We start from the raw sequence: 55,726 nt of genomic DNA, 5'->3' as shown, positions 1-55,726 counted from the left end.
CGATTGCTGATCCTCGGCCTGCTCGGCATGGTGCTGTATCAAAGCCTCGCCTATTACGCAGCGCATAGCGTTTCTGCGGTGATGATGGGGATTCTCGGCGCGACCATTCCGCTATTGACCATTTTGCTCAGCCTGGTGGTGCTGCGCCTTGCGCCGACGTGCGGCATTTTGATTGGCGGCTTGCTGTCTTTCGCCGGTTTGGTGTGGCTGGTGAGCGAAGGCAATCCGGCGCAGTTGCTGAATCAACGGCTCGGCAATGGTGAATTGATGATGCTGGCAGCATCGACCTCGTACGCCTTGTACGGCGTGCTGACCAAGCGCTGGGCGATTCCGCTGCCAACCTGGCAAAGCCTGTATGTACAGATTTTCTTTGGCGTGCTGCTGTTGCTGCCTGGCTTCCTGCATGCGCCGGATGTCACGTTGAACATGCATAATCTGCCGCTGGTGCTGTATGCGGGGCTGTTTGCGTCGATCATCGCACCATTCCTGTGGATCCTTGGCGTGCAGCGTCTGGGTGCCAGCACCACCAGCATTTTTATGAATTTCGTACCGGCGTTTACGGCCATTATTGCCGTGATGTTCCTGCATGAGCAGCTGCACGCCTATCACTGGATTGGCGGTAGCATGACGTTAGTCGGCGTTATTCTGGCGCAACGTCTGAAAACCCCGCTGCGTAAGCCACGTAGCGCAACCCTTGCCGATCCCGCCGCCTGATTTTATTATCCGGAAAGGCCGCAGCCCCCGTGGATTTCCTGGGGGCTTTTGCTATCATGTGGCCTCTTTTTTCCGGCGCACCCGGATCTGACCCGTTTTCAAGGATTCCGCCATGCAACCTCTCAGCGGTCCCGGTGTGCCCGCGGGCGATCGTTCCCCTTTATCTCAGGCCACTGGCCCGACGCGTCCTGGCGGTCCAGCCGGTGAGCAGCCGCTTTCTCCTGCCCAGCGCACCACGCTGGAACGTCTGATTGTGCGCATCATGTCTTTGAGTACGCTGAAAGCGCCGGAACTCTGGGCTGGCGTGCGGCACGAAGTTGGGGTGAAGAGTGAAGCGGAGCTGCAATCGCGCCACTTCCCGGCGGCGGAACAGCATCTCAATGGGCGCTTAACCCAGGTGCAAAACAGCCTCGCTACGCGCCAGCTGCTGCAACAGCTGCTGGAGAAATTGCCGCAGGGCAATAATCGCCAGGCGGTGAGCGAATTTATTCGTCAGCAGTTTAATCAAACGGTGTTGAGCGCGTTGTCGCAGGATCAGCTGCGTCAGGTGCTGACCATGTTGCAAAACGGCCAGATGGCGATCCCGCAGCCGCAGCAAACGCGCGTGTCCGATCGCAGCTTGCTGCCAGCAGAGCAGCAATCGCTGAATCAGCAGGTTACGCGTCTTGCGGCAAAAACCGGTGAATCGCCGGTGAAACTGCTGGCCGATACGCTGAAGCTGGTGCAGCTGAAAAGTGGCGATCCAATTCCATCACGCCACTTCCCGCTGCTGACGCAGTATTTGCAGGTGCGCCAGACGCTGGCTCAGCACAGTGCGCCGACTTTGCAGATGCTGGAAACCTCGCTGCGCCAGCCGTTAACACACGATGAGCAGCGATTGCTGGAAGATTACAGCCAGCAACGTTTCCAGGCGCTGCCGACCACCGTGCTGACGCCAGCGCAGACGCAGGATCTGCTGAATCTGCTGTTTAGCCGCCGCGCAGAGAAACTGCATGAGCAGCCGCTGGCCGATAGCCAAATTCGTCCGCAGCCAATCTGGTCGCCGTTTATTCAGATGCTGCCGCAGCCGCTGGCCCAGCGTCCGGCACTCACGCTGATTGCCGGTATCCTCCTGTTTATCTTCCTGCTGTGGCTGTTTATCTAGCAGCCGCAGTTGGCAGCGGACGTGGCGTGCGGCCATTCACCCGCTGCCGCGCCCCACGCCATTGGATGGCCATCGCGCTTCCAGAAATCCAGCCCGCCAATCAACTCCTTGACCTGAAAACTCAACGACGCCAGCTTGAGCGCAGCTTTGGTTGAACCGTTACAACCGATGCCGTCGCAATAGGTGATGTAAACTTTGCTGCGATCGAGATGCGCAGTGGATTCCGCATTCATGGTGCGATGCGGAAAAGAGAGAGCTCCGCAAATATGGCCGGCCTGATACACCTCGTCAGAACGCGCATCAATCACCACAATTGCCGTGATGCCCTGCGCCAGATCCTCCGCTAAATCCCACGCATCGGTGTAGTACGCCAGTTTATGTTGCAGATACGTCACGCTCTCACTGGTGCTGGCTGGGGAAAATTTCAAAACTGCTGACATCGCACTCTCCTGCTGTGATTTCCAGCCAGTTTACGGCAAAGTGGTCTGCATATTGATACCACTTCCAGCATAGTGATAAGACCATTGTGACCACTTCATTTCTCGCGCTGTTTAGCCATCAAACGCAAGGCGGTTTACGTGAGCGACTGTGCAATACCTTGCGTCAGGCCATCGCCAACGGGCATCTGCGCCATGAGCAGAAGTTGCCGTCCAGCCGCCAGTTAGCCAGCGATTTATCGCTGTCGCGCGTCACGGTGGAGGCGGCTTACGCACAGTTAGAGAGCGAAGGTTATCTGCAGCGTCACGCTGGGCGCGGGACGTTTGTGTCGATTCGCATGGCGTCGCCCACGCAGAAAACCGGTATCGAGCGCTCGCCACACTTTTCCCGGCGCGGCCAGCAGGTTTTGGCAACCGGCGGCTGTCAGGATCCGCCCTTTCCTCACGCCTTTGCCGCCGGTTCGCCCGAGTTACGCGCTTTCCCGCACGCGCAGTGGCGTCGTATCAGCAATCAGGTTCAGCGCTCGCTGGGCAGCAAAGTGATGGATTACGGCGATCCGCTTGGATTACCCTCGCTGCGGCAAGCGGTGGCAGATTATCTTGCGCTGTCGCGTGGCGTGCGCTGCACGGCGGAGCAAGTGGTGATCCTCACCAGCTCTCAGCAGGCGCTGCAGTTGCTGGCGCTGATGTTCCTCGATGCGGGTGACGAAGTGTGGCTGGAAGAGCCAGATTATCCCGGCGCGCGCAATGCGTTTCTTGCGGCCGGGGCGCGCTGTCGCGCCATGCCGCTGGATGCTGAAGGTGCAGTGCCGCTGAGCGGCAGCGCGAAACTGGTCTATCTGACACCGGCGCATCATTATCCCACCGGCACAGCCATGAGCCTGGCGCGGCGCTTGCAGTGGCTGGCGTGGGCGCAACAGCAGGATAGCTGGCTGATCGAGGACGATTACGACAGCGAATTTCACTACGAGGATCGACCCGCTCCGGCGCTGCAAGGATTAACCGCAGATGGCCGGGTGATTTGCCTGGGTACCTTTTCCAAAACGCTGTTCCCGTCGTTGCGGCTGGCGTGGATAGTGGTGCCGCCACAACTGGTGGAGCCGTTGGGCCGCGCGCGCAGCGTGATGGATGGTCACAGCGCGTTGCTGCCGCAGGCGATATGCGCGGAGTTTCTGCAGCAAGGCCATTTCGCCAGCCATTTGCGCCTGATGCGCCAGCTTTATCGCAGCCGACGTGACTGCTTGCTGGCGCAAATTGAAACGCGCCTGCAACTGTGGCTCAAACCGCTGCCAGCGGCGGGCGGCTTACAGTTGACGGTACAGCTGTTGCAAGGAGATGAAGCGCGACTCACGCAACAAGCCAGCGAAGTCGGATTGCTGCTGCCGCGCCTGTCGCCGCTTTATGCCGGTGAAGTGCAGCAAGCGGGCTGGCTGCTGGGCTTTGCCGCGCTGACGCCCGGTGAGATTGTCAGCGCCTGCGATAAGCTGGTTACGCTGTTATCGCACTCCGTGCAAACGTCCAGGTGACCAGAATACCCAGCGCCGCACAGCAGGCACCCGCGACATAGACCGATCCGTAACCCAGCGCCGTCGCCAGCAAGCCGGTCAACGGGCCGCTGGCACCGTAGGCGATATCCTGAAATGCCGAGAAACCGCCAAGCGCGGTGCCGCGAATCTGTGGCGATACGCGCTTAATCACTTCAACGCCCAGCGCCGGGAAGATCAGCGAGCAGCCGCAGCCGGTCAGAGCCGCGCCAATCAGCGCCATCCAGCCGGAAGTGGCGAATGCCAGCAGCAGCAGACCGGCGGTTTCCACCAGCAAGGAAACCATCGCCACTTTTACGCCACCGTGACGATCCGGCAAGCCGCCAAAGAACACCCGCACCAGCACAAACGCACAGCCGAAGGCGGTCAGCGCGAAACCGGCATTGCCCCAGTTCTCCGCTGCAAAATAGAGTGATGTAAAGGTGCCGATCACCGCAAAACCGGTGCCCTGCAGCGCCAGCGCCAGTCCCGGCTGGAAGATAGTTTTCACCACGCTAAGCAGCGATGGCCGCTCGCCGCCCATCACCGGCACTTTGCGGATCCAGCCATTAATCGCCAGTGACAACAGCGGCAACAGCAGCGCAACCGCGCCGAGAGCAGCAAAGCCGCCGTACTGATTGATCAGCAAGCCGAGTGGCGCACCGGCCGCCAGCGATCCATAAATCGCCATGCCGTTCCACGACATCACTAATCCGGACCGTTTGCTGCCCACCAATCCCATGCCCCAGGTCAGATTACCGGTCAGCAGCAGACTTTCGCCAAATCCTAACAACAAGCGCCCTACCGCCAGCAAACCGAACTTCGCCCACGGAGAAACCGGTAACAACGCCGCCGCCAGATACGCCACGCCCACCAGCGCGATGGCCAGCATGCCGTGCTGCGTGGTGAGTTTCGCACCGTGCTGATCGGCTCGACGCCCGGCAAAGCTGCGCGTCAACAGCGTGGCGAAGAACTGAATCCCCACCGCCACGCCAACCATCAGGTTGCTCATGCCGAGTTCATGATGGACATACAGCGGGATCACCGGCAACGCGAGGCCGGCGGTCAGATAAGTCAGGAACACCGCAAAGGAGGTGCAGGCCAGCGGCATAACGGATTGCGTCTGCGCGTCAGCAGTCGTGGTCATGAAGGGTCGAACTCCTTGTACTAACCAGACACGCGCTTGCTGCCAAAACAGAAACGGCATATTTGGTTCACGTTAGTGTGAAGTGATAATTTTATTTCGGATGGAGTGAGAGTGTAGGTAAGCAGAAGGTGGATTGTCAAAACAACAAAGGCCGGATAACCGGCCCTTGTGATAGTGCTTGCATAATTTGGTCGCCATAAATGGCGACCCTACGGGATTATGCTGGCAACTTACGCATTGTTAAGGTGGCGTTGGTGCCGCCGAAACCGAAGCTGTTTGACATCACGGTGGTCAGCGCTTTTTCAGTTGGCTTGGTCACGATGTTCAGACCTTTACCCGCTTCATCCAGCTCTTCCACGTTGATGCTTGGCGCGATGAAACCGTGCTCCAGCATCAGCAAGGTGTAGATCGCTTCCTGCACGCCCGCCGCACCCAGTGAGTGACCGGTCATGGCTTTAGTAGCAGACAGTGATGGGCAGTTATCGCCGAACACTTCACGAATCGCACCCAGCTCTTTCACATCACCAACCGGCGTTGATGTGCCGTGGGTGTTGAGGTAATCGATTGGGGTATCGAGACCTTGCATCGCCATCTTCATGCAGCGCACTGCGCCTTCGCCTGAAGGAGCCACCATATCTGCGCCATCTGAGGTTGCGCCGTAGCCAACGATCTCAGCGTAGATGTGTGCACCACGTGCCAGAGCATGTTCCAGCTCTTCAACCACCACCATACCGCCGCCGCCGGCGATGACGAAACCGTCACGGTTGGCATCGTAAGTACGTGAGGCCTTTTCTGGCGTTTCGTTGTACTTGGTCGACAGTGCGCCCATCGCATCGAACTCACAGGCCATTTCCCAGCTCAGCTCTTCGCCGCCGCCAGCAAATACGATGTCCTGTTTACCCAGCTGAATCTGCTCAACCGCGTTACCGATGCAGTGTGCAGACGTGGCACAGGCTGAACTGATGGAGTAGTTCACGCCGTGAATTTTGAATGGGGTTGCCAGGCAAGCAGAAACGCCTGAACCCATCGCTTTGGTCACCACATAAGGACCGACCGCTTTCAGGCCGCGTGGGCTACGCATCGCGTCAGCACCAAACACCTGATAACGCGGAGAACCGCCGCCAGAACCGGCAATCAAACCGACACGTGGATTCTGCTGATACTGCTCTTCAGTCAGGCCAGAATCTTTGATCGCTTCGGCCATGGAAAGGTAAGCATAAATAGAGGCATCACTCATAAAACGCACGATTTTGCGATCGATGAGCCCGTTGGTATCCAGTTTGACGTTGCCCCATACGTGGCTGCGCATACCGGCATCTCTCATCTCTTCAGAGAAAGTAATACCGGAACGGCCTTCACGCAGAGAAGCCAGCACTTCTTGCTGGTTATTACCAATGCTGGAAACAATACCCAGGCCAGTAATCACTGCACGTTTCATTCAATAATCCTCGTTCCACATATTTGGATGACGTGCACTCTAGCGTACAGTTGTAAGCCGAACAAGTCCGATCAGCCATTTCCTTTTGTAAATTTGCGTCATGTGACGTCTATCGCTAAACTCGCGCCACTGCCTGAAATATGAGCCTTTCCCCGTGAAATTAACCCCGGTTGAACACGCCCAAATAAACTGGAATGAACAGGGTACACCTGTGTCCCGAGCGTTCGGCGACGTCTATTTCTCCAACGATAATGGACTGGAAGAAACGCGCTATGTGTTCCTCGCTGGCAACCACATCCCACACCGTTTTGCCGCACATGCGCGCGATTTATTTATTGTCGCCGAGAGCGGTTTTGGGACTGGTCTGAACTTTCTCACCCTGTGGCAAGCCTTCGATCGCTTCCGTAATGAGCAACCCAACGCCACTTTGCAGCGTCTGCACTTTATTAGCTGCGAGAAATTCCCGCTGACGCACGCCGATCTCGCTGCCGCACATGCTCACTGGCCGGAGCTGCAGCCGTGGGCCGAACAGCTGCAACAGCAGTGGCCGCAGGCGTTGCCGGGTTGTCAGCGCCTGCTGTTTAACGGCGGCGAAGTCACGCTGGATCTCTGGCTTGGTGATATTAACGCGCTAATTCACACCTTTGATGACAGTCTTAATCGTCAGGTGGATGCATGGTTCCTTGATGGCTTTGCACCGGCGAAAAATCCGGAGATGTGGACGCCAGAGCTGTTCGCCGCGATGGCGCGCCTCGCCCGTCCAGGCGGCACGCTGGCAACCTTCACCGCGTCGGGGTTTGTGCGTCGCGGGTTGCAGGACGCCGGTTTCAGCATGCAGAAGCGCAAAGGCTTTGCTCACAAGCGTGAAATGCTGGTCGGCGTAATGGAACAGGCTGCTGAATTGCCGCACAGCCAGCCGTGGTATGCGCGCCCGCCGGCCAGCAGCCAGGATGTGGCGCTGATTGGCGGCGGCGTCGCCAGTGCCGTATTGGCGCTGGCGCTGTTGCGACGCGGTTGGCGCGTGACGCTCTATTGCGCGGATGATGCGCCTGCGCTGGGCGCCTCCGGCAATCGTCAGGGCGCGCTCTATCCGCTGCTGAACCAGCACGATCCCGCGCTGGCCACCTTCTTCCCGGCGGCTTTTGGTTTTGCCCGTCGCCTGTACGATCGGCTGCCAGTGGAGTTTGAGCATGACTGGAGCGGTGTGTTGCAGTTGGGCTGGGATAGCAAAAGCGCGGAGAAAATTGCGCAGATGCTCAACATGGCACTGCCGCATGAGATCGCCTACGGCGTTAATAAAGAAGAAGCGCAACAGCTGGCGGGCGTCGAACTCAGCGTTGGCGGAATTTTCTATCCGCAGGGCGGCTGGCTGTCGCCTTCTCAGCTAACCAGCAATTTGCTGGAATACGCGCAATCGCGGGGATTACGCCTTCACTGGTTGCATCGCGTCACGCAGTTAACGCGCGATGAAGATAACTGGACGCTGCACTTTAGCCAGCAGCCGCCGGTGCAGCATTCCCAAGTGGTGTTGGCGAATGGTCACGCGTTGCTGGATCTCGAACAAAGCAAAATGCTGCCAGTGTACGCGGTGGCGGGACAGGTGAGCCACGCGCCGACCAATCCGTCATTAGGCGCGCTGCGCACCGTGCTGTGTTACGACGGCTATCTCACGCCGGTCAGCCCGAACTTCGCCACCCATTGCATCGGCGCTAGCTATCATCGCGGCGAAACCGCGACGGATTTCCGCGCCGACGATCAGCAGGAGAATCGCCAGCGGCTAATCAACTGTTTGCCGGAAAGCCAATGGCCGCAGCAGGTTGATGTGTCAGATAACCAGGCGCGCAACGGCGTGCGCTGTGCCACGCGCGATCATCTGCCGATGAGCGGCAGCGCGCCGGATTATGACGCCACCCTGGCGCAGTATGCCAACTTGCCGGAGCAGCGTGCGCGCGCGACAAACGTGGACGATGCGCCGGTGCATAACGATTTGTTTGTGTTGGGCGCATTAGGTTCGCGTGGCTTGTGCAGCGCACCGCTGGCGGCCGAAGTGCTGGCGGCGCAGATGAGCGGCGAGCCGCAACCGCTGGATGCAGCCACGCTGGCGGCGATGAATCCAAATCGCTACTGGGTACGAAAACTGCTGAAGGGTAAAAAAGCGGGTCGATAATCTGCGGGGCGAGCGATCGCCCCGAGACGTTAAGCGGTTTGACGTGCCTGCAGGAACAAATTGTCCCACATGCCGGTGACCAGCGCCTGATCGCGTGGCGACAGTTCACCGGCAGCAATGGCTTTTTGCAGGCTGTTAGTAACGTGAGTTTGCAGCGCTTCCGGCGTGTGTTCACCGCTCAGCTCAATCTCCGCCACTGCCAGGGTCAGATGACCACGCAGATAGCCGCCCGCAAACAACTCGTCATCGCTGGCGTGATCGACCATATCGTCAATCAGGGCCAGAATTCGGGTTTCAAATTCTACGATCATCTCTTCCTCTCTTCTTATAACCTTCGCGGATTACAGATCTTCCGGCCAGGGGAATTGTGCCGCCGTCAGTGCCGGCGTGCCGTAATAATTCGTCAGTGCATCAATGAAACGGGCCGGTCGCAGCGGAATGCCCTGCTCCAGATACGTCATCACTTGCGCATGAACCTTGCGCTGAAACGCAATGCGATCTGGCTCACAATCGCCTTCGAGATTGTCACAACTGACGTTGAAGGGAAAGCCCGCCGCCACGCAGAACAACCACTCCAGCGCCTGCGGTTTTACCTCAACCGCTTCGAACTGACTTTGCGTTTGCGCATCGCGTCCATCCGGACAATACCAATAACCAAAATCCACCAGCTTGCGGCGCGCTTCACCGGCAATGCACCAGTGGGAAATTTCATGCAGTCCGCTGGCGTAGTAGCCGTGTGCGAACACCACGCGATTCCACGGTGAGGTTTCATCCGCTGGAAGATAAATAGGTTCGTCGTCGCCTTTAATTAGACGGGTCTGAAAATCGTCAACGAAGCAGCCATCAAAGATGGCAATCAGCTGATCGTAATGGTGTGTTGTACTCATAATTTTTAATCTTTAAAAAAACCGGCGCCATTGTCGCATTGGCAGCCGGTCTTGACGAGTGTTGGATTACAGCGTGGCCAGCCAGGCCATCAATTCTGCGCCATGACTGTCCCATAACAATTTGGCGCTCATTACCGCAGAAACGATCACCACCATAGGGCGAATCAGTTTCTGACCGCGGCTCAACACCAGCCTGGCACCGAGACGCGCGCCGATAACGGCGCCGAGCAGCATAATCGCGCCCGTGCCCCACACCACTTTTCCGCCGAACATAAAGAACAGCAGACTGCCAAAATTCGAGGTGAAATTTAGGATTTTGGCGTGGGCGGTGGCTTTCGCCAGATTGAAGCCGCACAGCGTAACGAAAGCCAGCGCATAGAACGAACCAGCGCCAGGACCAAAAAAGCCGTCGTAGAAGCCGACACAGCCGCCGCCCACCAGCGCATAAGGCAAACCGTGCAGACGACGTTCGCGATCGGCTTCACCCAAACGCGGCATCAGCAGGAACCACAAACCGATGCAGATCAACAACAGCGGCAAGATTTGGCGCAGCACGTCGGCTTGCAGATGTTGGATCAGGATAGTGCCGGCCACGGCGCCGAGAAAGGTCATGGCGATATTCAGCCACTGCTCGTTCAGCTTTACCGCGCCGCGACGAATGAAGTAGAGGCTGGCAGAGAACGAACCACCGACCGATTGCAACTTATTGGTGGCTAACGCCTGCGCTGGAGAGAGTCCGGCCGCCAGCAATGACGGCACGGTAAGCAATCCACCACCGCCCGCGATCGAGTCGATAAACGCCGCCAGCACCGCCACGAAAAACAGCACGCCGAGCACCAGCGGGCTGACAACAAACCAATCCATTGAGATACCTACAGAAGATGTTTATCTAACAGCGCCTGACAGGACGGCGGTAGTGGCGGCGGCGTTTTCTTCACGGGCGGCGTGCTGCCTGGTTTTTTCGGCAGGAACCAGCTATCCAGCTCTGCGCCACAGCCATCGCCTGCCGGTTGAGGCGCCTGATCTTCACACTCCAGACTGCCCGCCGGGCAACGCAAACGCACATGCATGTGCGCGCGATGGGCAAACCACGGACGTACCTTATTTAGCCACGCGCGATCGCTACCGGCATCGGCACAAAGCTGCCGTTTAATCGCTGGATTGACGAAGATACGCGTTACTTCGTCGTCTTTCGCTGCCAGTTTAATCAGGCTATCAATTTGTGGTTGCCAGTGACGTGCGATCACCTGCTTATCATCGGCAGAAACCAAATCGAGCGGCTGCGGCTTGAGCAATTGCTGCGCCGTCCAGCGGGTTTTCGGCAGCTGCAGCCAGATATCAACATCCAGACCCGTTTGATGGCTGGCGTGGCCGCTGCTAAAACGGCCGCCCGCCGCCATGCCCATATCGCCAATCAGCACTTGCCCCAGCTGAAGCTGATGAACCTGGGTGCTGAGACGCTGAATAAAGGCGATCAGATCGGGATGGCCGAAGTAGCGGCGCTGATCCTGACGCATCACCTGATAATTGGCTGAGTTAAGCGGCAGCTGCTGCGCACCGACAATACAGCCATTGGCGAAGCCGCCAATCGACTGCGGGCTGCCGGCAATCGGCTGATGAATTTGCTGCCACGGCGTGGCGGCAACGGCGGCCGCACTGCATAACAGCGCGGCACAGGTGATGAGCAGACGGCGCATCATCAGGCTTACCAGCGCGGTACGCTGCTGTTGACGTCACCGTTTTGCGCACGCTGGCGCAGCAGGTGATCCATCAACACAATCGCCATCATCGCTTCGGCAATGGGCACCGCGCGAATACCAACGCAGGGATCGTGACGACCTTTGGTGATCATCTCGACTTCTTCGCCGTCGCGGGTGATGGTGTTGCCCGGCACGGTAATACTGGAGGTCGGTTTCATCGCCAGATTGGCGCTGATAGTTTGGCCGCTACTGATGCCGCCTAAAATGCCGCCCGCGTGGTTGCTCTGGAAACCGTTGGCACGAATCTCATCGCGATGCTGGCTGCCGCGCTGGTTGATCACCGCGAAACCGTCGCCAATTTCCACGCCTTTCACCGCGTTGATGCTCATCAGCGCATGCGCCAAATCCGCATCCAGACGATCAAATACCGGCTCGCCCAAGCCTGGCGGCACGTTTTCGGCCAGCACGGTGACTTTCGCACCGATGGAGTCGCCCTCTTTTTTTAGGCCACGCATCAGTTCATCCAGCGCTTCCAGCTTCGAGGCATCCGGGCAGAAGAACGGGTTCTCTTCCACGATGCTCCAGTCTTTCAGTTCACAAGCCACATCGCCAATCTGCGCCAGATAGCCGCGCACCACAATGCCGTGCTTCATCTGCAAATACTTCTTAGCAATCGCACCGGCCGCCACGCGCATCGCGGTTTCACGCGCCGAAGAGCGTCCGCCGCCACGATAGTCGCGCAGGCCGTATTTCTGCTCGTAGGTATAATCGGCATGGCCAGGACGGAACAGATCTTTGATTGCGCCGTAATCCTGTGAACGCTGGTCAGTATTCTCAATCAGCAGACCGATTGAGGTTCCCGTCGTCACGCCCTCAAACACGCCGGACAAAATTTTCACCTGATCCGGCTCGCGGCGCTGTGTGGTGTAGCGCGACGTGCCAGGACGACGACGATCGAGATCGTGCTGAATGTCGGCTTCCGTCAGCGGAATGCCGGGCGGCACACCGTCAACGATGCAGCCCAGCGCAATACCATGCGACTCGCCAAAAGTGGTTACGCGAAAAACTTGTCCGATGCTGTTTCCGGCCATGCTGGTTCCTTGTTGCGATGTTGCGGGCGAGCGCTCGCCCTCTTATTTAGTCTTTGTAGAATGAGAAGTGATGCTGTGCCGCGACGATTTGCTCGCGCGTCAGCATAAACACGCCGTCACCGCCGTTATCAAACTCCAGCCAGGTAAACGGCACATCTGGGTACTGATCGATCATGTGCACCATGCTGTTACCGACTTCGCAAATCAGCACGCCTTGTTCGGTGAGGTAATCCGGCGCACAAGCCAGAATACGGCGCACCAGTTTCAGGCCGTCGCTGCCCGCTGCCAGACCCAGTTCCGGCTCGTGGCGATATTCGTTCGGCAGATCGTCCATATCTTCCGCATCCACGTAAGGTGGGTTGGTGACGATCAGATCGTATTTCACCGGCGGCAAGTTACGGAACAGATCGGCGCGGATTGGGGTGACGTGGTTCAGCAGGCCGTGCTCTTCGATGTTCTGCTCGGCAACCGCCAGCGCATCGGTGGAGATATCCACCGCATCCACTTCCGCTTCCGGGAAGGCGTAAGCGCAGGCAATGGCGATGCAGCCGCTGCCGGTGCACATATCGAGAATGTGATGAGGTGACTCGCCGATCAAACCGGCAAAACGGTTCTCAATCAGTTCACCAATCGGTGAACGCGGCACTAATACGCGCTCATCAACGTAAAATTCGTGGCCGCAGAACCAGGCTTTGTTGGTGAGATACGCCACCGGAATGCGCTCGTTGACGCGGCGAATCACGCGCTCAACAATGCGATGACGCTCGCTGGCAGTCAGGCGCGCATTGCGCATATCTTCTGGAATATCCAGCGGCAGCCACAGCGTGGGCAGAACCAGTTGGACGGCTTCGTCCCAGGGATTATCCGTGCCGTGGCCGTACCAAATGCCTGCCGCCGAAAAACGGCTGACAGCCCAGCGCAGCATGTCCTGAATGGTGTGCAGTTCATTCACTGCCTCATCGACGAATATCTTGTCCACGTAGCCCTCCGCAGGCCATAAAATCAATCGGCCGATAGTGTGCCACGAAGCCGGGCAGAATTCAGCGCAGCGAGGTGAAAAAGCTGACATTTGTTAACAGTAACGGTTAAGGTATGCCACCGGCTGTTTACCAGCTTTTTCTTAACTTATCACCGAGCCATGAGTAAAAAAACGCCGCTAAGCCAGGACGATCAGCAAATGTTTCGCCAGTTAATGACCGGAACGCGCAAGCTGAAACAGGACACCATCGTGCACAAACCGGTGGTGAAAACGCGCCAACTGCCGTTGAAACGCCTGATATCAGAGCAAGCCGATAACAGTCATTATTTCTCTGACGAGTTTCAGCCGCTGCTGTCCAGCGAAGGTCCGGTACGCTATGTGCGCGCCGATGTGAGCCACTACGAGCTGAAGAAGCTGCGTCGTGGCGATTACACGCCGGAAATTTTTCTCGATCTGCATGGCTTAACGCAGATGCAGGCCAAGCAGGAGCTCGGCGCGCTAATCGCCGCCTGCCGTCGTGAGCATCTGTTCTGCGCCAGCGTCATGACCGGACACGGTAAACATATCCTCAAGCAGCAAACACCGCTGTGGCTGGCACAACATCCGCATGTGATGGCGTTTCATCAGGCACCGAAAATGTTCGGCGGAGACGCCGCGCTGCTGGTGCTGATAGAAGTGGAAGAGTGGCAGCCGCCTGAACTGCCGTGACGTGCCGCGCTACAAAAGGATAGGGCCGCGTTTGCTAGCGGCCCATAGAGATTAGATTGCTTTAGCCAATTTTGACGGGCTGACCTGCCACTCCAGCTTGCCTTCGCAGGCCTCTGCATCAAAGTTCACACAGGCTATCGCAGAGGTCGCGAACATCGGCGGCGCTTCCTGCGGGCAGAGTTCAGAAACCAGATAACCCACCAGCGGCAAGTGTGAAATCACCAGCGCCGATTTAACCCCTTTCTGCGCCAGCACCTGCAAATAGCTGGCTACCATAGCGGGATCGCCGCCTGGCGTCAGTTCCGGCAACACATCCTGCCCTTCCGGCAACTTCAGCGTTTCACGTACCGTTGCCAGCGTTTGCTCGGCGCGCAGATACGGACTCACTAATACCCGATCGATTGCTGGCGTTTTGCTGTTGAGCCAACTCGCCATCGCTCTCGATTCATCACAGCCACAGAGGGTGAGAGGTCGAACTGAATCACTCGCTGCTTCCAGAGCTGCGTCGCCATGACGCATGATAAAAACTTGCATAAAGCACCGCTGTTGTTTGTCGATATCGCCCGGTACCACAGCACCAGACGCTTCATTCTGCGAATGAACGGTGTGTTTTACCCCAATGGCTTCAGTATAGTCAACCGGTTGTTTATTAAATAAGCATATCTCAGAATGGTGCTGCGCTTACCGCTGCGCAGCCCTCTAACTAACCCGCTGAATCTGTGCGCCTATTCACGATTGTGCAGAAGTGTAAAAATTCGTTTGCTGTTCTGACATTGCGATCAGCGCTTCACTTGGCGCAAAACGCTCGCCGTGTTGCTGCATTAATGAGCTTAATGCTTTGACGATATCGCCAATGCCGCGCTGATCCATATAGCGGAACGGACCGCCAAGGAACGGCGGGAAGCCGATGCCAAACACCGCCGCAATATCGCCATCCCGCGCGTTGCGGATCACCGCTTCATCCAAACAGCGTGCCGCTTCGTTCAGCATCATCAATACGCAGCGCTCAGCAATCTGCGCTTCGCTCTGCTTCGCCTGCGGTTTGATGTTCAACAGCGTGTAGATTGACGCATCGGCTTTGCGCTTGCCCGGCCAGCGCGAACGTTGGTAGAGGTAGAACCCTTTGTGGTTCTTACGCCCTTTTCTGCCATCAGCCAGAATGGCGTTCGCGGCGTTGGGTGCGCTGAAGCGAGAACCGTAAGCCTGCTCGAGAATCGGGCTGATTTTGCTGCCGACATCAATGCCCACTTCATCCAGCAGCTGCAGCGGCCCAACCGGAAAACCGAATTTCACTAAAGCGCGATCGATATGCTCGATCGGCTCACCCTCCTGCAAACAGTGCATCGCTTCATTTATATAGGGTGCGAGAATGCGGTTAACGTAAAAGCCGGGACGATCCGCCACCACCACCGCTGTTTTGCCCTGCTGACGCGCCAGCTGCACCGTGTTCGCCAGCGTTTGCGCTGAGGTATTGGCATGCGGAATCACCTCCACCAGCGGCATTTTGTCCACCGGGCTGAAGTAATGCAGGCCGATAATATTTTCCGGTCGCTGCGCATGGGCGGCAATGTCGGCAATCGGTAGCGACGAGGTATTGGAGGCAAATATGGTGTGCGGCTGGCAATGGCTTTCGATTTCGCTGACCATCTGCTGCTTGAGCGCCAGATCCTCAAATACCGCTTCGATCACCAGATCGCGCTGGCTGAATCCTTGATAATCGTTGCCGCCGCTAATGCGCGCCATCTGCTGCTGACGTTCGGCCGCTTTCAGCTGACGCCGCTTCACCTTGTTGCTCAACAAGTCCCAGCTGTATTGCAGTGCATGATTCACACCGACGAGATTGATGTCTTTAATGCGCACCGGCAAACCGGCTTTCAGCGCCGTGACGCTGGCAATGCCGCCGCCCATCAATCCGCCGCCAAGCACGCCAATCTGCTTCAGCGCTTGCGGTTCAACACTGGCCATCGAGTCTTTCTTTAAGGCAGTTGAGGCGAAGAACAGGCTGCGCAGCGCGGCCGATTCTGGCGTCATCGCCAGTTGTCCAAAGGCGCGCGCTTCCGCTTCATGTCCGGCACTGCTGCCCTGCTCCAGACCGATGCGCACCACTTCAAGAATACGGTCAGCCGCAGGATAGTTGCCCTGGGTTTTGCTGTGGGTTTGACGCTGTGCCAGTGAAAACAGCACCTGACGCGCAATCGGTCCTTGCAGTAAACGATCGCGGCGCGAAAGTTCCCGGCGTGCGCCTTTTCCTTTATGTACGCGTGCAATTGCCGTTTCCAGCAGAATCGATTGCGGCACCGCGTCATCCACAATCCCGAGTTTGAGCGCCTGTTTGGCGCGCAGCTGTTTGCCAGTGAGAATCAGCGGCAGCGCCTGCTGCACGCCAATCAGGCGCGGCAAACGTTGCGTACCGCCAGAACCCGGCAGCAAACCGAGCTGTACCTCCGGCAAACCGAGGCGCGTTTTGTCATCCAGCGAACAGATGCGCGCATCGCAGGCCAGCGCCAGTTCGAGGCCGCCGCCAAGGCAGGCACCGTGAATCGCCGCCACCACCGGAAACGGCAGCGCGGCAATCATCGCCATCACATCTTGTCCCTGCTTTGCCAGCGCTTCAGCTTCTTCAGCCGTTTTGCAGCTGGCGATCATGCTGATATCCGCACCGGCAACAAAGTTGTCTGGCTTGCCGGAGATCAACACTAATCCGGCTAAATCCTGATGGCTGCGCGCGTCATCCAGCACCGCTTTGATCTGCGGCACAAACTCGGCCTTCAGCGTGTTCATCTTCTCGCCCGGCACATCGATGGTAATCACACCGACATGGTCGAGGCGCATATGTAAATGAAAGGCGGATTCGCTCATTATTCGGCCTCCAGAACCATTGCTGTGCCCAGGCCGCCCGCCGCACAGGCGGTGACCAATCCTAAACCGCCGCCGCGCCGCCGCAGTTCGTGCAGCGTTTGTGTGATCATGCGCGCGCCGGTGGCAGCAAACGGATGACCATAAGCAATCGATCCGCCGAGCACGTTAAAGCGTTCTTCATTCACTTCGCCTAACGCATGCGGACGATTCAGCACCTCGCGCGCAAAGCGTTCGTCACGGAACATTTTCAGGTTGGCTAAGGTTTGTGCGGCAAAGGCTTCGTGCATATCAATCAGCGTCAGATCGTTGAGCGTGATGCCGGCGCGGTCCAGCGCCAACGGCGAAGCGTACGCCGGACCGAGCAACATGTCCTGCCAGACATCAATCGCCGTAAAGGCGTAGCTGCGCAGATAGCCAAGCGGCTGAATGCCGAGTTCGCGCGCGCGCCCTTCACGCATCAGGATCACCGCTGCGGCGCCATCGGTCAGCGGCGTGCTGTTGGCGGCGGTCACCGAACCGTGGCGACGATCAAATGCCGGGCGCAGTTTGGCATAATCGGCGGCGCTGGCGTTGAAGCGAATATTGTTGTCTTGCTCGATGGGCGCTTTCCACGGCGGCACAAACGCCGGCATCACTTCCTGAGTGAGTACGCCCGATTGCCAGGCGCGCGCCGCATGCTGGTGCGAACGTAGCGCTAACGCATCCTGCTGTTCACGGGTGATGCCGTGGCTTTTCGCCATCTGCTCGGCGGTATCGCCCATGCGTAAGCCAGTGGAATACTCCGCCACCGCCGGTGGCACTGGCAACAAATCGCGCGGACGCAAACGACGCAGGATGCTGAGTTTTTGGCTGAAGCTGCGCGCTTTGTTGAGATCCACCAGCGCACGCGCCAGCGTTTTACTGACGCCAATCGGCAGCACCGAGGATGAATCCGCGCCACCGGCAATGCCGACATCAATGGTGCCCGCCATCAAACTTTCCGTCACGTTTGCCACCGCCTGAAAACTGGTGGCGCAGGCGCGACTGACGCTATACGCATCGGTATGTACGCTTAGTCCGCTGCTCAGAACAATTTCACGCGCAATATTCGGCGCTTCCGGCATCTGCACCACCTGGCCAAACACCAGTTGATCGATAATCTCGACCGGTAATTCACTGCGCGCCACTAGTTCGCTGATCACCATGCGTCCCAACTCCAGCGCGGGAATGCCGTGAAAATCGGTCGCCTGACGGGCAAAAGGGGTGCGTAATCCGTGGGTTATGGCGATACGTTCGCCCTGACGCGTCAGCAGCGGCTGCGCTTTGCTCATTGCAATCACCTGTAATTTTTGACCGGGGCATCATTGCCAAACAGGTCTGACCTGATCATCAGTGTTAACTAAGTGTTGCTAAGTAGCCAATAAGCAGAGGAAAAAAGTGCGAGGGAATACACGAAAATGAGTTAAGGCTGCCGAAGGGGTTTCGGCAGCGACGTGATTAGCGTAGGCCGAGCTGGAAAATCAGGGTTTCCGCCTGGCAGGCAAAGGTGAAGTCGATAGACAGGCGCACAGCGTCGCCTTCATTGGCAAAATCCGCGCGAATATCGCAGGGATCGGATTCCACCTGACGTGCGCGCTCGGTCAAATGCGCCAGCATCGCATCCGCCGCATGACGATCGGCAAACACGCCCGACCAGCTCGCGGTGCAATCGGTATTGTCCATCACGGTTCCCACATCGACACAGCAGCAGGCGGCCGTTTCGTTCGCACTACATTTTTTAATGGCATCAGTCATGGTTTTCTCCTGACGATAAATTCAACACAATCGGATCATTTTCTGCCGCAAAGTGTACGCCTGCTGCGTTTTCATATCCACGATCAACCCGCTAAGTGACGAATATCACACTAAAAATTGATCCAGAACAAAATTGAAAGCTATGTTGAAGGCCAACCGCTAAGATTTTGTTAAGCAGATCTGATTTTATCGATCAAATCAGAAATATTTAAAAAACAATATTGCAACAAATACACAGGTCGGACCTATACTCGTCGCACTGGTCTGATATGTGGTTTTGTCGTCAGTCCCTACAATTCGCCGCTCTTTGTTACGCGACGTAACAACGTTAAATAATAAATCTAGATGAGGTTGTGGTCATGAACCATAAAAACCTGTTTGCAAAGTCAGCTGTGGCAGCTGCAGTAACGCTCGTCTGTTCTCACGTTTACGCCGCGGGCTTTCAACTGAATGAATTCTCAGCAATTGGTTTAGGTCGTGCGTATTCCGGTGAAGGTGCGATGGGTGATACCGCCGCCTCTGCCAGCCGTAACCCGGCAACTATGGCGTTGATGGATCGCCCTTCTTTCTCGATTGGTGCGGTTTACATTGATCCTGAAGTGGATATTAGCGGTCAAAGCCCTTCTGGTCGCAGCCTTGATGCCAAGAATATTGCGCCGAATCAGTGGATCCCTAATCTTCACTATGTGCATCCGATTAACGATCAGTGGTGGATTGGTGCGTCTGCAACCTCAAACTATGGTCTGGCAACCGAATTCAATAATGGCTATACCGCAGGGGGTTATGGCGGCAAAACCGACCTGATGACCGGCAACTTTAATATCAGCACCGCTTATCGACTGAATGAGAATTTCAGCTTTGGTATCGGATTTGATGCGGTTTATGCCAAGGCGAAGATTGAGCGTTATGCTGGTGAATCTGGCGCAGCGCTGGGCATTCCTGCCGATACCCAAATTGCCCATTTAAAGGGTGATGAATGGGGTTACGGCTGGAACGCCGGCATTTTGTATGAAGTGGATAAGAACAACCGCTTCGGTTTCACCTATCGCTCAGAAGTTAAAATCGACTTTGACGGCGATTACAAAAGCAGCCTGCCGGGTTTCGTGAACTCTCTGCCACAGGCACAGCTGTTAGGCCTGCCTTACGGTACCGGCGGCTCAACCATTCCGGGTTCTCTGACACTGAATCTGCCTGAGATGTGGGAATTGTCCGGCTACCATAAAGTCGCACCACAATGGGCGGTTCACTATAGCCTTACGTATACCAGCTGGAGCCAATTTCAGGAGCTGAAAGCCACCGGCAGCAATGGCCAGACGCTGTTTTACAAGGATGAAGGCTTCCACGATGCCTATCGTATCGCGTTAGGTACCTCGTACTTCTATGACGACAACTGGACCTTCCGTACCGGTATCGCCTTTGATGACAGCCCGGTTCCGGCCGATAAGCGTTCTATCTCCATCCCGGATCAGGATCGTCTATGGTTGAGCGCCGGTGCGTCATACGCGTTCAATGAAGATGCTTCCGTCGACTTGGGTATTTCTTACATGCACGGTCAGAAAGTCACCGTGAAAGAAGGCCCGTATACCTTTAACTCTGAAGGTAAAGCCTGGCTGTACGGCGCGAACTTTAACTACAAGTTCTGATGCTTAGCTTGATAAAAAAAGGCGACTTAATGAGTCGCCTTTTTCTTTTACTGCGAATCGATATCTTTCAGATCATCCTGAATCGCACTGGCGTTCGGATTATCTTCCGGCTTCAACTTACCGCCATTGGCGATAAAGTCATGTCGCTGGAAGTAGGCATTACGAATGAAGGCGTACGGATCTTGCTGCTGACGCAAAATGGCGTCCGAATCCAGCAACTGTGCACGGGTTTCAATCCCTTCCAGCGTCCATTTACCCACCGAAATCGGCCAGCTCAGCCAGCTTAATACCGGATAGAGCGTATCGACGAAGTCACCGCCATCTTCACGGATGGTGAAGCTGCCGTAAGCCGGTAGTTCAACATACGGACCGTAACCAACGCCATAGCGTCCCAGCGTGCTACCAAAGCGATGCGGCACTTCACGCGCCAGCTCCGGATTGGCTTTTCCCGCCACGTCAATTAATCCACCCAGTCCTAACACGGTGTTCAGGAAGAAACGGGTGAAGTGGATACCTGCCTGGCGCGGCTCACCCACCAGAATGGCGTTGACCATGCTGGCAGGTTCTTCAACGTTAGCTAATACATTACTTATGCCGCTACGTGCCGGCACCGGCACATAATCGCGCCAGGCTACCGCCACCGGGCGCAGAACATACGGATCCAGCACGTTGTAGTTGAAGTTAAACATCGTGCGGTTAAAGCCTTCCAACGGATCGCTGCGCTGTGCAGGTTCCGTATTGTCAGCCGGTTTTGAGCTGGCACAACCTACCAGCAGTAAGCTGGCTAACGCCAGACCGGTCAGGCGGTTATTCATTCTTCTCTCCCTGTGCGGATCAGTAAGGTATCGCTTCAGGGCTGCTGTTGATTAATTTCCACAGCCAGTTGCTGATGACCATTCCAGGGGGTAACCGCGCTTAATCCAAACCAGTCGCCAGACTGCGGATTGGCACTGCCGTCGCGCGAAATACGCACCCTGACTTGCACCTGATGCTGCGCCGAAAGTAGGCGATCCGGCATCATGGCATTGCTGTCATCCAGCGTGAGCGATAACGGGAAGTGGCTGAGCGGTAAACGCTTCACAGCCACAGGCACCGGTGAAACACCGTCAGACACAGAAATATACAACACACCGCCTTGCGGTAACATTTTTTCTGCCTGCGGCGTCAAACTCACCGTCAATGCCAGATTGCTATTTTGCTGTCCCGCGTCAGTTTTCGCTTGTTCAATGCTGCGCTCGATCATGGTGATGCGGCGATCGCCTGCCGGTAACAGTTTCAGCATCACCTGCCATGCACCAATCGCCTCGTTGTACTGCTGCTGTTCAAAGGCGTTAAACGCCAGCAGACTCAGCGTGCGCACATCGCTGTGATCGCGTTTGAGCAGCTCTTTCAGCAATACGTTGGCCTGACGATTATCCTGCGGATCGCTGGAGCGCGTCAGCACTTCGGCGTAATCCTGCTGCAGTTCGATATTGTCTGGCGCCAGCTGCAGAGCATGTTCAAATGCCTGGCTGGCATCGGTGGCGTTATTCAGCACCATGCCAAGGCGGCCCAGCATCGCCCAATCGTTGAGGTTTGAAGAGTCATTTTGCAGCGAACTGCGCAGACCCAGCTGCAGACGCGCCAGCTCTTCCATAGTCAGCGGCTGCGCTTGGGGATCCATCACGCGCGCACGTAAGGCAGGATACTCTTGTTGCACGCTAACAAACGCGGTTTGCTGCGCCAGTCCGCCGATTTTCAGATACATGCCAACCGACACCACCAACAGCACCATCACGCCTGGCAGCAATACCCAGCGGCTGCTGTGATGAATGGTGGCAGCATCTTGTTGCGGCACATCGGTTAACAGCGTTTGTTGCAGCTCGCGCACCATTTCCGGGCGCTCAGCCACCACGCCCTCTTCTTCATCACGCTCCAGCTCGCGCAGGCGCTGCTGATAGAAATCGGTGTTGAGACGATCGCGATCGCCACTGCTGGCCTCGCGCTGACGCCAGCCGGCACGCAGAAACAGCGCGAGAGCTGCCAGCAGTAAAATAATCAGGGTAATCCAGAATCCAGTCATTACGGCTTCCCGTCACGCTTAAGTAACGCCGCAAGGCGCTGTTGTTCATTTTCGTCGAGTTCGCTACGCGCTCTGCCGCGGCGATTGCGCAAAATAATGATCAGCGCGCCCAGCACCACAAACAGCGCTGGACCCACCCACAAAATCAGCGTGGAGGGCGTTACCGGCGGCTCATAGGTGACGAAATTACCGTAACGCGCCACCATGTAATCAATGATCTGCTGGCGGCTTTCGCCCTGCTTCATCAACTCGTAGACTTTGAGACGCATATCCGACGCGATCATCGCATTGGAATCGGCAATGCTGTTGTTCTGGCATTTCGGGCAACGCAGCGATGCGGTGAGATCGCGGTATTGCTCTTCCTGCTGCACCGAATCGAACTGATACGTATCAATCGCCGCCCACAGGCTGGTGCTGAGCAGAATGCCCGCTAACAATAGAAGCAGCCGTTTCATACGCCCGCCTCCTTGTTGTATTTGTCCCACAGCGGTTTCACTTCTTCGAGCCAGACGCGATCGTTCATGTCGCCTGCGTGGCGATAACGAATGATCCCTTTGCCGTCGATCAGGAAGGTTTCCGGTGCGCCGTAAACGCCGAGATCGAGACCGAGCATCCCGTTGCCGTCATACAAGCTGAGCGCATAAGGATTGCCCAGCGTGTTCAGCCAGGTCACCGCTTTGGTGCGATCGTCTTTATAATTGAGGCCAACCACGCGAATGCCTTTTTCCGCCAGCGTGTTGAGGTATTGATGCTCCGCGCGGCAGGTTGGGCACCAGGTCGCCCAGACGTTGAGCAGAATCGGTTTGCCGTCGGTCAGCACCTGCTGATCGTAGATTTTGCCGGGTTGATCGAGCGCTTCCAGTTTGAATACGGGTACCGGCTTGCCGATCAACGCTGATTCGAGACGCGTTGGATCATCGCCGTTGGCGTTGCGCGACAGCTGCCACAACAGTGCCGCAGCCAGCAGCAGGAATAGAACCAATGGGATAAACAGAATTTTTTTGTTCATGCCAGCTCCTCGCGCTCTTCTTTTTTGCGTGAGCGATAGCGCGGATCGAACAGGCAGAACAAGCCGCCCACCGCCATAAACACGCCGCCGTACCAGATCCAGCGTACAAACGGTTTGTAGTAAATCCGCACCGCCCATGAACCGTCATCCAGCTCTTCACCCAGCGCCGCATAGAGATCGCGGGTGAAACCGCCGCTGATCGCCGCTTCGGTCATCATGGTGCGCGCGGCTGCATAGAAGCGTTTTTCCGCCTGCATCACCGCTTCCAGCTTACCGTTGCGCGTCACTTCAATCACCGCCACGCCGCCGCTGTAGTTCGGCCCTTGCAGGTTGCGCACGCCGTGGAAGGTAAAGTGATAATTGTGGATATCAACGGTATCGCCCGCCTTCATGCGCACATCACGCTCAACGCTGTATTGGGTGCTAAAGGCGATACCCACCACGGTCACCGCCACGCCCAAATGCCCCAGCACCATACCCCAATGGCTGCGCGACAGATGACGCAAACCTTTGATGAAGGCGTGACGATGGGTGGCGCGCTCGTGCAGTTCCATCAACGTCAGCATGATCACCCAGATCGACATCAGTAGGCCGATAACCGTCATCGCCTCAATGCGATCCTGCAGCAGCCACGGCAGCGCGATGGAAAGAATCAGCGTGACGACCATACCGACGCCGAGGCGCTTCCACAGCTTCTGCGGTTGGTCTTTACGCCAGCGCACCAGCGGACCGATACCCAACATCAGCGCGAACGGTGCCATCAGCCAGGTAAACATGGTGTTGAAGAACGGCTCACCCACCGAGATGCTGCCAAGACCGAGCTGTTTATGCACCAGCGGCAACAGCGTACCGAGTAACACCACCAGCATCGCGGCGATCAGCAGCACGTTGTTACCCAGCAGGAAGGATTCGCGTGACCAGGCTTCACTCTGCACACGGCTGCGCACCTGACCGCCTTTCAACGCGTACAGCAGCAGCGAGCTGCCAATCACAATCACCAGGAAGGCGAGAATAAACATGCCGCGCGCCGGATCGGAGGCGAACGAGTGCACGGAAACCAGCACGCCGGAACGCACGAGGAAAGTACCCAGCAGGCTTAACGAGAATGCGGTGATCGCCAGTAATACCGTCCACGATTTGAAGCTACCACGTTTTTCCGTTACCGCCAGCGAGTGCATCAGCGCGGTACCAGCCAGCCACGGCATAAAGGAGGCGTTTTCGACCGGATCCCAGAACCACCAGCCGCCCCAGCCGAGTTCGTAATAAGCCCACGCTGAACCGAGCACGATGCCGATAGTCAGGAACACCCACGCGGCGGTGGTCCACGGACGTGACCAGCGCGCCCATGCGGTATCCAGACGTCCGGCCATCAGCGAAGCAATGGCAAACGCAAAGGCCACCGAGAAACCAACGTAACCCATGTACAGCAGCGGCGGATGGAAGATCAGACCGATATCCTGCAGCATCGGGTTGAGATCGCGCCCGTCAATCGGGAAATTTGGCAAGGTGCGGGTAAACGGGTTCGAGGTCAGAATGATAAACAGCAGGAAGCCGAGGTTAATCATGCCCATCACCGCCAGCACGCGCGCCAGCGCATCCTGCGGCATACCACGACTGAAGATCGCCACCGCCAGCGTCCAGGTGCTGAGCAGCAACACCCACAGCAGCAGTGAACCTTCGTGCGCGCCCCAGGTTGCGGCAATACGATAGTAAACCGGCAACAAGGTGTTGGAGTTGGTGGCGACATAGCCAACGGTGAAATCATTCACCACAAAGGCGTGAACCAACACGGCAAAGGAGGCGGCTACGCAGATGAACATGCCCCAGGTTAACGGGCGCGCCATCGCCATCAAACGCGCATCCTGACGCGCCGCGCCCCACAGCGGATAGACACTCAACAGTAGCGCTAAACCCAGCGCCAGACACAGCAGAAAGCTACCAATTTCCGGCATCATGATTGCGCACCTGACTGCTGATAGGCTGCCGCAGGTCCTGTGTGATTCTTCTTCATCGCATCTTCGATTTCAGGTGGCGTATATTTTTCATCGTGTTTCGCCAGCACTTCTTTGGCGTTCACCAGATTGCCCTCTTCGAGCACGCCTTGCGCCACCACGCCCTGCCCTTCACGGAACAGGTCCGGCAGAATGCCTTCGTAGGTAACACTGACCACGCCGTTGGCGTCATACAGTTTGAAAGAGACCGCGAGAGTTTTCGGATCGCGCTTGACGCTGCCCGGCATCACCATGCCGCCAATGCGCAAACGCTGGCCCGGTTCAGGCTTCTGATGATCTTCGCCCTTGCCATTGATGATTTCACTCGGGGTATAAAACAGGTCGATGTTGGAACGCAGCGCGTACATCACCAGCGCGGTCGCCAGGCCAAGCCCGATCAACACCGCGATCGCCACGTACAGGCGATTACGACGACGGATATTCACACGGATTCTCCCGCTGCTTCATCGGCAGCTTTTTTCGATTTAGCCGCGCGAATGCGGCGCTCCCTGGACTGACGCTGGCGAATTTCTGCCAGCAAACGGCGGCGGAACAGCACGGTGTGCAGCACCAGACCGAATAATGGGATCAACGTGAGGATAACGGCGAGCCAGACGTAAAAGGCATAGCCGCCCATGGCGAAGAAATCGCTCCACGATGCAAAGGCTGGCGTCATGATTTGCTTCCTCGCTGCGCCACATCAATCGCCCACGGACGATGACGTTCGGTAAACAGAATCAGATTGCGCAAGCGCATTAAGGTCAAAGCACCAAACACCAGCAGATAGCCGAGAATGGACCAGCGCAGCGGTGTGCGCATGCTGGGATCGATGGCCTGCTGCAGAATACCGGATGAGCCCTGATGCAGCGTGTTCCACCACTGTACCGAGAAGTGAATGATCGGCAGATTAACCACGCCAACCAGAATCAAAATGCCAGCAGCGCGCCCGGCGGTGCGACGGTCTTCAAAGGAGTGATAGAGCGCGATTACGCCCATATAGAGAAACAGCAGCACCAGCTCGGATGTCAGTCGGGCATCCCAGATCCACCAGGTTCCCCACATCGGTTTACCCCAGGCGGAACCGGTAATCAGCGCGATAAAAGTAAACACCGCGCCAATTGGCGCCATCGCCGCCGAGACCAGATCGGCCATCTTCATCTGCCACACCAGGCCGATGAACGCCGCAATAGCCATTGACGCATACACGCCCATCGACCACATCGCTGCAGGCACGTGAATGTACATAATCCGGAAGCTGTTGCCCTGCTGATAATCTGCCGGTGCAAAGCCGAAGCCCCAGATCCAGCCGAGTAACAGCGTGCCAACACCCAGCACCGAGAACCACGGAATTAAGCGACCGCATAGCTGGTAAAGCCGCTCAGGCTTTGCCCACTGGTGTAACCATTTCCACATTTTGCATAGCTCACAATAAAGAGAATTCAGGTTTCGGCCGCTCTGAGGCGACACGAATTAATGCAGACTGATACGCAAAGCTGCTGCTGTCGCAAACGGCGACAGCGTTGCGCTGACGGCCAGCATCGCGCCGAGAATCGCCAGATAACCCCCGATCGGCAATCCCATTCCGGCGGCATCAATCGCCGCGCTGGCGAATATCAGAACCGGTATCGACAACGGCAATACCAGCAGACTTAGTAATACGCCGCCGCGCCGCAGCCCAACGGTTAACCCGGTCCCAATCGCGCCGAGAAAGCTTAGCGTTGGCGTGCCAAGTAGCAGCGTTAACGCCATCGCGCGCCAGCCGGCAAAATCCAGCGACAGCAACAATGCCGCCAGCGGCGACAGTAAAATCAGTGGCAGCCCGGTAATCAGCCAGTGTGCAATCACTTTGCCCAGCACCGTAACCGGCAGCGGTGTTGGCAGCAGAAGTAGTTGCTCGAGCGAACCATCAAGAAAATCGTCACGAAACAGTCGTTCCAGCGCCAGCAATGAGGCCAGTAATGCGGCAACCCACGCCACGCCCGGCGCAATGCGCGCCAGCTGCTGCGGCTCCGGTCCGATACCTAATGGAAACAGCGTGATAACAATCAGGAAAAACCACAGTGGATTGATCACTTCCGCGCCGCTGCGAAAGGCGATTTTTAATTCGCGCTGAATGACCCGACCTAACATCAAGCCCACTCCGAAGTAAGACGAATTTTACGCACGCGCGCGCTGTTATCGGGCAGATCCTGATGCGTAGTCAGAATCACCGCTCCGCCGTTATCGGCATGGGTGGCGAATCGCGCCATTAATTTTTCCACACCGCCTTTATCGATGGCGGTCAAAGGCTCATCGAGGATCCATATCGACGCCGGGCTGAGCCACAGGCGGGCTAATGCCACACGCCGCTGCTGTCCGGCGGAGAGTTGCGCCACTGGCACCTCTTCAAAACCCAGCAGATCGACCTGCTCAAGCGCATCAAAAATCGCGTCTTCATTGCTGCTGCCGTGCCAGAAATGCAGGTTCTCCAGCGGTGAGAGTACCGATTTCACGCCGGGGTGATGGCCGAGATAGAGCAGATTTTGTTGCCATATTTCGCGCTGCTGACGAATCGACTGTGACTGCCACATCACGGCGCCCTCTTCCGCCCGGCTTAATCCCGCCAACAGGCGCAGCAGCGAGGTTTTCCCGGCTCCGTTTGGCCCTTCAATTTGCACAATGTCACCCGGTTGCACACGGAAGCTCAACCCATGAAACAAGGTTCGCTCATCACGAACGCATGAGAGATTAATGACTTCGAGCATAGAAGGGAGAATCACGGCAATGAATGAGGCGGCGATAATACCACATTGAATCTGTGGGCCGAAGTCTGTGAGCTGGCTCCCACTTACCCCAAATGGGGTATTCGTGCGCATCAGATCAAGAAATTGCTCAAAAAACCAACTCAGTTAAAATTTCGTTACTCTTAAATTGAATCTTCGTAACAAAATGACCTTGCCAAAACCAGCTACGCTTATTGCGCAATGGCATTATCACCCGAGGGAAACATGAAACAATCACCATCGATTTCAAACAGTGACAACGATGTAGAGAGTGATGAGAAGGAACAAGGCAAGGAGATTGAAGTGGATGAAGATGCCCTGCCCTCGCAGGCGGCGGCAATTCATGAGGAAATACGTCAGGACGGTGAAAAAGAGCTCGAGCGCGATGGTATGGCGCTGCTTTGGTCGGCGGTAGCGGCCGGATTGTCAATGAGCGCTTCGCTGATGGCGAAAGGCATTTTCCAGGTCCACCTCAAAGGCGTGCCCGGCGCTTTTTTACTCGAAAATCTGGGTTATACCTTTGGCTTTGTCATTGTCATTATGGCGCGCCAGCAATTGTTCACCGAGAACACCGTTACCGCCGTTTTGCCGGTAATGCACAAACCGACCGGCAGCAACTTTGCGCTGCTGTTGCGTCTCTGGTGCGTGGTGCTGCTCGGCAATCTGATGGGTACCGCGTTGGGCGCGCTCGCTTTTAATCATATGCCGATCTTCGACGATGCGACGCGTCAGGCGTTTACCGCCATCAGTGAAAAAGTGATGGTCAATTCCCCCAGCGAAATGTTCGCTAATGCGGTGATCTCCGGCTGGATTATCGCCACCATGGTGTGGATGTTCCCGTATGCGGGCGCGGCGAAAATTGTGGTGATCGTGATGATGACCTGGCTGGTGGCGTTAGGGGATTTAGCGCATATCGTGGTCGGTTCGGTCGAGGTGCTGTATCTGGTGTTTGCGGGCACGCTGCCATGGTACGAATTCTTCTGGCCATTTGCTCTGCCAACGCTGCTTGGCAACATCACGGGCGGTACGCTGATATTTGCCTTGATTAGCCATGCGCAGATTCGTAACGATATGAGTGAAGCGGCGAAAGCCAAAGCACGTGCGGAACAGAAGCGGAAAGAGAAGCAAAAACAGGCGTAAGCCTGGTCTTAAATTGCTGATAGATTGAGCAAACAACCGCTGCATAGTTAAAATCAGGTTCGCGGTGCGCTATACTGCGCGCCCGGCGTCTCCTTAGTTAAATGGATATAACGAGCCCCTCCTAAGGGCTAGTTGCAGGTTCGATTCCTGCAGGGGACACCAGATTCTCATCGTTTCCCGCTTAAAACAGCCATCTCGCCAGAGCAAGTGTCAGTCCCGCGGTACTCATTATTCCCGCTACAATCCATTTCGTTTGCTGGTTTATCGCCTGATGAAGATCACTTTTAGTGGCGTAATTCGATTTGATCACTGCAATATCTGTTTTCATTAGCGCCATATCGGTTTTGATATCGTCGATATCCGCTTCCAGCTTTGAAACGCGCTTTTTCATGTTCACTCCTTGGTCATTAATTCCCTCAGAACAGCCAACGAGCCAGTGCCAGCGTCATGCCCGCAGTGCTCAGCATCCCCGCGACAATCCATTTTGTCTGTTTACTTAATTCCTGATGAATTCTTCCAATATCCTGATGCACTTTGCCAATCTCCTGATAAAGATCGCTCTTGGTGACGTAATTCGACTTGATCACCGCAATGTCTGTCTTCATGACAGCCATATCGGTTTTGATATCGTCGATATCCGCTTCCAGCTTTGATACGCGCTTTTCCATGTTCACTTCTTAATCATTCACTTAAAACAACCAGCGAGCCAGCCCCAGCGTCATACCTGCAGTGCTCATCATGCCCGCCACGATCCATTTCGTCTGTTTGCTGATCTCCTGGTGAATTTTGCCGATCTCCTGATGAAATTCACTTTTGGTGACGTAATTCGATTTGATTACCGCAATGTCCATTTTCACCTGGGCCATATCGGTTTTAAGACCATCAATATCCGCTTCCAGCTTTGACACGCGCTTTTCCATAATTACGGCCTCTCGTAACTTGTCATTGTAATCAATGTGATAGCTTAATTTTCCTGCAAAGCATCCTACTCCAAAATCCATGGAAAAAATGCCTTACAGAGTGTGAGAAGGCCTAACTGAGAGATGTGTTCAGAAAAAAACAGGGGTTATTGCAGCCGATTACATCGGTTTAAGAGTGAGATCGTAATCAGGCCTGATCGTGTCGCCATGCCGACGGCGTCACGCCATGCAGTTGACGAAAGCGGTTACTGAAGTGGCTTGAGGAGTGAAAACCGCAGCGCAGCGCGATTTCTGTTAGCGGTAAACGGCTGAATTTCAGCAGCTGTAACGCAGCATCCATGCGGCGGCGCATCACATATTGGTGCGGTGCCTCGCCAACGCTGCTACGGAACATGCGTGCAAAATGGTATTCGCTCAGCGCCGCTTCGGCGGCAAGCTGCGCCAGCGTTAATGGCTGATCAAGCTGCGCATCAATATATGCCATCACTCGCCGCAACACGGCGGGGGCCAATCCACCACGCACCTGCGGCGCTTGCCATTGCACATCGCTGTAGCGTTGCAACAAATGCGTCATCAGCAACGTTGATGCGCTGCTGAGCATCAATTGATTCGCCGGCTGCTGCCAATCGGTGCTCAGCAAGAAGTGGCGATAAAGTTGGGTGATACGATCGTCCGCCGCGAAGATCTTTTCATGCAGATTGAGCTGCGACGGACTGCGGTCCCAGATCTGTTCGCCCAGATGGCGCAGATGTTCATCGGTGCAGTAGAGATGCACAAACGATAAATCGGCACGAATATCCCACACCGATTCCACTCCGCTGGGCATCAGGCAAAAGCGATCCGGCCCGCCGCCGTTGCGCCAGCCGTGCTGGGTTTTATGCCAGGTTTCATAACCGTCGGCGGTATACAGGCTCAGCGTGTGATGATCGCTAAGATTGGTGACACGGTCGCCGCTGTTAAACCAGGCCGCCAGCTTAATGCCGCTCGACAACTGCACGCTGTCGCGCAGCTGCGCTTTGTGGCGCTGGAGCATGTTGAAGGTCTGGTAATCAGCCATGGTTGATATCACTCGCAGTTCATGAGCGCCCAGTGTACGGATCTCCGCAGACAGAAAACAGGTCACAGCCGGACGCAAAAGTAAAAAGCGCAAGATTTTGCAATTGCCGCGCAAAAACGTGCAAGCCGCGCGTTGCTTTTCACGCCACACTGCGGGCCAGATTGTGTCGGAGAGTGCGTTATGAATGTGATGTTATACCTTGCCGTGGTGATGATTTGGGGAACTACCTGGATTGCCATTTTCCTGCAACAGGAAGCAGGCGATACGCCGGTTTTGGTGGCGGTATTTTGGCGTTTCTTACTGGCGTCGCTGGTGATGCTGGCGGTCCTCAAACTGCTGCGTCGGCTGCGAACGCTGGATAAGCGCGATCATCTGTTTTGTCTGCTGCAGGGTTGCTGCGTGTTTGGCTTCAACTTTGTCTGCTTCTATCATGCTGCCGCGTGGATCAGCAGTGGACTGGAGTCGGTGATCTTCTCGATGGCCGTGCTGTATAACGCGCTCAACAGCTGGATTTTTTTCCGTCAGCGCCCATCATTTCGCCTGCTGCCAGCGGCGGTGCTTGGCCTGGGCGGCATTGTTGCCCTGTTCTGGAATGATATTCAGGCGGCGCATCCCGCTCCGCAATTGCTGTGGGGCGTAGGCCTCAGCGCGCTTGGCACGCTGGGCTTCTCCTTCGGCAATATGATTTCGCTGCGCCATCAGCGTCGTCAGCTCGATATTCTGACCACCAATAGCTACGCGATGCTGTATGGCGCTTTGGTGATGGCCGCACTGGCGTTAGTGAATGGCGATTCACTGGCACCCGCGCTAAATATGCAGTGGTTGGGTGCGATGAGTTATCTGGCAATATTGGGTTCGGTATTGGGATTTGGTGCCTACTTCACCCTAGTTGGTCGCATTGGTGCCAGTCAGGCCGCCTATAGCACCTTGCTGTTCCCGCTGGTGGCTCTGACGCTCTCCACGCTTTATGAAGGTTATCACTGGCATAGCAATGCAATTGTCGGATTGGTGATGATATTGGCGGGGAATATGGTGATGTTTGTGCGCTGGCCGACGCTGGGTCGATTACGTACCGCATAAATAACGAGAGCGGGCATTGCGCCCGCTCTTTTGTTCCTCTAACGCCAGCCCTGAACGCCGATATTGAGCTGGTGAGGTTTAGTTATGGCTTTTCTGGCAATCCAGTAAAGCAGGACGCGTTCATCATCTTTGTCGCGGTCGGCCATTGCCAGTAATTTCAGCGACAACGTGGATTTGTTCACTGGTTGATGCTCATCGCTTAACTCGATCACCGCCTGACCGATAATGCAGCAAACCTCATCCTCATTAGACGCGGATTCATATGTTCGGTCTTTCATATTTCCTCCTCTTGAATGAATTTTAAGCCTGGCAAACATCCGCGACTTTGCAGGCATTATGGCGCGATCGATACAAATGCTTACACATGGTTACCCGTAGCAACCGCTACGCTTTAAATGACATCACTTACTGTCATCACAATGTCATTCATACCCGTTTAGCTGCATTTCATTCCACCGTCGGGTGCATTCACGCCACGGTTTCCCCCGCACGCGCGAGAGCAACTTATTATCTCCACAGATTCCGCTTTCTCGAGTGAGAGATAAAAATGACAACAGCAACCCCCGCGAATTACCAACGTACCCGCACGTTGACCCTTATCGGCACCATTATCACGCAGTTCGCTTTGGGCTCGGTTTATACCTGGAGCCTGTTTAACGGCCCGCTGGCGAATAAGCTGGATGCGCCCATCAGTGAAGTGGCGTTCTCGTTCGGTTTGCTCAGTCTTGGCCTGGCGATCGCTTCTTCACTTGCCGGAAAACTGCAGGAACGCTTTGGCGTGCGCAACGTTACCCTCGGCGCGGGCATTTTGATGGCTGTCGGTTTCTGGCTGACCGCGCATGCCGATAATCTGATGATGCTCTACCTCAGCGCCGGGATATTGGTGGGACTGGCCGATGGTGCCGGATATCTGATGACGCTCTCTAACTGCGTGAAGTGGTTTCCGGAGCGCAAAGGGCTCATTTCGGCCTGTTCAATTGGTGCGTATGGGTTGGGCAGCCTTGGCTTCAAATTCATCTGCGGTGCACTGCTGAGCGCACAAGGTCTGGAGAATACCTTTATGATCTGGGGCGTGCTGGCGATGAGCATGATTATTGTCGGCGCGTTGCTGATGCGTGATGCGCCGATGCAGAAGAGCAGCGGCAATACGCAGCTGGAAGCGAAAGATTACACGCTGGCGCAATCGGTACGTTTACCACAGTACTGGATGCTGGCGCTAATGTTCCTAACCGCATGCATGAGCGGCCTGTACGTGATTGGCGTGGCGAAAGATATCGGTGAAGGCATGGTGCATCTTAGCGCGCAGACGGCAGCGAATGCGGTTACGGTGATTGCGATTGCCAACCTCAGCGGTCGCCTGATTCTCGGCGTGCTGTCGGATAAAATGGCACGCATCCGTGTGATTACGCTGGCGCAAATTGTCTCGCTGGTGGGCATGAGCATTCTGCTGTTCACCCATATGAACGAATCGACCTTCTTCCTCTCCTTAGCCTGCGTGGCCTTCAGTTTCGGTGGCACCATCACCGTTTTCCCGTCGCTGGTCAGCGATTTCTTTGGTCTGAACAACCTGACGAAGAACTATGGATTGATTTACCTTGGCTTCGGTATCGGCAGCGTGCTGGGTTCACTGGTGGCTTCCGCCTTTGGTGGCTTCACCGTTACTTTCAGCCTGATTATGACCTTGCTGGTGATTTCGCTGGTGTTGTCGCTGAGTATCCGTCTGCCAAATCGCCAAAACGTGGTAGAACCTTTACTGCATAATTAAGTTCGCTGGGATGCCGTATCAATTTGCGGCATCCCATTCCTCCACAATTGATCCACAATAAAGCGTTAATTGAGAACCACTATTATTAACCCTTGCCTTTCGGAGTAATCTCGTTATTATTAGCAGGCATTCAGCTTATTCCGATTGGTTTATTTTACCCCGCGACTTTTTTAGCATTTAATTGACACACTCCGTAATACATTCAGCAATAACTCTACATTTCCTGCATCTTCACTCCACTATTCCCCTGTAATCTGGCGTCATTGGAACAGAGGAGGACTCTCCATGAAGAAAGTTATTAAGGTTGCATCGGTTGTAGCCATTATGACGATGTTGAGTGGCTGTATTATCGATCATCATCGTGGAGGCGGCGGCCCAGGTTGGGGCCATCATGGTGGCGGCGGCTGGCATCATGGGCACGGCGGTTATGGACACCGCAGATAGTTGGGCAAAGAACATACACAGCAAATAATAAGAAAATAAAAAGGGCGGGAAATTATCCCGCCCTATTTTTTTAGCTTTTTACCGCGTAATTACATTGATACCAGGCTTTCTTTAATCCGGGCAAATGGCTATTTTGCGACGGCAGTGATTCCACCTTATCAAATCCACGCTGACTGCAATAATTCGCAAGGTCGATCTCCATTGCGTCTTTATTCAGCGTGTGCGGATCGTAACGATACTGCACGGTATTTGAGCTGGTATCTTCATCGACACGCTCAAATCCTCCTGGTTTGCTGACGCTACAACCGGCCAGCATAAAAAGCGCCAATGCGCTAATAAGCATTTTTTTCATTAGGGTTTCCTCTAAAGCGTCGCAGTCTAAAATGCAACGCCGCGCTTATCTATAGGAATTAAGCGCGAAATGTTCGGGATTATTGAAGCTTTCGCCAATCAAATCGATAAAACCAAACGGTTTCTCTTATCAACTCAGTGGTGCGATTATGTACCCAGACAAAACGAAGTCTGCACCACACCAGGTGAGTTAATAATAAACATACTGATAGTGACCTTCATGCCCGCGCTGAGCGGGCTTTTTTTTGCCCGCTAACCGGTAAGGCTGACCATCTTACGTAAAAGATTGGCCGCTTGTTTGTCAGGCAATGCGAGAATGCCGCTGTAGAGATCAATCGACATCGCACACATCGCACCGCGATCGACCGCGGTATCCGCTGGCATGTTCAGCTGTTGCAGCCTATCGCCCCACTTGCCATAGAGTTTTTCCACCACGCTTTGCAGATCGCGCTGCGCCGCAGCCTGATCCAGCGGCTGTTCATTGCCGGTGCTTTGCTGTAGCAGCGTTTCGAGCGCCTGCGCATCGCGCTGATTTAATTCCGGTGACAGCACCTGTTGCAAATTGACGCCGCCATTCACCTGCGGATAGAGGAAACGGAAGCAGCGCTGCGGTTCCTGCTGCTGCAGTGCCTGCATCTCCTCGACCGAGACGCGGATGTAGTCAATGATCGCCGCATCGCTGGCACGCGTCAGACGCTGATTGACCAAATCCATCAACCAGCCGCGCATATCTCCCAGCGCCTGATCAGCGGGAACGCCTTCCAGTCGTTTATGCAGCAGTTCGCGATTGAGCAACTGCCACAATGCCGGTTCCTGAATTTTTAGCAGACGATAACCGGGCGCGAGGCTGAGTTGGGTTGCCACCTCTTCCACCAGCGCCTGACGCTCCTGACGCGGGTGCAGCCAGCTGAACCACAGCAGATTCGCCAGAATCAGCGGCAAGATAAACAACAGTACGCCTTGCCACAGTCTCAGCGAAGTGGTGCGCACCAGCAGAATAATAATGATCGCCAGCAGCGCGAACGCCGCTAGCGTAATCGGAAAAAGCGAGAGCATCGAGCGGGGTTAATCCTTACGTACATCAATTAAAACGGGGCAATTGGCGCGCTCAATCACTGCGGCGCTGACCGACCCTTTCAGCAGACGATTAAACGGTGACAAATGGCGACGCCCCATGATGATCATGCTGGCCTGCAAAAGTGTGGATTGCGCCACAATGGTTTCCGCCGCTTCACCGGCCAGAATCAATCCCTTCGCCGCCACGCCCGCGCGCAGCAGCGGCGCCAGCGCGTGACGCACCACCATTTCGGCGGTGTTCTGCTCATCTTTCGCCGCCACAAAATCATCCGGATCTTCACCGGCGTCAATCTCAATCGGTTGATTACAGGAGGAGTAAGCGGGATCCACGCAGCACAGCACCGTGACCTGCGCCTGATGCGCCAGCGCCTGTTCAATGGTCAACGCAATCACTTTTTCCGCCACCGGAGAGTTATCGATGGCCATCAGCAAGGTTTTCATCAGTTGGTTATCCTTCCACAGCGGTCATTTTGCCAATTTCACGAATCAAGGCGTCTTTACACTTGATGATTTGCTCACGATAGTGCGCTTCCTGCTTATGAAAACGCGCCGTCGGCACCAGCAATGAGATAGAGAAGCGGCCAAACAGCGTATCAATGGCAACCGCCATGGTCGAAATGCCCTCCAGCGTCTCGCCGCGATCGATCGCTAATCCGCTGGCGCGCACTTCGGCAATCAGCTCCAGCAATTGCGGCAGGGTTTTCACCGTCATCTCGGTTAACTCTTTATAGGCTTCGCCCACCATCACGCGCACATCTTCATCGCTCTCCAGCGCCAGCAACGCGCGGCCGCCCGATGTGCTGTAAAGCGGCAGATTCAGACCCATGCGCGGCACCACACGCAGTTCGCGCGAGGCCACCACATAATGCACGATCGCCAATTGCGTGCCGCTGGCCCGCGCCAGCGATACCGTTTCATTGATTTCGGCAGAGAGTTGTTCGAGGAACGGACGCACGATTTCCACCACGTCGCTGTGCACGCTGGAGATCAGCTTGAGCAACGCCGGACCGAGACGTAAACCGCCGGCACCGCTGCTGCGCACCAGCTGTGCGCTGTCCAGCGCGCCAATAATGCGCTGCACCGTCGAGCGAGGCAGATCAACCACCTGCGCAATTTCACCCAAACTCATGCCGCCGGGATGTTCACCCAGCGCATTCAGAATTTTTGCCGCACGCGCGATGACCTGAATGCCACCCGCTTTTTCATCCTCACGGCTTGAGGGAAGTTCAACCATGATGCGTTCCTTTTTGGCCTGCCCTACTTTAACGCGAATGATCGCACTTTTACACCCTGTATCACATTGCAATACAGCATATCGATATGTAAGATGCCATCTGTATCACATCGCAATACACTGCATCAACAATATAACGAGAAACCTGCTATGAACGCCCAGCCCATTGCGGCTCCGGCACCCCATCCTTTTACTCTGCGCCTGGCGCTGGGATTGGTTGGCGTGCTGATTGCCGCGCTCACATCGGGATTAAACGATCGCGTCACCGATATCGCGTTAGCCGATATCCGCGCCGCCATCGGCATCAGTTACGATCAAGGCAGCTGGATTATCTCCGCTTATCAGGCTGCTGAAGTGGCGGCAATGATGATTGCGCCCTGGTTCGCCGTCACCTTTTCGCTGCGTCGCTTTGCGCTCACCGTTTCCGCCGGATTTATGCTGAGCGGCCTGCTGCTACCGCTGATGCCCAATGCCACGCTATTTATCGCCTTGCGCGTGGTGCAGGGATTATTTGGCGGTGCGCTGCCGCCGATGCTGATGACCGTTGCGCTGCGCTTCCTGCCGCCACCGATCAAATTATACGGTTTAGCGGGTTATGCGTTGACCGCCACCTTCGGCCCGAATATGGCCGCTTCTCTGGCGGCGTTCTGGACCGATGACGTCAGCTGGCTGTTTGTCTTCTGGCAGGTGGTGCCGGCCATGCTGATTGCCATGCTTCTGATTAGCTGGGGTATACCGCAGGATCCGCTGCGCCTCGAGCGTTTCAAACAGATCGATCTGTTCGGCATGCTGACCGGCTGCTCCGGTATCGCGCTGCTGATCCTGGCGCTGACGCAAGGCGAGCGGCTCGACTGGCTCGAATCGCCGGTATTCAGCGGCCTATTATTCAGCGCGCTGGCGTTGCTGACTGTGTTCTTTATTAATGAATGGTTTCACCCGCTGCCGCTGTTCAAATTACAGATGCTGGGGCGGCGCAATCTCGCACACGGCTTGCTGGTGCTGGCGGGCGTGCTGATTTTGTCGCTGTCGGGTTCAGCGCTGCCGTCGGCCTATCTGGCGCAGGTGCAAGGCTTCCGCACGCTGCAGTTTGCACCGCTGGCGTTGACCATCGGCTTGCCGCAACTGCTGATCGCGCCTTTTGTTGCCGCGCTACTGAATATTCGCTGGGTGGATTGTCGCTGGATGTTGACGGCGGGCGTGGCGTTGTTGGTGACGTCCTGCCTGATGGGCATGCACATTACCACTGATTGGGCGCGGCAGAATTTCTGGCTGATACAGATTCTGCAGGCGTTCGGTCAGCCGATGGTGATTTTGCCAGTACTGATGAGCGCCACCAGCGTGGTCGCGCCGCCGGAAGGCCCGTTCGCCTCGGCGATGTTCAACACCGTGCGCGGTTTCTCCAGCATCGCCGCCAGCACGCTGGTGGAGTGGTTTATCAGTCACCGTGAAAAATTCCACTCCAACGTGCTGGTCGATAGCGCCGCCAGCCGTGCGTGGCTGATGACCGCACCGAACAGCGCGCAATCCAGCAGCAGCTTGCCGTTGCTGCCGGATGGCAGCGCTAGCAGCGCGGAAAACCTCAGCGGCTTCGCCACCTTGCTGAAGCAGCAGGCGATGGTGCTGAGCCTGAGTGATTGCTACCAGATGCTGATTGCCTTCGCCGCCCTGCTTTTACTGTTAACCGCCTGGCTGCCGAAACGCGTGTGGCCACCACAAACACTGATTCAACCTGTTACGACGACGTCGAGATAATTGATATGCAAGCTTTTGCTCTGAAAAGAACGGTGCTGTTGAGCGCCCTATTACTGGTGTTATTGGCGATGGCCTTTTTTGTCTGGTCATCGATGACCGGCAACGATCATCGCACCACCGATGCCTATGTGAATGCCGATTACACGCTGGTTGCACCGAAAGTTTCCGGCTACATCGCCAGCGTCAACGTGCAAGACAACCAGCGCGTAAAGGCCGGCGAACTGCTGGCCACGCTCGACGATCGTGATTACCGCGTGGCGTTAGAAACCGCACAGGCCAATTTGCAGGTCAGCGAGGCGAAGCGTTTGAGTAGCCAGGCGCAGCTGGAACAGCAGCAATCCACTATCGACCAGGCGAAAGCCACGTTAGCGGCAAGCCAGGCGTCAGCGCAGTACGCCGGACAGAGCGCCGCGCGTTACAACCAGCTGTATAAAAGTGGCACCATCGCCGCAGACGATCAGCAAAAAGCCAACTCAACGCAGCGATCCGCCTCGGCTACCGTCCGCCAGAGCGAAGCGGCGCTGGCTTCCGCCGTCAAGCAGGTTGGCGTGCTACAAGCCGCGGTGCGTCAGGCCGCTGCCGATGTCGCTGCCGCGCAGGCCAGCGTCGATCAGGCGCAACTCAATCTTTCCTATACACGGATTGTAGCGCCGGTGGATGGCATGGTCGGTCAGCGCTCAGTGCGCCTCGGCGCTTACGTTAGCGCAGGCACGCGTTTGCTGGCGGTGGTGCCGCTGCAGCAAACCTATATCACCGCTAATTATCTGGAAACGCAGCTGGCGGATGTGCAGCAAGGGCAGAAAGTGAGCGTGAAGGTGGATGCCTTGCCAGGCAAGGTATTTAGCGGTCACGTCGACAGCATTGCTCCGGCGACGGGCGCGACCTTTTCCGCCATTTCGCCGGACAACGCCACCGGCAATTACACCAAAGTGGTACAGCGTTTACCGGTGAAAATTGTGCTCGATGAGAACCAGCCGGATCTGGCAAAACTGCGCGTGGGAATGTCGGCGATACCGGAGATTGAGACCCGCTGAAAATGTGAGCGATATCTCAGAAACGGCCTATTTATTTTTGGGACAAATCCGCGTAAATTAGCCCTCGATCCTGTTTCGGGCTTGCCTGGAGCGACCTGAGAAGAAAGCGTGTAGCGATGATGAACTCCACCTTTCTCTTATTCTGTTCGGGTTACGCGGGTTTGGGATCGCCCGCCGGGTAGCCGCTCAGAGGAGTTGTTTTTGTGAGATACGCTTTGATGGGAATTTCTTTCTTCCTGTTGCTTTGGGTCGGTACCTTTGTACTGATGCTGTAGAGCCGCCAGGCGGGGCGACGCTGAGTCGCCCCACTTAATGGTTATTCCTCTTCTTCTTCCAGCGCTTTCACCGTTCCCGGCAAAATGCCATCGGCACGGAACATCGATTTAATCCCCCGTACCGCCTGACGAATACGATCGCTGTTTTCAATCAGCGCGAAACGCACGTGGGTATCACCGTAATCACCGAAACCGATGCCCGGCGAGACGCACACTTTGGCTTCCTGCATCAGTAATTTGGCGAACTCCAGTGAGCCAAGATGCGCGTAGTGATCGGGAATTTTCGCCCAGACGTACATCGACGCCTTCGGCAAATCGACCATCCAGCCCGCTTCGTGCAGGCCTTTCACCAGCACATCACGGCGGCGTTTGTACTGTTCAGCGATATCGCGCACACACTGTTGATCGCCTTCCAGCGCCGCTATCGCCGCCACCTGCAACGGTGTGAAGGTGCCGTAATCGTGATAACTCTTGATACGCGCCAGCGCAGAAACCAGCTCTTTGTTACCGACCATAAAGCCGATACGCCAGCCCGCCATGTTGTAGCTTTTCGACAGGGTAAAGAATTCCACCGCCACATCGCGCGCGCCCGGCACCTGCATAATCGATGGCGCTTTCCAGCCATCGTAGGTGATGTCGGCATAGGCGAGATCGTGGATCACCAGCACATTGTACTGCTTCGCCAGCGCGATGACGCGTTCGAAGAAATCGAGTTCAACGCATTGCGCCGTAGGATTCGACGGGAAGCCAAGAATCATCATTTTCGGTTTGGGATAGCTTTCGCGAATCGCCCGTTCCAGCTCGTTGAAGAAATCAACACCCGCCACCAGCGGAACAGAACGCACCTGCGCACCGGCAATCACCGCGCCGTAAATGTGAATCGGATAGCTGGGATTCGGCACCAGCACGGTGTCGCCGTGATCGAGCGTGGCCAGCATCAAGTGCGCCAAACCCTCTTTGGAACCGATGGTGACAATCGCTTCCGATTCCGGATCGATTTCCACCTGATAACGCTCTGCGTACCAGCGCGAAATCGCGCGACGCAAACGGGGAATGCCTTTCGAGGTTGAGTAACCGTGCGTGTCTTCGCGCTGCGCCACCTGGCAAAGTTTTTCAACGATGTGCGGCGGCGTGGGGCCATCCGGATTGCCCATCGAGAAATCGATGATGTCTTCTCCGCGCCGACGCGCAGCCATCTTCAATTCAGCGGTGATGTTAAAAACATACGGGGGAAGGCGTTCAATACGCGAGAAACGACGGGGTGTGCTGTTATCAGCCATGATGTCCTCTGGTTTACGTAAGCGCCCGGACCGTCCGAGCGACGTGGGTCACTGTGGTGACCGCACCCAGAACATAACGCGCTGATAACAATATTGTCGAGAGCGGAATAAAATAATTTTAATTATTTGGATTCAGGCGGCCAAACACCCAATCGCTTACCCATTGGCCGTTTAGCAGATAATTATCCCGTAACGTGCCCTCAAGGGCGAAACCATTCTTCTCCAGAATACGGCGCGACGGCCAATTCCCCTCAATCACCATCGCTTTCAGCTTATGAAATTCTGCCTGCAGTAAAAACTGGCACAGCGCGTCGAGCGCTTCACTGCCATAACCCAAGCCGGTAAAGGCTGCGCGTAGCATGTAACCCACTTCGGCCTGACGATAAGGATGCCATTCGGCGCTACAGCCAAACAGGCCAATCGGCTCACCACTTTCCCGGATACGCGCCACCAAACACAGCATATGAAAACTGCTCGCCTGCCACGGTGCCAGACGCTCGTTAAAGCGTTGACGGATATCGTTTTCATCCGGAATTTCACTGACCCACGTCATGGTGGCGGCGTCCTGGTGTACCGCTTTGAAAATCTGCCAGTCTTCTGGCTGAAGTCGGCTGAGGGATAAACGTGGAGTGAGTAATTGCATGGTTGAGCTCCCATTTTTTTATACGGCAACATAGCAAACCGGCGTATTCACAACCAGCGTGCGGCGCACGCTTTCGCTAATCCTCTTTTTGTTAGTCAGGTATTCCTCTTTTCGGGAGGTCGCCATGAATGGCGACCCTACACAGGCGGAGTACGATTGCCATTTATGGCGACCTGGCATGTTAAAAATTGATCTCGACTACGAGAAAGGTCTGCAGATTGCCGTGGCGCTGGCGGAACGTGATCACATTTTTTATCATAGCCTCCCGTTTCTTGCCTGAGAGATGCCCTTGCCTTCCCACTTCGACATGCTGCTGGCGGTTTTTGACCGCGCGGCGCTGATGCTGATTTGCCTGTTCTTTCTCACTCGCACGCGGGTGTTCCGTCAGCTGCTGCAAAAAGATGAGCATTCGGTACGCGAAAAAGTGGTGGTGACGGCCATATTCTCGCTGTTTGCGCTATTCAGCACCTGGTCGGGCATTAACGTCGACGGTTCGCTGCTCAATGTGCGTGTCATTGCGGTGATGTCCGGCGGCATTCTGTTCGGTCCCTGGGTGGGCATCGCCACCGGTGTGATTGCCGGTTTGCATCGCTATCTGATTGATATGGATGGCGTCACGGCGGTGCCTTGCCTGATCACCAGCATCATTGCCGGCATCGCCTCAGGCGTGATTAATCGCCGGGTAAGTAAAGAGCAGCGCTGGCGCGCCGGTATTCTCGGCGGCATGTTGTGCGAAAGCCTGACCATGCTGCTGATTGTATTGTGGGCCAAGCCGATGACGCTGGGCCTGGCAATTGTGTCTGAGATTGCGCTGCCAATGATTTTGGGCGCATCAAGTATCGGTTTAATCGTGCTGCTGGTACAGAGCGTTGAAGGTGAGAAAGAGGCGATTGCGGCGCGTCAGGCCAAGCTGGCGCTGGAAATCGCCAACAAAACGCTGCCGCTGTTTCGTCAGGTTGATAGCCAGTCGCTGCACAAAGTGTGCGATATCATCCGCAGCGACATTCACGCCGATGCGGTCGCCATCACCAATAACAAACAGATTCTCGCTTACGTCGGTTATGGCGAGCAGAACTATCACAACGGCGATGATGCCATCAGCCCAACCACTGCGCAGGCGATCGCCAGCGGCAAAATCATCATCAAGAACAACGATGAGGCGCATCGCACCAAAGATATTCACTCGATGTTGGTTATTCCCCTTTGGGAAAAAGGGGAAGTGACCGGCACGCTAAAAATCTATTATCGCCGTGCGCATCGCATTACCGGTTCGCTGAAAGAGATGGCGATTGGGCTGTCGCAAATCATCTCCACCCAGCTGGAAGTGTCGCGGGCTGAGCAGTTGCGTGAAATGGCGAACAAGGCTGAATTACGCGCGCTGCAGAGTAAAATTAACCCGCATTTCCTGTTTAACGCGCTGAATGCTATTTCCTCATCGATTCGCCTTAATCCAGACACCGCGCGCCAGTTGGTGATCAACCTGTCGCGTTATCTGCGCTACAACCTCGAACTCAACGATGACGAGCTTATCGATATCAAGAAAGAGTTGTGGCAGGTGAAGGACTACATCGCGATCGAGCAGGCGCGTTTCGGCGACAAGCTGTCGATGATTTATGACGTGGATGAAGATCTGCACTTCACGCTGCCCAGCCTGCTGATTCAACCGCTGGTGGAGAATGCCATTGTGCACGGTATTCAGCCTTGTCGCGGCAAAGGCGTGGTAACGCTGAGCGTGAAAGATTTGGGCGATCGGGTACGCGTCGCAGTGCGTGATACCGGCGACGGCATCAGCGAGGATGTGATGAGCCGCGTGGCGCGTAATGAGATGCCCGGCAACAAGATTGGTCTGCTGAATGTGCATCATCGCGTAAAATTGCTGTCTGGTCAGGGGTTGGTTATCACCCGCCATCATCCGGGCACTGAAATCGCCTTTACGCTTAGCAAGAATGGTCAGTCGCTACCTGCGCCGCTGCGCCCTACCACGGAAACCACCACGTGAAAGCCATCATCGTTGAAGACGAGTTTCTCGCCCAGCAAGAGTTAAGCTGGATGATTCAGCAACACAGCCAAATCAGCGTTGAGGCCTGCTTTGATGATGGGCTTGAGGTGCTGAAATATCTGCAGAATCATCGGGTGGATGTGATTTTCCTCGACATCAACATTCCGTCGCTAGATGGCATGCTGCTGGCGCAAAACATCAATCAGTTTGCCCATAAGCCGTTGATTGTGTTTATCACCGCGTGGAAAGAGCATGCGGTTGACGCGTTTGAACTGGACGCCTTTGACTACATTCTCAAGCCGTATCACGAGTCGCGCATCATGACAATGCTGCAGAAACTGGAAGCCAGCGCCCAGCAGCAGTCGCAACCGCAAAACGCGGCGGCCAGCTCGCCACAAACCGTCAATCTGGTGAAAGACGAACGCATCATCGTCACCGACATCAACGAGATCTATTACGTTGAGGCGCACGAGAAGCTGACGTTTGTTTATACGCGGCGCGAAGCCTATGTGATGTCGATGGTGATCAGTGAATTCTGCAGCCGTTTGCCGGAACAGCAATTCTTCCGCTGCCATCGATCTTACTGCGTCAATCTGAGCAAGATTCGTGAAATCGAGCCGTGGTTTAACAATACCTATTTGGTTAAGTTGCGTGATTTGGATGCGCAGGTGCCGGTGAGTCGCAGCAAGGTGAAAGCCTTTCGGCAGTTGATGAGGTTATAAGGCGAACGGCGGATGCCGCTCGCCTGCGTGCTTACAGTTCGCGGCCCAGCACCTGACGCAGGTGCGCACCGGCGCCCAGCAAGCCCGGCTGATCGTGAGTGATCATATACACCGGAATATCAACCAGGTAATCGCGGAAGCGACCTTTATCTTCAAACGCCGCGCGGAAACCGGACGCTTTAAAGAAGTCGAGGAAGCGCGGCACAATACCGCCGGCGATATAGACGCCGCCGAAGGTGCCCAGATTCAACGCCAGGTTGCCGCCGAAACGACCCATAATCACGCAGAACAGCGACAGTGCGCGACGGCAATCGATGCAGCTGTCTTGCAACGCGCGCTCGGTAACATCTTTTGGCTTGAGGTTTTCTGGCTCACGCTCATCAGACTTCACGATGGCGCGATACAGATTGACCAAACCGGCACCGGACAGTACGCGTTCAGCCGAAACGTGGCCAATCTCCGCGCGCAGCACTTCGAGAATGTCACCCTCTTCTTCGCTATTTGGCGCAAAGTCAACGTGGCCGCCCTCGCCCGGCAAGCTGATCCAGCGTTTATCCACGTGCACCAAATGGCTGACGCCGAGGCCGGTGCCCGCACCGTAAATCGCGATGGGCTTGCCTTCAACGGGCGCTTTGCCGCCAAACTGAATCACTTCCTTTTCGCTCAGCATCGGAATCGCCATCGAAACGGCGGTGAAATCATTGATGATTTCCAGGCTTTCCAGCGCCAGATGCTCTTTCATCACTTTGGTGGAGAACGCCCAATCGTGGTTGGTCATCTCTACCCAATCGCCGGTGATCGGACAGGCAATGGCGATACAAGCGTGCTTAATATCCTGTTTTTGCTCATCAAGATAGTGACGAATCACCGCTTCAAGATTGTCGTAGTCTGATGTTGAGAAGGTTTGGGCTTGCGAGATAGCACCGTTTTCTACCTCACACAATGCGAGACGGGCATTGGTACCGCCCACATCGCCGACCAGGGCGTATGTTGTCATTCTTCTGCTGCTCCGCTTGGGTCATAAACAATTGCAGGACACTATAAAAGCCTGCCAATAAAACAACAACGCCCACCTGCACGATGGGCGTAATCCATTTAAAGATGCTGCACAGCCTACCGATCGCCTGCCCGACTTCCCAGCGGCAACTTTCCGAAATTTAGCCACTATTACGCTGATGCAGTGCGGCGGTGACCTTACGCAGCAGCGGCGGCAAATCCTGTTTGTCCATCACCACTTCCACCAGCGACAGACGCCGATTCCGCATTAATTGCGCCATCACCGCGTCCAGCTGCACCGTTTCGCTGACGCGCCAGCTCTGCGCCGCGCACTCTTGACTCAGCGCCTGCGGCAGCGCGGTCCAGTTCCATTGCGCGATATCATTGTAACGTTGCTCAGCACCGTGAATCGCGCGCTCAACCGTGTAGCCATCATTGTTAATCAGGAAAATGATCGGCTGCTGGCCGTCGCGAAGCATCGAACCCAACTCCTGAATCGTCAGCTGCGCGGAGCCATCGCCAATGATCAGGATGACCCGGCGATCCGGCTGCGCGGTTTGCGCACCAAAGGTGGCGGGTAAAGTATAGCCAATCGATCCCCACAGCGGTTGCACCAGCAATTGCGCATCCTGCGGTAACCGCAGCGCCGCAGCGCCAAAGGCTGCGGTGCCTTGATCGGCGAGGATAATATCACCCGGCTGCAGGAAGCGCTGCATTGCCTGCCAGAATGCCTGCTGACTGATTACCGCCGCAGCAATTTGCTCACTTTCTTCGCACTCAGGCGCATCCGCCAGCCGCCAGTGCGCGCAGTGACGCTGATAAATGGGCGTCAGCGCCGCCAGCGCCTGCTGCATGCTTAACGGCGCAAACACCTCGCCAGCGACCGTGGCCTGAAACGGCTGCAGATCGATCACGCGCTCGGCAGGCAGATTTTGCGTGAAGCCGGCGGTTAAGGTATCGGTAAACCGCACGCCGACGCACAGCGTGACGTCGGTATCTTCGATGGCCTGGCGCACCGCATCGCTGCTGCCTTGCGCGGCGTAAGTGCCGACGTAACCCGGCTGCTGCTCGTTGAGCACGCCTTTGCCCATCAATAAGGTGGCGGCAGGAATCGCGCGCAGCTGGCGCAACGCCTCAAGCTGCGGCTGCAACTGCCAGCGTGCGGCAAGGAAATCCGCCAACAGCGCCACGCGCTGCGCCGGTGCCAGCAAGCGCTCTGCCGCATCAGCAAAGGCTGCGGCAACCTGCTGATGTCTGTCTGCCGCTATAATTTTTTCCTCTGGCAGCGAAATCTCAGCCGCCGCCACATCCACCGCCAGCAATAAATAGCCGGGACGATGTTGCGTTAGCGCCTCGCTGATAACGCGATCGATCTCCGCCACCGCGTTCTCCGCCGTCAGCACCGCAGAGGCCACACTGACTTCCTGCGCCATCCGCAGGAAGTGACCAAAATCGCCATCACCCAGCGAATGGTGTACGCAATCGCCCTGCTGCTGCGCCTGACTCGCGGGCGCGCCAACGATATGAATCACCGGTACATATTCGGCATAGCTGCCGGCGATGCCGTTAATCGCGCTAAGCTCGCCGACGCCAAACGTGGTCAGCAGTGCCGCCGCGCCGTTGCAGCGCCCATAGCCATCTGCCGCATAGGCCGCATTCAATTCATTGGCGCAGCCAACCCAGGCAATTTCGGGATGCGCAATTACACTGTCGAGGAATTGCAGGTTGTAATCGCCCGGCACGCCGAACAGATGTCGGATGCCGCTTTGCTGTAATCGGTGCAGTAAATAATCGCCAACGTTGGGGGTTTTCATCGACAGCTCCTTGTTAAGGGGATAATCAGGAGTATTAGCGATGTGGCTGAATTGGCGAGATATTCACCATCGTGTGATGCTGATTTGTGGCAAGCATTCGTTACGACGATAGATAATTCTGTAAGTTGCGATCTTCGGCGCTTTTCGCCTTAGTGTAAACGCATACACTGCTATGCTGATGTCACTTTCTCCCCTACTGAGACAGGAACGCTGCATGAGTGCTTTTCCCCATCCCGAACGTTATCAACAGATGCAATACCGTCGCAGTGGCCGTAGCGGCTTGAAGTTACCGGCGATTTCGCTGGGTTTGTGGCATAACTTTGGCGACAGTACACGCGTTGATAACAGCCGTGAACTGCTGCGCCACGCCTTTGATCGCGGCATCACCCATTTCGATCTCGCCAATAATTACGGCCCACCGCCGGGATCGGCTGAATCTAACTTTGGTCGCATTCTGCGCGAGGATTTTCAGGGGCTGCGCGATGAGCTGGTGATCTCAACCAAAGCCGGTTACACCATGTGGGACGGCCCATACGGCGATTGGGGTTCACGTAAGTATCTGATTTCCAGCCTCGATCAAAGCCTGAAGCGCATGGGACTTGAGTACGTTGATATCTTCTATCACCATCGTCCCGATCCCGAAACGCCGCTGGAAGAGACCATGCGCGCGCTGGATCAGGTGGTACGTCAGGGCAAAGCGCTTTATGCCGCTATCTCTAACTATCCGGCAGACAAAGCCGCCGAAGCGATTGCGATTCTGCGCGACCTCGGCACGCCATGCCTAATCCACCAGCCGCGTTATTCAATGTTTGAACGTACGCCAGAGCAGGGTTTGCTGGATGTGCTGGGCGATAACGGCGTCGGCTGTATCGCCTTCTCGCCGCTGGCGGGTGGCGTGTTAACCGACCGCTATTTGCAGGGCATTCCGCAAGATTCGCGCATCGCCAGCGGCAGTAAGTTCCTGAATGAAAACCAGTTAACGCAAGAAAAGATGGAAAAAGTGCGCCAGCTGCAGGCGATTGCCCAACAGCGCGGCCAGAAACTGGCGCAGATGGCGCTAGGCTGGGTGTTGCGCGATGCGCGTGTTACTTCGGTGCTGATTGGCGCCAGCAAAACTGCGCAAATTGATGATGCGGTTGAGATGTTGAGCCAGCCGGTGCTGAGCCAGGACGAGATCGACACCATCCACAATATCTTAGTGTAAACGTTTACCCGCCCGGCATGTGTCGGGCATTTTCCGCAGCAGAAAATTCTCATTTCAGATTTCCCTTAGCGTTTTCAGACTGATTCTCAAGGCTTACCTGGTCCGATGTGGCAAACTAGCGCAACGGTGGCAGTGATAAGCTACTGAAAAGGAGAAGTTATGAAACGTGCCATTTTGTTTGCCGCCTTGCTGGCAACTTTATCCCCGTTGGCTATCAGCACAGCACAAGCCGACAGCGCCACCATCAATTTGGGTCCGGGCGTTACGCTGCATCTCGGCGATCGCGATCGTCACGGTAATTACTGGGACGGCGGTCGCTGGCGTGAACCGCGCTGGTGGAACGATCGTTATCGTTACGATGACCATCGCTGGTGGCGTCATGAAGAGTGGAAGCGCCATCGCGCCTATGAACGTGAGCGCGAACGTCGCTGGCATGAACGTGAACGTCGTGACCATTGGCGTCACGATCATCGCCATGATGATCGTCGTGATCACCGCGATCACCATCATCACTAAACAAAAAATCCCGCTAATAAGCGGGATTTTTCTTTTGTAGCGCTGTTACCAACCAAGCGCTTCGCCGACCAGCAAGTAGAGATTGAGGGCGATGACCAGCACCACAATCAGCCGTCCAGCATTCTGCATCAGGCGCGAGTTCACCATCTCATCACCCATCAATTCGCGGTTGCCGGTGAAGGACAACAGCGGAATCAGCGCCAGCGCAATACCGAAACTCAGCAACACCTGGCTCATTACCAGAATGCGCGTGGGATCCCAGCCCGCCCAGATGACAATAAATGAGGGCAACATGGTGATAGTGCGGCGGAACCACAGCGGAATGTGGAAACGAATAAAGCCCTGCATCACCACTTGTCCCGCCAGCGTGCCGACCACGGTTGAAGAGAGACCGGCAGCCACCAAACTCAAACCAAACACAATCGCCGCCGCTTCGCCCAACAACGGTTGCAGCGTTAAGTAAGCCTGATCGAGATCGACGATGCTAGAGTGGCCGCTAAAGTGAAATGCCGCAGCAGCGGTTGCCATCATCGCCAGATTCACAAAGCCAGCGATAGTCATGGCAATCGCCACATCCAGTTTGGTTGAGCTGTAGCGTTGCGCCTTGCTGCCTTTATTACCGTGCTGCGTCAGCGCCGAGTGCAGATAAATGACGTGCGGCATAATGGTGGCACCTAACACGCCAGCGGCGAGGAAGACCGCGTCCGACGTCGGCAACGATGGCAGCGCCATGCCAACCACCAGCTCACTGACTTTCGGCTGGGAGAAAAACAGCTCCACGATATACGCCGCCGCCACAAACAGCAGCAGGCCGCCAATCACCAGTTCCAGTGGCTTTTGGCCGCGACTTTGCAGCATCAGAATCAGGTAAGTTGCGATACCGGTTAACACCGCGCCCTGCAGCAGCGAAATGCCGAGTAACAGCTTGAAGCCGAGCGCCGCGCCGATAAATTCAGCGAGATCGGTGGCCATGGCGATGATTTCCGCCTGCACCCAATAGAACCACACCGCCGGACGCGGAAAGCGATCGCGGATGTGTTCTGCAAGATTTTTGCCGGTGGCAATGCCGAGCTTGGCGGACATCAGCTGGATCAGCATCGCCATGACGTTGGCCCACACCACCACCCACAGCAGCTTATAGCCGTAGGCGGCGCCGGCCTGAATGTTGGTCGCGAAGTTGCCGGGATCGATATAGCCAATCGCCGCGATAAAAGCGGGGCCCAGCAACGCGAGTTTGATCTTTCTGGCTCCGCGAGCGGCGCGCTCAGCGGTGCGGCTTTCTAGCATAGTTTTACCCTGTCTTAACGCTTGTTGACCCGACCAGATTAAGGGTCATTCAAGGCAGATGAAATTTGGTTATAGTTATTGTATTAATAGATGGTGCTATGAAGTATAGCCATTGCTATACATTGCGGTAAAGCCAGTTCTTGCCAAAAATACGTGCAACGCAAATGACTCTACTCTTGGGTTATTTTATAGACAATGTTTTTGTGGATATTTCTTGTGATGGATTTGTAACGGGGTTGTGAGCGGTCAGACTTATCTGAGAAAAATCGCGATAGCGAATACTTATAATGTGGTTTTGATCTCGTTTTTAAGTAACGCGTTACATAGAATACGCAACAAAATACAACCCTCCTCAAATTTGGAGCCGACATGTCCCATGTTTTGCATTTTATTTTAGCACTAGTGGTGGTAGCGGTGCTGGCCTTGCTGGTCAGCAACGATCGTAAAAGCATCCGTCTTCGTTTTATCGTACAGCTTCTGGTGATCGAATTGTTGTTGGCGTGGTTCTTCCTGAACTCCTCCATCGGTCTCGGCTTCGTGCAGGGCTTCGCTGGGTTCTTTGATCATCTGCTCAAATATGCCGCCGAAGGCACCAACTTCGTGTTTGGCAATATGAGTGAAAAAGGTCTCGCCTTCTTCTTCCTCAACGTGCTTTGCCCAATCATCTTTATCTCTGCGTTGATTGGTATTTTGCAGCACTTCCGCATCTTACCTTGGGTGATTCGCGGTATTGGTACCGTACTGTCAAAAGTAAACGGTATGGGCAAACTGGAATCTTTCAACGCCGTAAGCTCTCTGATTTTGGGACAGTCAGAAAACTTTATCGCCTATAAAGATATCCTCGGCAAAATGTCACAGCGCCGCATGTACACCATGGCAGCGACCGCCATGTCGACGGTTTCCATGTCAATTGTCGGCGCCTACATGACCATGCTGCAGCCAAAATATGTAGTGGCCGCGCTGGTATTGAACATGTTTAGCACCTTTATCGTGCTGTCGCTGATTAACCCGTACCGCGTCGATAGTGAAGAAGATCTGCAATTGCAGGATCTGCATAAAGGCCAGAGCTTCTTCGAAATGCTGGGCGAATACATCCTCGCCGGTTTTAAAGTAGCGATGATCGTCGCTGCGATGCTGATTGGTTTTATCGCCTTAATCACCGGTCTGAACGCGCTGTTCGATCTGATTTTCGGCATCAGCTTCCAGGGCGTGCTGGGTTATGTGTTCTATCCATTTGCGTGGGTGATGGGCGTTCCTTCACACGAAGCGCTGCAAGTGGGCAGCATCATGGCAACCAAACTGGTTTCCAACGAATTCGTGGCGATGATGGATCTGCAGAACATCGCTGGTCAGCTGTCACCGCACTCGGAAGGCATTCTCTCGGTGTTCCTCGTCTCCTTTGCTAACTTCTCTTCTATCGGGATTGTGGCGGGCGCGATTAAAGGTCTGCACGAAGAGCAAGGTAACGTGGTTTCACGCTTTGGTCTGAAACTGCTGTACGGTTCAACGCTGGTGAGCGTCCTGTCAGCCGCTATCGCTGGCCTGGTGTTGGCCTTCTGATCAAAGGGGCGAGCTACGGCTCGCCCTTCTCTTCTTATTTATTTCAATCGGTTCTATCCCGCCTCGCCCCGGCTTTTCCCCCGCCATCACCCGCTTCACCGTGAAACGCAAAACCTTTGCACAATATTGAATTTCCGTTCATACCGCCTGCGCCCGTAGTTTTTCTCCATGACGTCACTTCAGGAGAACCGCATGAGCATTCAATTCCTTGGCATGATTGGCCACCGCCTCGCCTCCGAGATTATCCCGGCTAGCGGCCCGCTGTTCGATAAAGAGTACATTGCACGTTTTGCGCGTGCGCATGAAGACGCTGGTTTTGATCGCATTCTGGTGGGCTATTGGTCGGATCAGCCGGATGGCTTTCTGGTGACCGCGCACGCGGCGGCGCACACCTCAACGCTGAAATTTTTGCTGGCGCATCGCCCCGGCTTTGTCTCGCCGACATTAGCGGCGCGCAAACTGGCTTCCCTTGATCACCTCACCGACGGCCGTTTAGCGGTGCACATTATTAGCGGCGGTAGCGATGCCGAGCAGCGCCGCGACGGTGACTTCCTCAACAAAGCCGAGCGTTATGCGCGCAGCAATGAGTTTCTCACCGTGTTGAAGCAGAGCCTCGAATCTGCGCAGCCGTACGATCATCAAGGTCCTTTTTATCAGGTCGAACAGGCGTTTTCGGCCATCAAACCGTTGCAGAAAAAACTGCCTATCTATTTTGGCGGATCGTCGCAGGAAGCGATTGATGTCGCTGCACGGCATGCCGATGTGTTTGCGCTGTGGGGCGAACCGCTGAAAGGTGCTGAGGAGACGGTACGCAACGTGCGCGCTGCTGCTGCCAGACAGGGGCGCGAAATCAACTTCAACATTTCGTTCCGCCCGATTCTTGGCAAAACGGAGAAAGAAGCCTGGGAACGCGCGGAACACATCCGCGCCACGGCAGAGAAACAACTCAACGAAACTGGCTTTGCCTTTGGCAAGGCGAAACCGCAGAGCGTTGGCGCACAGCGTTTACTCGCCGCCGCCAATGAAGGCGATCGTCTGGATAAAGTGCTGTGGACCGGCGTCGCAAAACTGGTTCAGGGCGGCTACAACTCCACCGCGCTGGTGGGAACGCCGGAGCAGGTCTCCGATGCGCTGCTGGAATATTATCGCCTTGGCATCCATAGCGTGCTGATTCGCGGCTTCGATCCGCTTAACGATGCGGTGGAATATGGCCGTGAGCTGATCCCGCTGACGCGCGAGAAAGTCGATGCGCTCTCCGCCGCCGATAAAAGGAGCGCCTGAATCTGATGAGCCATTATCAGCACCATCGTCTGCGCGATTTCGTCGCCAATCTGGCTAATCTGCTGGAGACAAAGCCCGAGGAAGCCACGGTGTTACAACGTGGCAGCGAGTGGCTTGGCGAGCTGATTCGCCACGACGACTGGCTGGACGACGCCTTTACTCAACCTCATCCCGAACACTATCAGCAATATTTGTTATATGCCGATGCGCAGCAGCGCTTCTCGGTGGTGAGTTTCGTTTGGGGGCCGGGCCAGCAAACGCCAATTCACGACCATCGCGTATGGGGATTGATTGGCATGATGCGCGGCGCGGAAATTTCACAATCCTGGCAGCCGGGGCCGAACGGATTGCAGCCGGAAGGCGCTCCCGTTCGACTCGATCCTGGCAGCGTTGAAGCGGTATCGCCAACGGTGGGCGATATCCATCGCGTCAGCAACGCCTATGACGACCGCGTCTCCATCAGCATTCACGTTTATGGCGCCAACATTGGCGCGGTCAAACGCGCGGTCTACCGCGAAGACGGCAGCGAAAAAACGTTTATCTCCGGTTACAGCAACCGCTACTTACCGAACATTTGGGACCTTTCACATGACTAAACCGGTTTTCCCTTTACGCCAGGCGGCGGAACTAATGGATGCGCTGCGACAGCAGCAGGAAGTGGCGATTGTCGATGTGCGCGATGAAGCGCTATTTGCCACCGCGCATCCGCTGTTTGCGGTGAATATTCCGCTGTCAAAGCTGGAGCTTGAGCTGCTGGACCGCATTCCGCAGCGCACCACCGCCATCACGCTGTATGACGGTGGCGAAGGCCTGGCACAAACCGCCGCCGAGCGCATTGCCGCGCTGGGTTACAGCAATGTCGCGCTGCTGGCGGATGATTTGGCCGGCTGGCAAGCGACGGGCGGCGAACTGTTTATCGACGTGAATTCACCCAGCAAAGCGTTTGGCGAGCTGGTTGAGCATCACAATCACACGCCCTCTTTGTCAGCGGACGACGTGCATCAGCTGATTAATAGCGATGCTAACGTGGTGGTGCTGGATGCGCGCCGTTTCGATGAATATCAAACCATGAGTATTCCAAGCGCCACCAGTGTGCCGGGCGGTGAGCTGGTGCTGCGCGTGCGTGATATCGCGCCGTCGCCGGAGACCACGGTGATTGTTAACTGTGCCGGTCGCACACGCAGCATCATCGGTACGCAATCGCTGGTGAACGCCGGGATTCGCAATCCGGTGTTCGCGCTGCGCAATGGCACCATCGGCTGGACGCTGGCCGGACATGCTCTGGATCAAGGCCAGGCGCGCCGCTACGGCGAGACCAGCGAAACCGCCCAGCGTCAGGCGGCGAGTAATGCGCGCAGCATCGCCGATCGCGCCGGTGTGGAACGTATCCCACTCGCCACGCTGAAACGCTGGCAGCAGGAGACGCGCACCACTTATCTGTTTGATGTGCGTGATGCCGACGAGTACGCCGCCGGGCATCTGCCGGGCAGCCGTCACGTGCCGGGGGGCCAATTGGTGCAGGAGACCGATCATTACGCCAGCGTACGCGGTGCGCGCATCGTGCTGATTGATGATGATGGCGTGCGCGCCAATATGACCGCATCCTGGCTGGCGCAGCTTGGCTGGCAGGTTTCGGTGCTGGAGGAGCTGCAGGCCAGTGATTTCAGTGAAAGCGGTAACTGGAAAGCGCAGGTGCCGCCCGTTGCTCAACCCGAATTCATCTCACCGCAGCAGTTAGCAGAATGGTTGCAGGAAGGGCAAACGCAGGTGCTGGATTTCACAACGCGCGCGAACCATCTCAACAGCCATATTCCGGGCGCGGCCTGGTTGCTGCGCTCTACTCTGCAACAGCAAGGCAAAGCGTTGTTGCCGGAGGCGCGTCGCTATGTATTAACCTGTGGCAGCAGCCTGCTGGCAGGCTATGCGGTGGAACAGGTGGCTGAGCTGACCGGTAAACCGGTATTTGTGCTGGAAGGCGGTAACGCTGCCTGGCGTGGTGCGGGTTTGCCGACGGAGCAAGGAGAACAGCATCTGCTGTCACCTGCTATTGATCGCTATCGTCGCCCGTATGAAGGCACCGATATTGAAGCAGGCGTGATGCAGGCTTATCTGGACTGGGAATACGGTTTAGTGGCGCAGCTGGATCGCGATGGCACGCACGGTTTCCGTGTGCTGCAATTGCAGCCGCAAGCTGTTACGGCCTGAGAATAATTCCGCGTCATGCGGTAATGTGGTCGCCAAAAATGGCGACCCTACAAACG

Annotated in this window: 58 protein-coding genes and 1 tRNA gene (1 of these 59 running past the window's edge); 22 read left to right on the top strand and 37 right to left on the bottom strand. The window is 55.8% G+C overall.

The annotated features are described in order from the left end of the window. Nucleotides 1-714 carry the 3' portion of a DMT family transporter gene (locus PanJK_RS13715; RefSeq protein WP_265300434.1) on the top strand. 192 nt of this gene lie to the left of the window's left edge, so the window shows 714 of its 906 coding nt (coding positions 193-906); its start codon lies beyond the left edge, outside the window; the stop codon is at nucleotides 712-714. Nucleotides 715-826: 112 nt separating this feature from the next. Further along, a complete protein-coding gene (gene flk, locus PanJK_RS13710; RefSeq protein ID WP_265300432.1) occupies nucleotides 827-1,858 on the top strand; it encodes a flagella biosynthesis regulator Flk in 1,032 nt (343 codons plus the stop codon). Here flk and PanJK_RS13705 read toward each other — a convergent pair. Further along, on the bottom strand, nucleotides 1,855-2,298 hold the full coding sequence (locus tag PanJK_RS13705) for a rhodanese-like domain-containing protein (protein ID WP_265300430.1): 444 nt from the start codon (nucleotides 2,296-2,298) through the stop codon (nucleotides 1,855-1,857). The genes flk and PanJK_RS13705 overlap by 4 nt on opposite strands. A gap of 86 nt (nucleotides 2,299-2,384) precedes the next feature. Here PanJK_RS13705 and PanJK_RS13700 point away from each other — a divergent pair, with 86 nt between their 5' ends. Then, the gene (locus tag PanJK_RS13700) at nucleotides 2,385-3,821 is read left to right on the top strand and encodes a PLP-dependent aminotransferase family protein (protein WP_265300427.1); all 1,437 of its coding nucleotides are present in this window, start codon (nucleotides 2,385-2,387) and stop codon (nucleotides 3,819-3,821) included. Here the strand turns inward: PanJK_RS13700 and PanJK_RS13695 are convergent. Then, nucleotides 3,784-4,965, bottom strand: a complete 1,182-nt coding sequence (locus PanJK_RS13695; protein ID WP_265300425.1) for an MFS transporter — start codon at nucleotides 4,963-4,965, stop codon at nucleotides 3,784-3,786. The two genes, PanJK_RS13700 and PanJK_RS13695, sit on opposite strands and share 38 nt — an antisense overlap. Before the next feature lie 217 nt (nucleotides 4,966-5,182). Further along, a complete protein-coding gene (gene fabB / locus PanJK_RS13690) occupies nucleotides 5,183-6,403 on the bottom strand; it encodes a beta-ketoacyl-ACP synthase I (protein ID WP_008101249.1) in 1,221 nt (406 codons plus the stop codon). A 154-nt stretch (nucleotides 6,404-6,557) separates the two neighbouring features. Here fabB and mnmC point away from each other — a divergent pair, with 154 nt between their 5' ends. Then, nucleotides 6,558-8,570 (top strand): bifunctional tRNA (5-methylaminomethyl-2-thiouridine)(34)-methyltransferase MnmD/FAD-dependent 5-carboxymethylaminomethyl-2-thiouridine(34) oxidoreductase MnmC, encoded by a 2,013-nt coding sequence (gene mnmC, locus PanJK_RS13685; RefSeq protein ID WP_265300422.1) that lies wholly within the window; start codon nucleotides 6,558-6,560, stop codon nucleotides 8,568-8,570. Between the two features lie 29 nt (nucleotides 8,571-8,599). On the opposite strand, the gene PanJK_RS13680 is transcribed toward mnmC, so the two are convergent. The 6 genes from PanJK_RS13680 to prmB form a co-directional block, all read right to left on the bottom strand. Then, nucleotides 8,600-8,881 (bottom strand): YfcL family protein, encoded by a 282-nt coding sequence (locus PanJK_RS13680; protein WP_008101252.1) that lies wholly within the window; start codon nucleotides 8,879-8,881, stop codon nucleotides 8,600-8,602. Nucleotides 8,882-8,911: 30 nt separating this feature from the next. Next, entirely contained in the window at nucleotides 8,912-9,457 is a 546-nt protein-coding gene (locus PanJK_RS13675) for an elongation factor P hydroxylase (RefSeq protein WP_256699411.1), read from the bottom strand. Between the two features lie 66 nt (nucleotides 9,458-9,523). Then, nucleotides 9,524-10,321: a sulfite exporter TauE/SafE family protein gene (locus tag PanJK_RS13670; RefSeq protein WP_265300418.1), complete on the bottom strand. Its 798-nt coding sequence runs from the start codon at nucleotides 10,319-10,321 to the stop codon at nucleotides 9,524-9,526. An 8-nt stretch (nucleotides 10,322-10,329) separates the two neighbouring features. Then, the gene (mepA, locus tag PanJK_RS13665) at nucleotides 10,330-11,154 is read right to left on the bottom strand and encodes a penicillin-insensitive murein endopeptidase (protein WP_256698434.1); all 825 of its coding nucleotides are present in this window, start codon (nucleotides 11,152-11,154) and stop codon (nucleotides 10,330-10,332) included. Between the two features lie 8 nt (nucleotides 11,155-11,162). Beyond that, a complete protein-coding gene (gene aroC, locus PanJK_RS13660; protein WP_008101259.1) occupies nucleotides 11,163-12,248 on the bottom strand; it encodes a chorismate synthase in 1,086 nt (361 codons plus the stop codon). A 46-nt stretch (nucleotides 12,249-12,294) separates the two neighbouring features. Beyond that, a complete protein-coding gene (prmB, locus tag PanJK_RS13655) occupies nucleotides 12,295-13,227 on the bottom strand; it encodes a 50S ribosomal protein L3 N(5)-glutamine methyltransferase (protein WP_256696997.1) in 933 nt (310 codons plus the stop codon). A gap of 159 nt (nucleotides 13,228-13,386) precedes the next feature. On the opposite strand from prmB, the gene smrB reads away from it, so the two are divergent. After that, complete coding sequence (gene smrB / locus PanJK_RS13650) at nucleotides 13,387-13,935, top strand: endonuclease SmrB (RefSeq protein ID WP_265300414.1); 549 nt, start codon at nucleotides 13,387-13,389, stop codon at nucleotides 13,933-13,935. A gap of 51 nt (nucleotides 13,936-13,986) precedes the next feature. On the opposite strand, the gene sixA is transcribed toward smrB, so the two are convergent. The 4 genes from sixA to PanJK_RS13630 form a co-directional block, all read right to left on the bottom strand. Then, nucleotides 13,987-14,469, bottom strand: a complete 483-nt coding sequence (gene sixA, locus PanJK_RS13645) for a phosphohistidine phosphatase SixA (RefSeq protein ID WP_256696999.1) — start codon at nucleotides 14,467-14,469, stop codon at nucleotides 13,987-13,989. Nucleotides 14,470-14,664: 195 nt separating this feature from the next. After that, nucleotides 14,665-16,794: a fatty acid oxidation complex subunit alpha FadJ gene (fadJ, locus tag PanJK_RS13640; RefSeq protein WP_256697000.1), complete on the bottom strand. Its 2,130-nt coding sequence runs from the start codon at nucleotides 16,792-16,794 to the stop codon at nucleotides 14,665-14,667. Then, on the bottom strand, nucleotides 16,794-18,104 hold the full coding sequence (fadI, locus tag PanJK_RS13635) for an acetyl-CoA C-acyltransferase FadI (protein WP_256697001.1): 1,311 nt from the start codon (nucleotides 18,102-18,104) through the stop codon (nucleotides 16,794-16,796). The genes fadJ and fadI overlap by 1 nt, the downstream gene beginning before the upstream one ends. Before the next feature lie 166 nt (nucleotides 18,105-18,270). Beyond that, the gene (locus PanJK_RS13630) at nucleotides 18,271-18,567 is read right to left on the bottom strand and encodes a YfcZ/YiiS family protein (protein WP_265300410.1); all 297 of its coding nucleotides are present in this window, start codon (nucleotides 18,565-18,567) and stop codon (nucleotides 18,271-18,273) included. 359 nt (nucleotides 18,568-18,926) lie between these two features. On the opposite strand from PanJK_RS13630, the gene fadL reads away from it, so the two are divergent. Continuing rightward, nucleotides 18,927-20,210 (top strand): long-chain fatty acid transporter FadL, encoded by a 1,284-nt coding sequence (gene fadL / locus PanJK_RS13625; RefSeq protein ID WP_265300408.1) that lies wholly within the window; start codon nucleotides 18,927-18,929, stop codon nucleotides 20,208-20,210. Nucleotides 20,211-20,257: 47 nt separating this feature from the next. Here fadL and mlaA read toward each other — a convergent pair whose 3' ends face one another. From mlaA to ccmA, 10 genes are read right to left on the bottom strand one after another with little or no spacing between them, the layout of a single operon-like run. Continuing rightward, a complete protein-coding gene (gene mlaA, locus PanJK_RS13620) occupies nucleotides 20,258-21,025 on the bottom strand; it encodes a phospholipid-binding lipoprotein MlaA (protein ID WP_256697003.1) in 768 nt (255 codons plus the stop codon). 35 nt (nucleotides 21,026-21,060) lie between these two features. After that, complete coding sequence (gene ccmI, locus PanJK_RS13615; protein WP_265300405.1) at nucleotides 21,061-22,272, bottom strand: c-type cytochrome biogenesis protein CcmI; 1,212 nt, start codon at nucleotides 22,270-22,272, stop codon at nucleotides 21,061-21,063. Further along, nucleotides 22,272-22,727, bottom strand: coding sequence for a cytochrome c-type biogenesis protein (locus PanJK_RS13610; protein WP_265300403.1), 456 nt, complete (start codon nucleotides 22,725-22,727; stop codon nucleotides 22,272-22,274). Before PanJK_RS13610 ends, ccmI begins: the two co-directional genes overlap by 1 nt. After that, a complete protein-coding gene (locus tag PanJK_RS13605; RefSeq protein ID WP_101763614.1) occupies nucleotides 22,724-23,281 on the bottom strand; it encodes a DsbE family thiol:disulfide interchange protein in 558 nt (185 codons plus the stop codon). Before PanJK_RS13605 ends, PanJK_RS13610 begins: the two co-directional genes overlap by 4 nt. Further along, complete coding sequence (locus PanJK_RS13600) at nucleotides 23,278-25,236, bottom strand: heme lyase CcmF/NrfE family subunit (protein WP_265300400.1); 1,959 nt, start codon at nucleotides 25,234-25,236, stop codon at nucleotides 23,278-23,280. The genes PanJK_RS13605 and PanJK_RS13600 overlap by 4 nt, the downstream gene beginning before the upstream one ends. After that, entirely contained in the window at nucleotides 25,233-25,718 is a 486-nt protein-coding gene (ccmE, locus tag PanJK_RS13595; RefSeq protein WP_008101293.1) for a cytochrome c maturation protein CcmE, read from the bottom strand. Before ccmE ends, PanJK_RS13600 begins: the two co-directional genes overlap by 4 nt. Further along, complete coding sequence (gene ccmD, locus PanJK_RS13590; RefSeq protein ID WP_179449982.1) at nucleotides 25,715-25,948, bottom strand: heme exporter protein CcmD; 234 nt, start codon at nucleotides 25,946-25,948, stop codon at nucleotides 25,715-25,717. The genes ccmE and ccmD overlap by 4 nt, the downstream gene beginning before the upstream one ends. Further along, on the bottom strand, nucleotides 25,945-26,685 hold the full coding sequence (locus PanJK_RS13585; RefSeq protein WP_256697010.1) for a heme ABC transporter permease: 741 nt from the start codon (nucleotides 26,683-26,685) through the stop codon (nucleotides 25,945-25,947). Before PanJK_RS13585 ends, ccmD begins: the two co-directional genes overlap by 4 nt. A 57-nt stretch (nucleotides 26,686-26,742) precedes the next feature. Beyond that, complete coding sequence (ccmB, locus tag PanJK_RS13580; protein ID WP_008101298.1) at nucleotides 26,743-27,402, bottom strand: heme exporter protein CcmB; 660 nt, start codon at nucleotides 27,400-27,402, stop codon at nucleotides 26,743-26,745. After that, nucleotides 27,402-28,016, bottom strand: a complete 615-nt coding sequence (gene ccmA / locus PanJK_RS13575) for a cytochrome c biogenesis heme-transporting ATPase CcmA (protein WP_265300390.1) — start codon at nucleotides 28,014-28,016, stop codon at nucleotides 27,402-27,404. The genes ccmB and ccmA overlap by 1 nt, the downstream gene beginning before the upstream one ends. Nucleotides 28,017-28,259: 243 nt before the next feature. Between ccmA and PanJK_RS13570 the strand changes: the two genes are divergently transcribed. Both PanJK_RS13570 and PanJK_RS13565 read left to right on the top strand, forming a co-directional pair. Continuing rightward, nucleotides 28,260-29,174 carry a formate/nitrite transporter family protein gene (locus tag PanJK_RS13570; protein WP_256697014.1) on the top strand — a complete coding sequence of 305 codons (915 nt, stop codon included), beginning with the start codon at nucleotides 28,260-28,262 and terminating at the stop codon, nucleotides 29,172-29,174. An 87-nt stretch (nucleotides 29,175-29,261) separates the two neighbouring features. Next, nucleotides 29,262-29,336 (top strand) — tRNA-Arg (locus tag PanJK_RS13565). A gap of 19 nt (nucleotides 29,337-29,355) precedes the next feature. Here the strand turns inward: PanJK_RS13565 and PanJK_RS13560 are convergent. The 4 genes from PanJK_RS13560 to PanJK_RS13545 all read right to left on the bottom strand — a co-directional run bounded on the left by PanJK_RS13560 (nucleotide 29,356) and on the right by PanJK_RS13545 (nucleotide 31,151). Beyond that, nucleotides 29,356-29,565, bottom strand: a complete 210-nt coding sequence (locus PanJK_RS13560) for a hypothetical protein (RefSeq protein WP_265300387.1) — start codon at nucleotides 29,563-29,565, stop codon at nucleotides 29,356-29,358. A 25-nt stretch (nucleotides 29,566-29,590) separates the two neighbouring features. Then, nucleotides 29,591-29,842, bottom strand: a complete 252-nt coding sequence (locus PanJK_RS13555) for a hypothetical protein (protein WP_210081370.1) — start codon at nucleotides 29,840-29,842, stop codon at nucleotides 29,591-29,593. Nucleotides 29,843-29,863: 21 nt separating this feature from the next. Further along, entirely contained in the window at nucleotides 29,864-30,175 is a 312-nt protein-coding gene (locus PanJK_RS13550) for a hypothetical protein (protein WP_256697016.1), read from the bottom strand. 106 nt (nucleotides 30,176-30,281) lie between these two features. Continuing rightward, nucleotides 30,282-31,151 (bottom strand): AraC family transcriptional regulator, encoded by an 870-nt coding sequence (locus tag PanJK_RS13545; protein ID WP_179449975.1) that lies wholly within the window; start codon nucleotides 31,149-31,151, stop codon nucleotides 30,282-30,284. Between the two features lie 180 nt (nucleotides 31,152-31,331). Here PanJK_RS13545 and PanJK_RS13540 point away from each other — a divergent pair, with 180 nt between their 5' ends. Continuing rightward, complete coding sequence (locus tag PanJK_RS13540; RefSeq protein ID WP_265300378.1) at nucleotides 31,332-32,231, top strand: DMT family transporter; 900 nt, start codon at nucleotides 31,332-31,334, stop codon at nucleotides 32,229-32,231. 38 nt (nucleotides 32,232-32,269) lie between these two features. On the opposite strand, the gene PanJK_RS13535 is transcribed toward PanJK_RS13540, so the two are convergent. Continuing rightward, nucleotides 32,270-32,509 (bottom strand): hypothetical protein, encoded by a 240-nt coding sequence (locus tag PanJK_RS13535; protein WP_008101313.1) that lies wholly within the window; start codon nucleotides 32,507-32,509, stop codon nucleotides 32,270-32,272. Between the two features lie 269 nt (nucleotides 32,510-32,778). Between PanJK_RS13535 and PanJK_RS13530 the strand changes: the two genes are divergently transcribed. Next, nucleotides 32,779-33,996, top strand: coding sequence for an MFS transporter (locus PanJK_RS13530; RefSeq protein WP_256697018.1), 1,218 nt, complete (start codon nucleotides 32,779-32,781; stop codon nucleotides 33,994-33,996). Between the two features lie 514 nt (nucleotides 33,997-34,510). Here the strand turns inward: PanJK_RS13530 and PanJK_RS13525 are convergent. The 4 genes from PanJK_RS13525 to PanJK_RS13510 form a co-directional block, all read right to left on the bottom strand. Further along, on the bottom strand, nucleotides 34,511-34,792 hold the full coding sequence (locus PanJK_RS13525) for a membrane lipoprotein lipid attachment site-containing protein (protein ID WP_008101319.1): 282 nt from the start codon (nucleotides 34,790-34,792) through the stop codon (nucleotides 34,511-34,513). A gap of 251 nt (nucleotides 34,793-35,043) precedes the next feature. Beyond that, entirely contained in the window at nucleotides 35,044-35,847 is an 804-nt protein-coding gene (locus tag PanJK_RS13520; protein WP_008101321.1) for a hypothetical protein, read from the bottom strand. A gap of 9 nt (nucleotides 35,848-35,856) precedes the next feature. Then, nucleotides 35,857-36,309, bottom strand: a complete 453-nt coding sequence (locus PanJK_RS13515) for a universal stress protein (RefSeq protein ID WP_008101323.1) — start codon at nucleotides 36,307-36,309, stop codon at nucleotides 35,857-35,859. 7 nt (nucleotides 36,310-36,316) lie between these two features. Then, entirely contained in the window at nucleotides 36,317-37,102 is a 786-nt protein-coding gene (locus tag PanJK_RS13510) for an IclR family transcriptional regulator (protein ID WP_256697021.1), read from the bottom strand. Between the two features lie 150 nt (nucleotides 37,103-37,252). Between PanJK_RS13510 and PanJK_RS13505 the strand changes: the two genes are divergently transcribed. The 3 genes from PanJK_RS13505 (at nucleotide 37,253) to ypdK (ending at nucleotide 40,163) form a co-directional block, all read left to right on the top strand. Then, nucleotides 37,253-38,854, top strand: a complete 1,602-nt coding sequence (locus PanJK_RS13505) for an MFS transporter (protein ID WP_265300371.1) — start codon at nucleotides 37,253-37,255, stop codon at nucleotides 38,852-38,854. Between the two features lie 5 nt (nucleotides 38,855-38,859). Then, on the top strand, nucleotides 38,860-39,888 hold the full coding sequence (locus PanJK_RS13500) for an HlyD family secretion protein (protein WP_110866531.1): 1,029 nt from the start codon (nucleotides 38,860-38,862) through the stop codon (nucleotides 39,886-39,888). A gap of 203 nt (nucleotides 39,889-40,091) precedes the next feature. Further along, nucleotides 40,092-40,163, top strand: a complete 72-nt coding sequence (ypdK, locus tag PanJK_RS13495; protein WP_099686956.1) for a membrane protein YpdK — start codon at nucleotides 40,092-40,094, stop codon at nucleotides 40,161-40,163. 41 nt (nucleotides 40,164-40,204) lie between these two features. Here ypdK and alaC read toward each other — a convergent pair whose 3' ends face one another. Both alaC and PanJK_RS13485 read right to left on the bottom strand, forming a co-directional pair. Next, on the bottom strand, nucleotides 40,205-41,443 hold the full coding sequence (alaC, locus tag PanJK_RS13490; RefSeq protein WP_265300367.1) for an alanine transaminase: 1,239 nt from the start codon (nucleotides 41,441-41,443) through the stop codon (nucleotides 40,205-40,207). Between the two features lie 118 nt (nucleotides 41,444-41,561). Beyond that, on the bottom strand, nucleotides 41,562-42,086 hold the full coding sequence (locus tag PanJK_RS13485) for a GNAT family N-acetyltransferase (RefSeq protein WP_061717889.1): 525 nt from the start codon (nucleotides 42,084-42,086) through the stop codon (nucleotides 41,562-41,564). A 124-nt stretch (nucleotides 42,087-42,210) separates the two neighbouring features. Here PanJK_RS13485 and PanJK_RS13480 point away from each other — a divergent pair, with 124 nt between their 5' ends. From PanJK_RS13480 to PanJK_RS13470, 3 genes are read left to right on the top strand one after another with little or no spacing between them, the layout of a single operon-like run. Next, nucleotides 42,211-42,366, top strand: coding sequence for a hypothetical protein (locus PanJK_RS13480; RefSeq protein ID WP_265300364.1), 156 nt, complete (start codon nucleotides 42,211-42,213; stop codon nucleotides 42,364-42,366). Nucleotides 42,367-42,393: 27 nt separating this feature from the next. Beyond that, a complete protein-coding gene (locus PanJK_RS13475) occupies nucleotides 42,394-44,085 on the top strand; it encodes a sensor histidine kinase (RefSeq protein ID WP_293793441.1) in 1,692 nt (563 codons plus the stop codon). Continuing rightward, the gene (locus tag PanJK_RS13470) at nucleotides 44,082-44,807 is read left to right on the top strand and encodes a LytR/AlgR family response regulator transcription factor (protein WP_008101343.1); all 726 of its coding nucleotides are present in this window, start codon (nucleotides 44,082-44,084) and stop codon (nucleotides 44,805-44,807) included. Before PanJK_RS13475 ends, PanJK_RS13470 begins: the two co-directional genes overlap by 4 nt. Before the next feature lie 31 nt (nucleotides 44,808-44,838). Here PanJK_RS13470 and glk read toward each other — a convergent pair whose 3' ends face one another. Together glk and PanJK_RS13460 are read right to left on the bottom strand one after the other, a co-directional pair. Then, nucleotides 44,839-45,804, bottom strand: coding sequence for a glucokinase (gene glk, locus PanJK_RS13465; protein ID WP_265300362.1), 966 nt, complete (start codon nucleotides 45,802-45,804; stop codon nucleotides 44,839-44,841). A 160-nt stretch (nucleotides 45,805-45,964) separates the two neighbouring features. Next, nucleotides 45,965-47,617 carry an alpha-keto acid decarboxylase family protein gene (locus tag PanJK_RS13460; RefSeq protein WP_265300360.1) on the bottom strand — a complete coding sequence of 551 codons (1,653 nt, stop codon included), beginning with the start codon at nucleotides 47,615-47,617 and terminating at the stop codon, nucleotides 45,965-45,967. Between the two features lie 214 nt (nucleotides 47,618-47,831). Between PanJK_RS13460 and mgrA the strand changes: the two genes are divergently transcribed. Beyond that, complete coding sequence (gene mgrA, locus PanJK_RS13455) at nucleotides 47,832-48,821, top strand: L-glyceraldehyde 3-phosphate reductase (protein ID WP_265300358.1); 990 nt, start codon at nucleotides 47,832-47,834, stop codon at nucleotides 48,819-48,821. A gap of 159 nt (nucleotides 48,822-48,980) precedes the next feature. Continuing rightward, on the top strand, nucleotides 48,981-49,337 hold the full coding sequence (locus tag PanJK_RS13450) for a DUF2502 domain-containing protein (protein ID WP_008101350.1): 357 nt from the start codon (nucleotides 48,981-48,983) through the stop codon (nucleotides 49,335-49,337). Nucleotides 49,338-49,382: 45 nt separating this feature from the next. Here PanJK_RS13450 and PanJK_RS13445 read toward each other — a convergent pair whose 3' ends face one another. Next, nucleotides 49,383-50,624 carry an Nramp family divalent metal transporter gene (locus PanJK_RS13445; protein WP_008101352.1) on the bottom strand — a complete coding sequence of 414 codons (1,242 nt, stop codon included), beginning with the start codon at nucleotides 50,622-50,624 and terminating at the stop codon, nucleotides 49,383-49,385. A gap of 369 nt (nucleotides 50,625-50,993) precedes the next feature. Here PanJK_RS13445 and PanJK_RS13440 point away from each other — a divergent pair, with 369 nt between their 5' ends. The 4 genes from PanJK_RS13440 (at nucleotide 50,994) to PanJK_RS13425 (ending at nucleotide 55,670) form a co-directional block, all read left to right on the top strand. Next, nucleotides 50,994-52,184, top strand: a complete 1,191-nt coding sequence (locus tag PanJK_RS13440; RefSeq protein ID WP_265300352.1) for a NupC/NupG family nucleoside CNT transporter — start codon at nucleotides 50,994-50,996, stop codon at nucleotides 52,182-52,184. A 192-nt stretch (nucleotides 52,185-52,376) separates the two neighbouring features. Continuing rightward, nucleotides 52,377-53,465 (top strand): LLM class flavin-dependent oxidoreductase, encoded by a 1,089-nt coding sequence (locus PanJK_RS13435; protein WP_265300350.1) that lies wholly within the window; start codon nucleotides 52,377-52,379, stop codon nucleotides 53,463-53,465. 5 nt (nucleotides 53,466-53,470) lie between these two features. Beyond that, nucleotides 53,471-54,061, top strand: coding sequence for a cysteine dioxygenase (locus tag PanJK_RS13430; RefSeq protein ID WP_256697033.1), 591 nt, complete (start codon nucleotides 53,471-53,473; stop codon nucleotides 54,059-54,061). Further along, complete coding sequence (locus tag PanJK_RS13425) at nucleotides 54,054-55,670, top strand: rhodanese homology domain-containing protein (RefSeq protein ID WP_265300348.1); 1,617 nt, start codon at nucleotides 54,054-54,056, stop codon at nucleotides 55,668-55,670. Before PanJK_RS13430 ends, PanJK_RS13425 begins: the two co-directional genes overlap by 8 nt. The last annotated feature ends 56 nt before the right edge of the window (nucleotides 55,671-55,726 follow it).

Source organism: Pantoea sp. JK, from assembly GCF_026130245.1.
Lineage (GTDB): Bacteria > Pseudomonadota > Gammaproteobacteria > Enterobacterales > Enterobacteriaceae > Pantoea > Pantoea trifolii.
The sequence above is the reverse complement of the archived record's forward strand: the minus strand, read 5'-3'. Positions and strand labels throughout refer to the sequence as shown.

Excerpts from the sequence above, each read along its gene's own strand:
- fadL (WP_265300408.1), top strand. The coding sequence starts at position 18,927 with ATGAACCATAAAAACCTGTTTGCAAAGTCAGCTGTGGCAGCTGCAGTA.
- fadI (WP_256697001.1), bottom strand. The coding sequence starts at position 18,104 with ATGAGCAAAGCGCAGCCGCTGCTGACGCGTCAGGGCGAACGTATCGCC.
- PanJK_RS13500 (WP_110866531.1), top strand. The coding sequence starts at position 38,860 with ATGCAAGCTTTTGCTCTGAAAAGAACGGTGCTGTTGAGCGCCCTATTA.
- PanJK_RS13610 (WP_265300403.1), bottom strand. The coding sequence starts at position 22,727 with ATGAAACGGCTGCTTCTATTGTTAGCGGGCATTCTGCTCAGCACCAGC.
- mepA (WP_256698434.1), bottom strand. The coding sequence starts at position 11,154 with ATGCGCCGTCTGCTCATCACCTGTGCCGCGCTGTTATGCAGTGCGGCC.
- fadJ (WP_256697000.1), bottom strand. The coding sequence starts at position 16,794 with ATGAGCGAATCCGCCTTTCATTTACATATGCGCCTCGACCATGTCGGT.
- PanJK_RS13450 (WP_008101350.1), top strand. The coding sequence starts at position 48,981 with ATGAAACGTGCCATTTTGTTTGCCGCCTTGCTGGCAACTTTATCCCCG.
- smrB (WP_265300414.1), top strand. The coding sequence starts at position 13,387 with ATGAGTAAAAAAACGCCGCTAAGCCAGGACGATCAGCAAATGTTTCGC.
- PanJK_RS13560 (WP_265300387.1), bottom strand. The coding sequence starts at position 29,565 with ATGAAAAAGCGCGTTTCAAAGCTGGAAGCGGATATCGACGATATCAAA.
- PanJK_RS13485 (WP_061717889.1), bottom strand. The coding sequence starts at position 42,086 with ATGCAATTACTCACTCCACGTTTATCCCTCAGCCGACTTCAGCCAGAA.
- PanJK_RS13535 (WP_008101313.1), bottom strand. The coding sequence starts at position 32,509 with ATGAAAGACCGAACATATGAATCCGCGTCTAATGAGGATGAGGTTTGC.
- PanJK_RS13585 (WP_256697010.1), bottom strand. The coding sequence starts at position 26,685 with ATGTGGAAATGGTTACACCAGTGGGCAAAGCCTGAGCGGCTTTACCAG.
- glk (WP_265300362.1), bottom strand. The coding sequence starts at position 45,804 with ATGACAACATACGCCCTGGTCGGCGATGTGGGCGGTACCAATGCCCGT.
- PanJK_RS13480 (WP_265300364.1), top strand. The coding sequence starts at position 42,211 with ATGAATGGCGACCCTACACAGGCGGAGTACGATTGCCATTTATGGCGA.
- PanJK_RS13435 (WP_265300350.1), top strand. The coding sequence starts at position 52,377 with ATGAGCATTCAATTCCTTGGCATGATTGGCCACCGCCTCGCCTCCGAG.
- ccmB (WP_008101298.1), bottom strand. The coding sequence starts at position 27,402 with ATGTTAGGTCGGGTCATTCAGCGCGAATTAAAAATCGCCTTTCGCAGC.
- PanJK_RS13555 (WP_210081370.1), bottom strand. The coding sequence starts at position 29,842 with ATGGAAAAGCGCGTATCAAAGCTGGAAGCGGATATCGACGATATCAAA.
- ccmA (WP_265300390.1), bottom strand. The coding sequence starts at position 28,016 with ATGCTCGAAGTCATTAATCTCTCATGCGTTCGTGATGAGCGAACCTTG.
- PanJK_RS13515 (WP_008101323.1), bottom strand. The coding sequence starts at position 36,309 with ATGAAAACCTTGCTGATGGCCATCGATAACTCTCCGGTGGCGGAAAAA.
- PanJK_RS13440 (WP_265300352.1), top strand. The coding sequence starts at position 50,994 with ATGTCCCATGTTTTGCATTTTATTTTAGCACTAGTGGTGGTAGCGGTG.
- PanJK_RS13705 (WP_265300430.1), bottom strand. The coding sequence starts at position 2,298 with ATGTCAGCAGTTTTGAAATTTTCCCCAGCCAGCACCAGTGAGAGCGTG.
- PanJK_RS13570 (WP_256697014.1), top strand. The coding sequence starts at position 28,260 with ATGAAACAATCACCATCGATTTCAAACAGTGACAACGATGTAGAGAGT.
- PanJK_RS13600 (WP_265300400.1), bottom strand. The coding sequence starts at position 25,236 with ATGATGCCGGAAATTGGTAGCTTTCTGCTGTGTCTGGCGCTGGGTTTA.
- PanJK_RS13550 (WP_256697016.1), bottom strand. The coding sequence starts at position 30,175 with ATGGATTTTGGAGTAGGATGCTTTGCAGGAAAATTAAGCTATCACATT.
- PanJK_RS13460 (WP_265300360.1), bottom strand. The coding sequence starts at position 47,617 with ATGAAAACCCCCAACGTTGGCGATTATTTACTGCACCGATTACAGCAA.
- flk (WP_265300432.1), top strand. The coding sequence starts at position 827 with ATGCAACCTCTCAGCGGTCCCGGTGTGCCCGCGGGCGATCGTTCCCCT.
- PanJK_RS13520 (WP_008101321.1), bottom strand. The coding sequence starts at position 35,847 with ATGCTCTCGCTTTTTCCGATTACGCTAGCGGCGTTCGCGCTGCTGGCG.
- PanJK_RS13675 (WP_256699411.1), bottom strand. The coding sequence starts at position 9,457 with ATGAGTACAACACACCATTACGATCAGCTGATTGCCATCTTTGATGGC.
- aroC (WP_008101259.1), bottom strand. The coding sequence starts at position 12,248 with ATGGCCGGAAACAGCATCGGACAAGTTTTTCGCGTAACCACTTTTGGC.
- PanJK_RS13680 (WP_008101252.1), bottom strand. The coding sequence starts at position 8,881 with ATGATCGTAGAATTTGAAACCCGAATTCTGGCCCTGATTGACGATATG.
- PanJK_RS13445 (WP_008101352.1), bottom strand. The coding sequence starts at position 50,624 with ATGCTAGAAAGCCGCACCGCTGAGCGCGCCGCTCGCGGAGCCAGAAAG.
- PanJK_RS13475 (WP_293793441.1), top strand. The coding sequence starts at position 42,394 with ATGCTGCTGGCGGTTTTTGACCGCGCGGCGCTGATGCTGATTTGCCTG.
- PanJK_RS13430 (WP_256697033.1), top strand. The coding sequence starts at position 53,471 with ATGAGCCATTATCAGCACCATCGTCTGCGCGATTTCGTCGCCAATCTG.
- fabB (WP_008101249.1), bottom strand. The coding sequence starts at position 6,403 with ATGAAACGTGCAGTGATTACTGGCCTGGGTATTGTTTCCAGCATTGGT.
- PanJK_RS13530 (WP_256697018.1), top strand. The coding sequence starts at position 32,779 with ATGACAACAGCAACCCCCGCGAATTACCAACGTACCCGCACGTTGACC.
- PanJK_RS13540 (WP_265300378.1), top strand. The coding sequence starts at position 31,332 with ATGAATGTGATGTTATACCTTGCCGTGGTGATGATTTGGGGAACTACC.
- mlaA (WP_256697003.1), bottom strand. The coding sequence starts at position 21,025 with ATGAATAACCGCCTGACCGGTCTGGCGTTAGCCAGCTTACTGCTGGTA.
- PanJK_RS13505 (WP_265300371.1), top strand. The coding sequence starts at position 37,253 with ATGAACGCCCAGCCCATTGCGGCTCCGGCACCCCATCCTTTTACTCTG.
- PanJK_RS13630 (WP_265300410.1), bottom strand. The coding sequence starts at position 18,567 with ATGACTGATGCCATTAAAAAATGTAGTGCGAACGAAACGGCCGCCTGC.
- sixA (WP_256696999.1), bottom strand. The coding sequence starts at position 14,469 with ATGCAAGTTTTTATCATGCGTCATGGCGACGCAGCTCTGGAAGCAGCG.
- PanJK_RS13670 (WP_265300418.1), bottom strand. The coding sequence starts at position 10,321 with ATGGATTGGTTTGTTGTCAGCCCGCTGGTGCTCGGCGTGCTGTTTTTC.
- PanJK_RS13605 (WP_101763614.1), bottom strand. The coding sequence starts at position 23,281 with ATGAACAAAAAAATTCTGTTTATCCCATTGGTTCTATTCCTGCTGCTG.
- alaC (WP_265300367.1), bottom strand. The coding sequence starts at position 41,443 with ATGGCTGATAACAGCACACCCCGTCGTTTCTCGCGTATTGAACGCCTT.
- PanJK_RS13510 (WP_256697021.1), bottom strand. The coding sequence starts at position 37,102 with ATGGTTGAACTTCCCTCAAGCCGTGAGGATGAAAAAGCGGGTGGCATT.
- ccmD (WP_179449982.1), bottom strand. The coding sequence starts at position 25,948 with ATGACGCCAGCCTTTGCATCGTGGAGCGATTTCTTCGCCATGGGCGGC.
- PanJK_RS13545 (WP_179449975.1), bottom strand. The coding sequence starts at position 31,151 with ATGGCTGATTACCAGACCTTCAACATGCTCCAGCGCCACAAAGCGCAG.
- PanJK_RS13695 (WP_265300425.1), bottom strand. The coding sequence starts at position 4,965 with ATGACCACGACTGCTGACGCGCAGACGCAATCCGTTATGCCGCTGGCC.
- mgrA (WP_265300358.1), top strand. The coding sequence starts at position 47,832 with ATGAGTGCTTTTCCCCATCCCGAACGTTATCAACAGATGCAATACCGT.
- PanJK_RS13525 (WP_008101319.1), bottom strand. The coding sequence starts at position 34,792 with ATGAAAAAAATGCTTATTAGCGCATTGGCGCTTTTTATGCTGGCCGGT.
- ccmI (WP_265300405.1), bottom strand. The coding sequence starts at position 22,272 with ATGACTGGATTCTGGATTACCCTGATTATTTTACTGCTGGCAGCTCTC.
- PanJK_RS13425 (WP_265300348.1), top strand. The coding sequence starts at position 54,054 with ATGACTAAACCGGTTTTCCCTTTACGCCAGGCGGCGGAACTAATGGAT.